This window comes from Klebsiella sp. 141162, from assembly GCF_050600755.1.
GTDB classification, from domain to species: Bacteria; Pseudomonadota; Gammaproteobacteria; order Enterobacterales; family Enterobacteriaceae; genus Klebsiella; species Klebsiella aerogenes.
In genome coordinates this window covers 1-57,109 of record NZ_JAQIRI010000002.1, presented here as the reverse complement: position 1 = coordinate 57,109, position 57,109 = coordinate 1, and the positions used below count along the sequence as shown (strand labels likewise).

Genomic DNA, 57,109 nt, shown 5'->3' with positions numbered 1-57,109 from the left:
GGCCTTTATCAAATGGATCACCGGCAAGCAGGGTCAGGATGAGCTGCGCACCAATAACGCCTTCGAATATGCGGTGGGCGTGAATGCCGCCTCTAACCCGAAACTGACGCCGCTGAAAGAGCTGGATGCGCCGAAGGTTGAACCGTCAACGCTCAATAGCAAGAAAGTGATCGACCTGATGACCCAGGCGGGCCTGCTGTAATTTGATGCTGAAGTGATTTATCTATGTCTGCTCTGAGTCTGGTACTCGGAAAGAAAACAGGACGCCTGCCCGAGCGCAGGCGTCCTGCATTTCCGATGGTTGCCTTAGCTGTACTGTTTTCGCTAATGGCGTTACTGCCGTTAGGTTTTGTGGCCGCCGTAGGAATTGAGACCGGCTGGCCGACCATAAAAGCACTGGTGTTTCGCCCGCGGGTGGCTGAACTGCTCAGCAATACGCTATGGCTGACGCTGCTGGCGGTGCCTATTTGCATCGCCTTGGGCGTGGCGGTGGCCTGGCTTACTGAACGCACCGTGCTTGCCGGGCGTCAGCTGTGGTCGGCGCTGGCTGTCGCGCCGCTGGCTATCCCGGCATTTGTCCAGAGCTATGCCTGGGTCAGCGCGGTTCCTTCGCTCCACGGTCTGTCCGCCGGGGTGTTCCTCTCCGTGCTGGCCTACTATCCCTTTATCTACATGCCGGTGGCGGCGGTGCTCCGTCGTCTCGACCCGACGCTGGAAGATGTTGCCGCCTCGTTGGGCACGCCGCCGTGGAAGGTTTTCTTCCGCGTGGTGCTGCCGCAACTGCGGTTGGCTATCTGCGGCGGCGCGCTGCTGGTGGCGCTGCATCTGCTGGCGGAATATGGCCTGTATGTGATGATTCGCTTCGACACCTTCACTACCGCCATTTATGACCAGTTCCAGTCCACCTTTAGCGGCCCGGCGGCGAATATGCTGGCGGGAGTGCTGGCGCTGTGCTGCCTGGCGATCCTGCTACTGGAGAGCGTTTCGCGCGGTAAAGCGCGCTACGCGCGCATCGGCGCAGGCGCGGCGCGCGAGCAGAAGCGACGTCCGTTGGGGAACGTGGCCGCATGGGCCGCGCAACTGCTGCTGCTGACGCTGGTGATGCTGGCGATGGGCGTCCCGCTGCTGGTGCTGTGCCGCTGGCTATGGCTCGGCGGGGTGGAGAACTGGCTGCATGCCGATCTCTGGCATTCGCTACGCCAGACCCTGATGCTGGGCGCGGGCGGCGCGCTGCTGACCACCGCCTGCGCGATTCCTATCGCCTGGCTCGGCGTGCGTTATCCGCGCCGGCTGTTCCGCCTGCTGGAGGGCTGTAATTACATCACCAGCTCACTGCCGGGTATCGTTACCGCGCTGGCGCTGGTGACGGTGACTATCCACTATGCCCGCCCGGTGTATCAGACCGAAGTGACGCTGTTTCTGGCTTACCTGCTGATGTTCATGCCGCGAGCGTTAATTAACCTGCGCGCCGGTATCGCCCAGGCGCCAGTTGAGCTGGAAAACGTCGCCCGTAGCCTTGGGCGCAGTCCGGCCCGCGCCTTATGGAGCGTCACCATGCGTCTTGCCGCGCCGGGAGCGGCCGCTGGCGCCGCGTTGGTGTTTCTTGGCGTGAGCAACGAGCTTACCGCGACGTTGCTGCTGTCGCCGCTAGGCACCCGCACGCTGTCGACCGGTTTTTGGGCGTTAACCAGCGAGATCGACTACGTCGCCGCGGCGCCTTATGCGATGCTGATGATCGTGATTTCGCTACCGCTGACGGCGGTTCTTTATGTGCAGTCGAAAAAAATTGCAGGGTTGTAACATGCTGGAATTGTCTTCTATCTCGAAATCTTTCGCCGACGCGCTGGTGCTCGATAACCTTAATCTGACCGTGGCGCCGGGAAGCCGTACCGCCATTGTCGGCCCGTCGGGTTCCGGTAAAACCACGCTGCTGCGAATTCTTGCCGGTTTTGAAACCCCGGATCACGGGCGAATCGTTCTGCAGGGCAACACCCTGTTTGCCGACGGCGTGTTTGTGCCGGCGCATCAGCGTGGGATCGGTTTCGTGCCGCAGGAAGGGGCGCTGTTCCCCCATCTTAACGTCGCGGACAATATCGCCTGGGGGCTCGATTGCGGTCGCGAAGAGAAACGCCGCCGGGTCGCCGCGCTGATGGAAATGGTGGCGTTAGATTCGACATTAGCGAGCCACTGGCCGCATGAAATTTCCGGCGGCCAGCAGCAGCGGGTTGCGCTGGCGCGCGCGCTGGCCCAGCGGCCATCGCTGATGCTGCTGGATGAACCTTTCTCGGCGCTGGATACCGGGCTGCGTGCGGCGACGCGCAAAGCCACCGCCGACCTGCTGGCCGAGGCTGGGGTGGCGTCGATTCTGGTTACTCACGATCAGACGGAGGCGCTGTCGTTTGCAAGCCAGGTCGCGGTGATGCGGCAGGGGCGTTTTACTCAGGTAGGAACCCCGTTCGAGGTCTATTCGCGCCCGGTTGACGAGGCCACCGCGCTGTTTCTTGGCGATGCGCTGGTGCTCGACGCCGAGCTCACGGAGGGGCGCGCGCGTTGCGCCATCGGCGAGTTACCGACTGACAATCCTCACGCCAGCGGCCGCGGACGCGTAATGCTGCGCCCGGAGCAACTGCGGGTGTCGCCGTGCGGGCCGCAGGAGAGCGCCTTTCGCATCGTAGATGTCGATTTCGCCGGCCATATCTCGACGCTGACGGTGACGGTAGCGGGGCAATCAATGCCGCTGGTGCTGAAAACCGTCAGCCAGGCCGCCTGGCAAACAGGCGCTCCGGTTCGCCTGGAGATTATTGGCCCGGCGCGGATATTTTGCGCATAGCGGCTAAAAGCTGACCGCTCAGCTGGGATAAAAATTGATTTGGCGCGGAGATGCGTTAATTAGCTGCTGATGTAGCACATTGTGCTAATTACACTACCCGCGAACGCATTAGTATCCGCGCCACTGATCTCGTCGCCATGGAGTGGTAGGTCGTTGGAATATTTCCGCGGGGTCAGTCCATTCTTATTTCCCCTGAGATGATTAACGCTGCTGCGCGCTACGGCAGTGGCGACGATATTCCGAAGGTGAACGTTCGGTATTACGTTTAAACACCCGGCAAAAATAGTTGCTATCGATAAAGCCGCAATTATGCGCAATTTCTTTTACTTTTAAATCGTAACCGCGTAATAGTTGCTTGGCTTTTTCCAGCCGCACGGCGGTTAGATATTCATTAAAGCCCACTGAACCCGATTTCTGAAATATATGCGAAAGATAGTTCGGGGTAATATGAAAGCGTCTGGCAACCGATTCGCGGGTCAGCGGCTGGCTAAGATTTTCTTGCAGATAATCCTGAACCGCTAAAAACAGATCGCGGCTGCGGCTAACGCGCATTTCCAGACCGACAAGTTGTTCAAGGCAGTGGCTTAACAGCGCGGAAACCACCAGCCGGGCGGTTATTGGGTCAGGTTGCAGGCAGACTTCATTCAACGCCAGCAGCAGATAGGAGCCAACGCGGGGGCCCAGTCGGGCGACGTTTTGCTTTTCAGTATGTAGTTTTTTACCGTCCCAGCGCTGAATGCAAAAGCCGAGCTTTTGGCGGCCAAATAAAATGCTGAGCGTGGCCGCCGGACCGTTCCACTCGGGTAGCGTCCACTTTCCCGCCTGTACGTAGAGTACCTGCGAAGTGGCTAAAACCGCCGCGGATAGCGGTAGACCCTGATCATGGAGCTCGCCTTCAAGGACGATTTCCAGACGCGGGAAGGGCACCTTCAACGCCAGCGCCGGAACGGGAATATCCGGCTCCGGAAAGCGGACCTGCAGCCTATCTTTTTGATTAACTAAACGATTTAGTATGCCCGCCAGATCATCAATCATCCTGTCGACCCCGAGTTAAAATTATCTCGTTGATTATAATCTTTTTTATCCTGATGTTCCGCCTTACGGCGCGCGGCGGATGCATTATTAAATGGGTGAATATTTTCAACGAATTTACCCATCGGCAATTATTGATAAGGCTCACATTTTTGTGTCTGGCGTACGGATATCCAGTTTTTCGTAGTTTTTCCTTCCTGCCTGGTCGTTGGCCGCATCGTAGAGTTTGATTGTGTTATCTAAAAGTTAAAAGGAAGGCAATATGGACTCACAATCGATGATTCATCTGGAGGCGCTTGGCGCGACCCGGACGCTAAGCGACCAAATGAAACATGAACTTGATACGCTTGGCTATACCGTGGTGCACAACGTCGTTGATCCTCAGTGGCTGAGCGAGATACGCGAGCGCATTGACGCGCTGGTGGAACGTGAAGGCGAGAATCTGGCGATGGAACACCATCAGGAGGCGACGGCGACGCGTATTGCCAACCTCATCAACAAGGGTGTTATCTGGGAGAAGGTGTGGTCGCATCCGCTCATTCTTTCCGCCTGTCGTTATATTTTTAATGGCGCGTTTAAAGTTTCCAGCCTTAATGCCCGCGAGGCGCTGTATAACGGTGGTCATCAACCGCTGCACGCCGACTGGAAAAAGCCGCGGGTAGACTTCCCGAAAGTGCATCTGGTCAATACGATATGGGCTATTGATGATTTGAGCGCCGCCAACGGCGCGCCGCGGATTATTCCCGCGACCCATCTGCGCCCGGAGCTGCCGGAAGAGGTTTTGGCGGATCCGGAAAAGACGCATCCTGATGAAATTGTTTTTGCCGCGCCGGCCGGCAGCGTAATGATTTATAACGCGCATGCCTGGCACGGCGGCACCCGCAATCGTGAAGGCAGCAGAAGGCGCGTGCTTCATGGCTTATATATTGATCGTGCTGATACCGCGCAGCAGGACCAGCAGCGCTGGCTGACGCCAGAAACGGCGAGCCGCCTGACACCCGCGCAAAAGTGGCTGCTCGACGTGCAATAAACGCCGTGGCCGGTCAGGGAACTTCCAGGTAAACGACCGGCTTTTTCATAATGCTATTAACGGCTTTGACAATCTGCTGTGGCTGCAACAGGAATGTGGCGATACTGGTTTTAATGGTACGGAGTCCGTCAAAGCGTTGAGCGCCATCGATTTCGATATCGGTTACCAGTAACACCACCGTGGCGCGGGCAATATCCTCTTCGCTAATTCGGTTTTCCACGCCGAGCGCGCCCTGGGTTTCCACTTTCAGAGACCATTTTTCATGATGACCGACTTTTTCCAGTAGCTCGGCTGCCATATAGGTATGTGCAACCCCGCTCACGCAGGCGGTCACCGCGACAATGTTGAAGTCCATAACATCCTCCAGGCGTTAACCGCCGATAGTGACGTGATATCCTGCTGCTTCAGCCAGCGCTTGATAAGGATTAATATCCGCCTCTCGGGGAGCGTTGACGTTGGCCAGCGGCCAGGTTTTACCCAGCAGACGGTATTTCGCCTCGCCATATTGATGAAACGGCAACAGATGAATCTCCGTCAGACCGAACGGCGCGAGGAACTTTAAGATCTGCTTAAAATTCTCCGTGTTCATCGTGTAGCCAGGGATCAGCGGCACGCGCGGGATAAGATTCATTTTGCGGATGGCCAACTGACGGAAGTTGTCCAGCACTCGCGGCTGATTCATCTGCAGTAGTGAATGGGCCTGCTCGCTATTCATGATTTTCAAATCAAACAGTATTTCGTCACAGGCTTCGGCCACCGGGAGAAAACGGCTAAAGGCGCAGTCGCCCGCGGTCTCGATAGCGGTGCGCACCCCCCAGTGGCGCAGGTGCTGGAGGAAGCGGGCGGCAAACACGGCCTGCATCAGCACTTCGCCCCCAGACAGGGTGACGCCGCCGCCGGAGGCGCGGAAGAAGACCTCGTCCTTAAGCACCTCGCGCAGCAGGGCATCGAGCGTAACATCCCGGCCAATCTGCTCCCATGCCCCGGAGGGACACTCGGCGACGTCCTGCAGGCAGCGCGTGCAGCGCAGGCATTTACTCTCCCGGCGCACGGTCTGGATCTTTGGCGAGATCGATTCAGGATTGGCGCACCACGGGCAGGTGTGGGGGCAGCCTTTGAAAAACACCACCGTGCGGATCCCTTGCCCGTCATTAAGCGAGTAGCGTTGGAGGTTAAAAATGCGCGCCGTATCGGCGCGCGTTTCGATGACCTCACAGCTGATGCGCGGTGCGGCGGATAATGTCATCCTGTATCTCCTTTGACAGCTCAACAAAGAAGGCGCTGTAACCTGCGACGCGCACCACCAGACCGGCAAAATCCTGCGGCCGCTGCTGCGCTTCACGCAGCGTGTCCGCGTTGACCACGTTAAACTGGATATGCTGCAGTTTGAGCTTGCAGAAGGCCTGTAAAAAGTCTGCCAGTTTGTTCAGGCCGCTGTCGCCGGCAAGCGTTGCCGGGGTGAATTTGACGTTCAGCAGCGTACCGTTCGATAGCAGATAATTATCCAGTTTGCTGACCGATTTCAGCACCGCCGTCGGCCCCTGGGCATCCTGCCCAACCATTGGCGACAGGCCGCCGTCCGCCAGCTGTTCGCCGGCCAACCGGCCGTCCGGCGTCGCGCCGACCACCGAGCCCAGCGGCACATGCGCGGATACGGTATAGGAGCCTGGGGTGAAATGGCCGCCGCGCGGGTTTAGATACCGTTCTACCTCTTTACAGTAAAAACGCAGCAGATCGGCGCTAATATTATCCACTTCGTCGATATCGTTGCCGTATTTCTCGTAACGGTTGATCAAACGGGCGCGGATTTTTTCTCCTTCCGGCGTGCGGAAGTTGGCTTTCAGTACCGCCATCAGTTCGGCAAAGCTGAGGCGCTGTTGCTCGAAGACCATGCCCTTCAGCGCGTGCAGCGAATCGCTCAGGTTAGCGATTCCGATACCCTGAACGCCGGAGAAGTTATAGCGCGCGCCGCCTGCGGTGATATCTTTGCCGTGCTGCACGCAATCTTCGATAAAGGATGACAGCAGGGGGACCGGAGCCCAGTCGCGGTGTCCGATATCGCAAATGTTGCTGCCCTCGACCATCAGCTTGATGTAATAGCGGATTTTGTCGCGGATTTGGCTGATGAGACCGTCCCAGCTGACTTCAGGCTGATGTTCATTTTCCTGCAGCACAATTTCCATCACCTTCAGCAGATTAAACATCGCGATATCGTGCAGGCCGTAGGTGCGCCCTGGAATAGAGAGCTCTACGCAGCCGACCACCGCGTAATCGCGGGCATCTTCCAGCGACACGCCGCGGTTAAGGAAGGCCGGGACGACCACTTCATCGTTGAAAATCTGCGGGATCCCGGTACCCAGGCGAATGGTCTCAGCGGTTTTGCGCAGGAACGGGCGGTCAATCAGCTCATTGACCCGCACGCCCAGATTTGGCTGCGGTAGCTGCACATTCTGGTAAGCATCGAGAGAAAGAAAGGACAGTACGTTTACCGCACTACGCCCGGTTTCCGTCAGTCCGCCAAGCAGGGCGGTGTAGCCGGTGGGAAAACCGGCGAAATAGCGCGCGCTGCTGGACGAACGCAGCAGAACGATATCGTTACACTTCACCCATAGCGACTCCAGTAGCTCCTTGAGATACGCGGGATCCTGACCCTGATTCAGCGATGCCTGATAAAAAGGCAACATGTACTGGTCAAAGCGTCCGAGCGAAATCGAGCTGGCGTTGGACTCGTACTGCAAAATAATATTCATATACCAGAACAGCTGGCAGGCCTGGGCAAAATCCTGCGGCCGATGCTGCGCGTTATGGCGTGAGATGGCGGCGATGGTTGCCAGCTCCTGCTGACGCCGGGCATTCGTACAGTTGGCGGCCATCTCTTCCGCCAGCGTGGCGTAGCGCAAAATATGACGCTGCGAAGCTTCAAGTAAGATCAGGACCGCCTGATAAAAGTGGTTATCAGGCTGCCGGGCGCAGTGTGATTTCAGCTCGGCGATCAGCGCATCAAGGCCATGATTCAGCAGCCGCGGATAGTCGATAATAATATGGCCCTGGCCTTTATCCGTCTGATTAACGCTGAAAATCTGCGTGCCGATCGCGGCCTTGACCTCCTCGGTTATTTGACCGTTAATGAAATCTTTCATCGAACGCTTTTCCCAGTAAGGGAACAGCGTTTCGCGGTAAATCCGCTTATCTTCTTCACTTATCGCGAAGCGGTCCTGCGGGCGGGTCGGGAAGGCGTCGAGCTCGTTGAGCAGCCAGTAGGGGTCCATCTCCGGCGACATGATCCCCGCACGTGGTTTGACGGTGCGGTTGCCGGCAATCAGTTCATCATCACGAATCGAAATGGCCACCTTATCGAGGATCCACGCCGTGGCTTTCGCCCGGCGGATAATCACCGGCTCCCCCTCCGTCAGCCGATGGCTGGCGGTATAGAGCAATGCGCGTTCAAGGGAGATTTCGCGCGGCTGGGCGAACAGGCTGGCTTTCAGGCGTTGAGTACGATTCGTCATGACAAACTCCATGTTGTGGCTAAGAGGCGCGTAGCGCCTCTGAGATTAATGACAAACCTCATGCAATCATTGAGCTTGCAAATTGCACCAGGCAAATAACAAGGAAAATCAATTTATTGATTTTCGTCTGATAACCACAAAGAAGGAAAAACCACGCTTTTTCCTTCTTTGTCAGCAGTCTGAGAGGCGCATAGCGCCTCTTTTGGGCTTCAGGCGTTCTGGGAAAGGTGGCTGTCTATCTTGTTCATGATGGCGTCTGCGCGTTTTACCGCATCGCTGATGTTGACGCGCACAATGGTTTTCCCGGCAAAGCGTTCTTCAAACTTAATGCCGATGTCTTTGGTCAGGATGACCATATCGGCAGCGGCGATCTCTTCCGCCGTAAGTTCGTTCTCAATACCAATGGAACCCTGGGTCTCTACCTTAACCTGCCAACCTTTGGCTTTGGCGGCGCTTTCCAGCGACTCGGCGGCCATATAGGTATGAGCGACGCCCGATGGGCAGGCGGTAACGGCGATAATGTGGGTCATAAGGTGTTCCTTCCAGTCTGTTAGTTAATTTCGAAATCAAGATCTAATTCATCGTCGTCCTGGGCGTCGGACGGTTTCTTTTTGGTGAATGCTTTCAGAGTGATGACACAGGCCGCGCTGACGCAGGCGCCGACAAAGAGTGCGGTGACAAAGGCGAGTTTGCCCTGGACCACCGGCAGCACGATAAGCCCGCCCCAGCCGGCATAGCACTGCGCGCCCATCAGCGCGGCGGTAACGCAGCCGCAGGCGGCGCCAATCATGTTGGCGGGAATAACGCGCAGCGGGTCGGCGGCGGCAAAGGGGATGGCGCCTTCGGTCACGCCGACGCAGCCCATCACCAGCGCGGCCTTGCCGGTTTCACGCTCTTCGGCGGTAAAATATTGACGGCCAATCAACGTCGCCAGCCCCATGCCCAGCGGCGGTACGGCGATGCCGACCGCGGCGATTGCCACGACGCTGTAGACGCCCTGAGAGACGCAAATCAGCATAAAGGCGTAGGCCACTTTGTTGACCGGGCCGCCCATATCAAAAGCCAGCATCAGGCCCATAATGATGGCCAGCACCACGATGCTGCCTTCGCGCATCCCTTGCAGCCAACTGGTCAGGTTTGCGGTCAGCGCGCCTACCGGCTCGCCGAGCCCCCACATCATGATCCCGGCGGTGATAAAGGTGCCGACGATGGGAATGATGAAAATCGGCATCACCGAGCGCAGAACTTTATGTACGGGGATTTTTTTCAGGTAATAGACCACCAGACCGCCAATCATGCCGGCTATCAACGCGCCGAAGAAGCCGGCGCCGAAGCTGTTGCCCACCCAGGCGCCAATGGCGCAAGGGGCCAGCGCGGCGCGGTCAGAAATGGAGTAGCCGATATAGGCGGCAAGAAAAGGCACCATCAGCGTCAGCCCGGCGACGCCGATATCAAAGAGCTTCTTCAGATTAGGGTCGGTGGCGGCATCGGGCACCGCGCCTTTGCCATACAACATGACGGACACCGCCAGTAGGATCCCGCCCGAGACGACGAAGGGGATCATGTGTGAGACGCCGGTCATCAGATGCTGGCGAGTATTTTTTAGTATTTGCACCAGTTCGTTCATTGCTTGCTCCTGAGCGCTGTGTGGCCCGTGACAGTATTGATGCTTCAACATTAGAAAAAGGGCGGGGTATAAAATAGTAGAGAAAAAGTGCATTTACTGGATATTTGTAAGGTGAGAAAGGAATTGCGATCAACCTCAAATCTTAGCTGTGAAGAGGGTTATGTATGTCCTGGCTGATGAATTGTGATGGTGAGCATAAAAAAGATGTATGTGTACAATAGTCCAGTAATTGCCAGTTTTATCACGTAGTTCATTGCGCCTTCTTTCATTACCTTTGGCTGAAATAACGCATTGCTCAGGAGGAAGGCGATGGCACTGGTAATTGAATTCATATGTGATTTGCCAAATGGCGTGCATGCGCGCCCGGCAAGCCTGGTCGAAACGCTGTGTAACCGCTTTTCATCGGCGGTTGAGTGGCGGAATCTGCGTAGCGACGGTCGCGGGAATGCGAAAAGCGCGCTGGCGATCATTGGTAGTAACACCCTCAAGGGCGACGCCTGTCAGCTGATTATCAGCGGTGAGGATGAAGCCGAAGCATTTGCCGCGTTAACCGCGTTTATCGAAAATGAGTTTCCGCACTGCGATGCGCCGCTACCTGCCGCGCAAGCGTTGGATATCGAGCCGGTACCGGAATCGCTGTCGCGGCTGAATCCAACGCTGTTTCCTGCGCGCCCGGTCTGCGCCGGCAGTGCGGGCGGTAAGCTGGTTCATCTCAAATCACGCGATCTTCACGACCTTGGCGAACTGCCCGTCGCCGCCGGCCTTGAACAGGAGCAGACGGCGCTGGATAACGGTTTGCGTCTGCTGGTGCAGGATATCGATCTGCGGTTGCTGGACAATGACGGCACCGCCAGCGCGATTCTGCAAGCTCACCGTTCGCTGGCGACCGATGCTTCCCTGCGCCAGCACCTACTTGGCGGTATTCTTACCGGCCTTAGCTGCGCGCAGGCTATTGTCGCCACCGGCGACCACTTCTGCGCCCAGTTCCGCGATTCCGGCAACAGCTATCTGCAGGAACGAGTGCTGGATGTCCGCGACGTCTGTTTCCAGCTATTGCAGCATATTTACGGTGAAGACCGCTTTCCGGCACCGGGACAACTGCGGGAAGCGGCTATTTGTCTTGCCGATGAACTGACCCCAAGCCAGTTTCTGGAACTGGATAAGTCGCAGTTGAAAGGGCTACTGCTGCGCAGCGGTGGCACCACTTCACATACTGTCATTCTGGCCCGTTCGTTCAATATTCCTACCCTGGTGGGGGTTGACCTGCCGGCGCTGCTGCCGTGGGTCGATACCCAGGTACAGATAGACGGTAATGCCGGGCTGCTGGTGGTGGACCCCAGCCCAGCGGTGGCGCGTTATTATCAGCAGGAGGCCTGGCTACAGGAGCAAATTCAGCAACAGCAGCAGGTCTGGCTCGATAAAGCCGGGCAGACGCAAGACGGTATCCGCGTCGAGATTGCCGCCAATATCGCGCATTCGGTGGAAGCGGTGGCGGCATTCAATAACGGCGCGCAGTCGGTTGGGCTGTTCCGCACCGAAATGTTGTATATGGACCGCCCTGGCGCGCCGTCGGAAAATGAGCTCTACAACATCTTTTGTCAGGCGCTGGAGCCGGCCAACGGCCGCAGCATTATCGTGCGGACCATGGATATCGGCGGCGATAAGCCGGTGGCGTATCTCAATATTCCGGCGGAAAACAATCCGTTCCTCGGCTACCGCGCGGTGCGCATTTATGAAGAGTATCAGGCGCTGTTTCATACTCAACTGCGGGCGATTTTACGCGCCTCGGCGCATGGCTCGCTGAAAATTATGATCCCGATGATTTCATCAATGGAGGAGATTCTGTGGGTGAAAGAGCGGCTGGCGGAGGCCAAGCAGTCGCTGCGCGCCGAACAGATCCCGTTTGATGAAAAGATCCCGCTCGGTATCATGCTGGAGGTACCGTCGGTGATGTTTATCATCGATCAGTGTTGTGAAGAGATCGATTTCTTTAGCATCGGCAGTAACGACTTAACACAGTATCTGCTGGCGGTCGATCGCGATAACGCTAAAGTAACGCGCCACTACAACAGCCTGAATCCGGCCTTCCTGCGCGCGCTGGACTATGCCGTGCAGGCGGTGCATCGTCAGGGGAAATGGATTGGCCTGTGCGGCGAGCTGGGGGCGAAAGGGTCGGTGCTGCCGCTGCTGGTTGGCCTCGGTTTAGATGAATTGAGTATGAGCGCGCCGGCAATCCCGGCGACCAAGGCGCGCCTGGCGCAACTGGATAGCCGCGCCTGCCGCCAGCTGCTGAATCAGGCGATGCAGTGCCGTACTTCGCTGGAAGTGGAACATCTGCTGGCCCAGTTCCGCATGCGTCAGCAGGATGTTCCGCTGGTGAGTACCCAGTGCATTACGCTTAATAGCGACTGGCGCAGTAAAGAAGAAGTTCTGAAAGGGATGACCGACAATCTGCTGTTGGCCGGGCGTTGCCGCTATCCGCGTAAGCTGGAAGCTGATCTGTGGGCCCGCGAGGCGGTGTTCTCCACCGGTCTGGGCTTTAGCTTCGCCATTCCGCACAGTAAATCCGAGCATATTGAACAGTCGACCATCAGCGTCGCGCGGCTGGCGCAACCGGTGATGTGGGGCGATGAAGAAGCGCAGTTTGTCATTATGCTGACGCTGAACAAACACTCGGCGGGTGACCAGCATATGCGGATCTTCTCACGCCTGGCACGGCGGATTATGCATGAGGGTTTTCGTACCGCTCTGGTGAATGCGGCAAGCCCCGAGGATATCGCCGAACTGCTGCGCCGCGAGCTGGAACTGTGATTGTCTCTCCGGCCAGCGCCGCTGGCCGGAGAGCGTGCTATAAATCCAGCACTAACCGGCCGCCTTTAGCGCGTGAGCAGCAGATCAGCATACTCTGCTGACTGGCTTTCTCTTCATCGTTGTAGTACTGATCGCGGTGGTCGGCTTCACCCTCGAGAATCATCGTTTCGCAGGTGCCGCATACTCCTTCGCGGCACAGGCATTCCACCTTCGCCGCTTTGTTATTCTCAATAACCTGCAGAATGGTCATGTCCTGCGGCACGGTAAATTCGCGTCCGGAACGCGCCAGCACCAGCGTAAATGCCTCTCCGCCTTTATCCTCAAGGATAAATTGCTCAAAGTGCAGCTGGCTGGCGGGAACCTGATGCCGTTCGGCGGCGGCTTTCACCGCCTCGTTAAGTGCAGCCGGGCCGCAGGTATAGACGTGGGTTCCGGGCTCGATGTCGGCGAACAGGCGCGACAGATCGAGACGGCTGCCGAGCGCTGAGATGTGAATATTGACCCGGTCGCGCCACGGCGCGGCGCGAAGCGTATCGACGAAAGCATTACTGTCGGCGTCGTGAAAACAGTAATGCAGCTGCCAGTCGGCCTGGCGCTGTTCCAGTTCCGGAATATGCGATAAGAAGGGCGTAATGCCGATGCCGCCGGCAATCAGCAGATGCTTGCGCGCCTGTGGCTCGATGGCGAACAGGTTGTTGGGGGGGGACACCGTCAGGGTATCGCCCGGGCGCACCTGCTGGTGCATAAAACGCGAGCCGCCTTTGGAAGGCGACTCGAGACGCACCGCAATCTGCCAGCTGGCGGTATCCAGCGGCGAGCTCATTAGCGAATAGGCATTGCTGTAGCGCTGCTCGCCATCCTGCATCTGGACGATTATATGGCTGCCGCCGCTGAACTCCGGCAGCGGGGCGCCGGTCGACGAGACCAGCGTAAAACGCTTAACCTGGGCGGTGATCTGTTCAACATCGCGAACGATCGTCTCAAACATTTGATAATCAGACATCGCTGAACTCCATCAAAAATCCCGGCGTGGCCAGAGCCGCCGCCGGGAGAATACAGTTACAACCCCTGGCAGAGATACTTCATCTCCAGGTAATCTTCGATACCGTGTTCCGACCCTTCGCGGCCAAGACCCGACTGTTTCACTCCGCCAAATGGCGCGACTTCATTAGAAATCAGCCCGGTATTGATGCCGACCATGCCGTATTCCAGCTGTTCGGAGACGCGCCAGATACGGGCGGCATCGTTGCTGTAAAAATAGGAGGCGAGGCCGTAGATGGTGTTATTGGCCTGCTCAATGACCTCTTGCTCATCCTCAAATTTCACCAGCGCGGCCACCGGGCCGAAAATCTCTTCCTGCAGCAGCAGTGACCCCGGCTGTACGTCGCCGATAACCGTAGGGGTGAAGAAATTACCGCCCAGCGGATGCGCTTTACCGCCGGTTAACAGCGTGGCGCCGCGGGTGAGCGCGTCGTCGAGCAGGGACTGGACTTTGCGTCCGGCATCGGCGTTGATAAGCGGGCCAATCTGGACATCGGACTCGCTACCATCGCCGACTTTCAAGGCGGCGACGCGGGCGACGAACTTATCGCAGAATTGGTCGTAGACGGCGCGATGAATATAGAAACGGTTTACGCAGACGCAGGTTTGCCCGGCGTTGCGGAACTTGGCGATCAGCGCCCCCTCGACCGCTTTATCGATATCGGCGTCGTCAAAGACGATAAACGGCGCGTTACCGCCGAGCTCTAAAGAGAGCTTTTTGATGGATTCCGCGCACTGGCGCATCAGCACGCGGCCGACTTCGGTCGAACCGGTAAAGGAGAGCTTACGCACCCGCTCATCGCCGGTGAACACCGCGCCAATCTCACGCGACTGCCCGGTTACGACGTTAATGACGCCCTGCGGGATCCCGGCCTGATTCGCCAGTTCCGCCATCGCCAGCGCGGTAAACGGCGTTTCATTGGCAGGCTTAATTACCATCGTACAACCCGCGGCCAGCGCCGGGCCGGCCTTACGGGTGATCATCGCCGCCGGGAAGTTCCACGGAGTGATCGCCGCGCAGACGCCCACGCCCTGGCGGATCACCATCAGGCGTTTATCGGCGCCGGGGGAGGGGATTATCTCGCCGTTGGCGCGTTTCCCTTGTTCGGCAAACCACTCGATAAACGAGGCCGCATAGGCGATTTCGCCTTCCGCTTCCGCTAGCGGCTTGCCCTGCTCGGCGGTCATAATCTGCGCCAGCGCGGACTTGTTTTCGAGGATCAGGCGGTGCCAGTTCTTCAATAGCGCGGCGCGCTGGGCGGCGGTAAGCGCGCGCCATGCCGGCAGCGCGGCAGCGGCGGCATCCACCGCCTGCTGCGCTTCCGTCCGGCCCATATTGGGGATCTGGCCGAGCGCCTCGCCGGTGGAGGGATTGCTGACGGCAAGCGTCGTACCGTCGGCGGCGTCGCGCCAGCTTCCGGCAATCAGCGCCTGCTGGCGAAACAGATTTGAGTGAAATACGGACATAGCCAACTCCTTCAACGATTACGGCTGGAACACCTGGGCGACCAGATTGTGGAAATGCGCGATCCCATGCTCGGAGATACCGCTGCCGCTGTTATCCGCCATAATGCGTCCCTGGCCGCGATAGCCGCGGGACTTCAGCCCCTTCTGCACGCTTTCCACCAGGCGTAAATCTTCCGGGCGGAACACGTCGCGATACCACTCAATCAGCGCCTTCTGATCGTCGGTCAGCTCTTCATTGGTGAAATAGATGTCGTAGTTCTGCAGGGTGGTCTCTTCATCCACCGGGAACTCATAAATGACGGTCATCATGCCTTTGATCGGCGTGACGTTGAGCATGGTGCACGGCCACAGCCAGAAACCGTGGAACGCGGCGTCGGTGCCTTCTTCGAATTTAAATGACTGCTCGGACGGTTTGGCGAAGCCATACTGCAGCGTCCATTTGCCGTGCATGGTGTGCCAGTAACGGTCAACCTGCACGGAATCCGAGAAGCCCGGGTGCGCCGGGCCGCAGTGATAACATTCCAGATAGTTATCGACGATATTTTTCCAGTTCGCCGGGGTAAGGGTGGTAAAGCGCGCCGCCAGTTTCAGCTCATGTACATCCGGGCAGGCTTCCAGCACTTTGTCCTGCAGTCCCGGTAGCTGCGTTTCCACGCTCTCCGCTTGCGGGTTCATATTGATAAACACAAAGCCGGCATACTCTTCAAGGCGCACCGGCACAAGCTTTGCCTTTTCGCTATCGAAGTTCGCTACGTTTTCGCAGTTGCGGGCGTGGGCGAGATTGCCGTCCAGCTTGAAGGCCCAGGCGTGATAGGGGCAGGTAATCACGTTTTTGGCTTTACCTTCACCGCTCAGCAACTGGTGGCCGCGGTGCGGGCAGACGTTATAGAAGGCGCGCAGAATGTTGTCGCGGCCGCGGACGATAACGATATTTTCGCCGATGATCTCCCGGGTGATGTAATCGTTCGGCCTGGCGACTTCGCTGCCGTGGGCGACGCAAATCCAGCTATTGGCGAAGATACGCTCTTTCTCGTGCTCAAACGCCTGGCTGTCGGTGTAAAAACGGGCCGGAATGGTCCAGGCGTCCTGCGGATTGGCGCAAAAGTTAATCGGCAGGGTAAAGTCAGGGCTTAAATTGCTCATGTAGGGTCACCTTGTGATTATTGTCAGTAAGCGTTTTTTACAGCGACTGGCCGTCGCCTTTAAGTACCGCGCCAACCGGCAGCGTCTCGGCTTTAACGATCGGCTCGGGCGTATGGGTTTCTATCTGATGCACAGGCACGTGGGCGTAGTCCTGTTTTAGCCAGCGTACAAAGCCGCCGGTCTTGATCAGTAAAATGGCAAGGAACGGTAAGGCGGTCAGCACCACGGTGGTTTTCATGGTTTCCAGCGAAGCGCCGGTAAACAGAATCGATAGCGGGATGAGGGTAATCACCACGCACCAGAACAGGCGCATGCCGCGATCCGGATCTTCGCCTTCGCGCAGGTTACGGGTACTGGTCGCCGCCATGGTGTAGGCCACCGCATCCATATGCGAGGCGAGGAAAACGATCATCACGAACAGATAGGCGGCGAGGAACAGCTTGCCCGCCGGCAGCGACATCAGCACCTGCTGGACGGCGGTTTCGCCGCCGAGGGACTGCATCACCTGCGGCACGTTAATCACGCCGTTGACGAACTGATGCATGGCATAGCTTTCCATCACCCCGAAGAAGAACCAGCAGCCGGCGGTGCTGCCGAGGATAAGCCCCCAGATCACCTCTTTAATCTTACGTCCGCGGGAGACGCGGGTGACGAACATCGCCACGCCTGGGGTATAGGAGATCCACCACAGCCAGTAGAAGACGGTCCAGTTGCGGGTAAAGGCGCCATCGCCGAGCGGGTCGGTAAACAGGCTCATCTGCAGAAAGTTTTGGCTCGTCAGACCGATGGCGTTGATGATGTTATTGGTGATGAATTCGGTCGGACCAACCAGTAATACCACTAACGGCAGCAGGAACGCTCCCCAGCCGACCATTTTGCTCAGTCGCTGCAGGCCGTTATTGATGCCAATCCACGAGCTCATGCAGAAAATACCGCCGGAGAGCAGGATCACAAACGCCTGGACGGTGAAGTTATCCGGCAGTCCGGTGAGAGCTGACAGACCGCGGGTGAAGGTGGCGGCTGTGACCACCAACGAAATGGTTAACGCGCCGACGGTGGCGATCAGGAACATCAGGTCAACCAGGCGACCCCAGAAGCCCTGCGGATTGACGCCGGTGATCGCCGAAATGATCCCGGAGAGGCTGAGGCCTTTATTTTTCCGCACGTGAAAGTGATAGGCCATGATCAGCGAGGCGAGGGTGTAGGTCGCCCACGCGCTAATGCCCCAGTGGAAGAAAGAGTAGGGGATGCTGTATTCCAGCGCTTTTGCTGAATGCGGCGCAATATTCAGGCCAGGGGTCTGGTAGTAATAAGCCCACTCGGCAACACCCCAGTAGAGCGTAGAGGAGCCGAGTCCGGCGCAAATAAACATAAACAGCCATGAGAGAGTGCTGTATTCGGCTTTGCCTTCGCCGAGCCGGATATTGCCGTATTTGCTGGTGGCCAGATACAACACCAGTCCCAGCGCCAGCAGCACCAGCACCTGTACCGCGGAACCCAGCAGGCGGGTAACGCCGTTAAAAATCGAATTAGCCGCCTGCGCGGTTTGTTGGGGGAAGAGACTTAATGTAGCGGCGATGAAAACAATGGCCGCCAGGCTGATGACAATCAGCGGCACATCTTTTTTCTTTACGTTGCTCAACATGAGTGATCTCCTGGGCACGGTTGCCCGTCGGTGGCTTTAGCCTGTCGTTGTTATCACGCTGTAGGGTCAGGGTTCGTAGCAAAATGCTATTAACAATTGGATTATTTCTTCGTTACATGAATTAAACAATTGGCCGATTCGTGAAGCAATAAAACACGGAACGGAAATAATAAAAGGTGAATTGGCGCAGGTTCTTTCCTTTCAGGAATCAATAAAGTTCGCCGCTGTGATGCGGTTCACTTGTCAATCGTGGGGGATTCTGCATTGAGAGGAGAGAGGGGAGTTGGCAGGCCAGGCGTGCGGGTTTTCCCGGGTAGCGGCTACGCCTTACCCGGGCTACGGTCCGAGCGACCTGCCTTTTATTTATTCACCACGCTGGCTGAAACTGCTGGTGTTGGTGGCCTCAAAATCGCTGAGACGTTCCCGGAAGGCCGGGGCAGCCCGCATGGATGCGGGCTGAGGGCCGTGTTTTGCAAGGACGCTGCCTCGGCCCGACCCGAAGCCTGCAGGGATAAGTCGAAGGTACCACGAAGTGGCGATTTTGGCGGCCAGAGCCCGGGAGTACAGAGGGCGGCGGCGACTGGCCGCCCTCTGTGCGCTCCCTGCTCCATGAGAGCCATAACGCAGAAGAAATATCGGGAGCGCAATGTGCTCTGAATTAACACAAAGCACATGTTTTTCCCGGACCAAAACCGTTGCAAACCGATGCGATATCTACATGAGCGTGCCATTGTAGCCCCGGTAAGCGCAGCGCGACCGGGGAGCGGCGCGGTAATTACGCCAAAATGGCCTTGCAGATAGCGTCGCTGACCTGCTGCGTTGAGGCGGTGCCTTTCATGTCCGGGGTTTTCGGCCCGCTGGCGATCACCTGCTCTATCGCCGCCAGAATGCCGTTATGCGCGGCGTGGTAGCGCTCATCGCCGTTACCAAGGAAATCGAGCATCATCGCCCCGGCCCAAACGGTGGCGATCGGGTTGGCGATATTTTTACCGTAAATATCCGGCGCCGACCCGTGAACCGGTTCGAACAGCGACGGGAAGGTCCGCTCTGGGTTCAGGTTAGCCGACGGCGCAATACCGATAGTGCCGGTACAGGCCGGGCCGAGATCCGACAGAATATCGCCAAACAGGTTCGAGCCGACGACCACGTCGAAACGTTCCGGCTGCAGCACGAAGCGGGCGCAGAGAATATCGATATGCTGCTTGTCCCAGCGAATTTCGGGATAGCTTTTGGCCATCTCTTCCACGCGTTCATCCCAGTAGGGCATGCTGATCGCCAGACCGTTAGATTTGGTCGCGGAGGTCAGCGTTTTGCGCGGGCGGCTTTGCGCCAGCTCAAAGGCGTAGCGCAGGATCCGGTCAACGCCGCGGCGGGTGAAGACCGACTCCTGAATCACCACTTCATGCTCCGTGCCTTCATTGGCGCGACCGCCGAGGGCGGAATATTCGCCTTCGGTATTTTCGCGCACCACGTAAAAATCGATGTCGCCGGCCTTTTTACCTGCCAGCGGACAGGGGACGCCGGGGAACAGGCGCACCGGGCGCAGGTTGACGTACTGATCGAACTCACGGCGGAACTTCAGCAGCGAACCCCATAGGGAGATATGGTCGGGGACGGTATCCGGCCAGCCGACGGCGCCGAAATAGATAGCATCGAAGCCCTGCAACTGCTCTCGCCAGTCGTCCGGCATCATCTTGCCGTGATGGGCGTAATATTCGCAGCTTGCCCACTCCATCTGCTCGAAGCTCAGCGACAGATCCCAACGCTGCGCGGCGGCTTGCAGCACGCGAATACCTTCAGGCAGAACTTCTTTACCAATTCCGTCACCGGGGATGGCGGCAATACGACAGGTTTTTTTCATTCCGGTTCTCACTTTTTAGCGATGATGTTTGACCACCTGCCTATCCTATAATTGACTAGTTCATAATTAATCACGCTAACTGGTGAAACATAAAACACAGATCATGAATAATCTGCCGCTGCTAAATGATTTACGCGTGTTCATGCTGGTCGCTCGCCGGGCCGGTTTTGCCGCCGCCGCCGAGGAGCTTGGCGTCTCACCGGCGTTCGTCAGCAAGCGGGTTTCGCTGCTGGAGCAAACCCTGCATGTGATGTTGCTGCACCGTACCACCCGCCGGGTCACCATTACCGAAGAGGGAGAGCGGATCTACGAATGGGCGCAGCGCATTCTGCAGGATGTGGATGAGATGATGGACGAGCTTTCCGACGTGCGTCAGGTACCGCAGGGAACGCTACGAATTATCAGCAGCTTCGGCTTTGGTCGCCGGGTGGTCGCCCCCGCGCTGTCGGCGCTGGCCCGCCAGTACCCGCAACTTGAGCTGCGCTTCGATGTCCAGGACCGGCTGGTGGATTTGGTCAATGAAGGGGTGGATCTCGATATTCGCGTCGGCGACGATATCGCGCCGAATCTGATTGCCCGCAAGCTGGCGACCAACCACCGTATTCTCTGCGCGTCGCCGCAGTTCCTTGCCCGCCACTCGCCGCCGAAACAGCTAAGCGACCTGGCAGCCTTACCCTGTCTGGTGATTAAAGAGCGCGATCATCCGTTTGGCGTCTGGCAACTGCACAGCAAAGAGGGCCAGCACGCGATCAAGGTAACCGGGCCGCTCTCCTCCAACCATGGTGAAATTGTGCATCAGTGGTGTCTGGATGGGCAGGGGATTGCATTACGTTCATGGTGGGATGTCAGTGAAAATATCGCCAGCGGCCATTTGGTACACGTGCTGCCGGACTATTATCAGCCCGCCAACGTCTGGGCGGTCTACGTGTCGCGGCTGGCGACCTCAGCCAAAATTCGCACCACCGTGGAGTTTCTGCGCCACTATTTTCAGCAGCACTATCCCCAGCAGTGTATCGTCAGCAGCGAGGAAAACAGCCGGCGACCAGCGCCGCCGGCGGAGGGCGTTACAGACGAGTGACGCTCTGCAGGATCGTCAGCGCGCGGGAGAATTGAGCATCCGGGATGGTCAACGGATAGAGGAAGCGAATAACGTTGCCATACTGGCCGCAGGTCAACAGCAGCAGGCCCTGCTCCAGCGCCTGCTGCTGGATTTTCTGCGCAATCGCCGCCGACGGTTCGCCGGTCGCCGGATCGAAGAACTCGGCGGCGATCATCGAACCCACGCCGCGCGCTTCCACCAGCGCCGGACACCAGCCCTTAACTTCCTGTAGCGTCGCCAGCAGGCGCTCGCCGAGGAACTGCGCGCGCTCGCACAGCGCTTCGTTATCAATGATATCCAGCACCGCATGCGCGGCCGCCACCGCCAGCGGGTTACCGGCGTAGGTGCCGCCTAAGCCGCCCGGCGCCGGGGCATCCATGATCTGCGCGTTACCGACCACGCCGGAAAGCGGCATGCCGCCCGCCAGGCTTTTAGCCATCGTCATCAGATCCGGTTTATCGGCATAGTGATCCATGGCGAACAATTTACCGGTGCGGGCGAAGCCGCTCTGTACTTCATCGGCAATCATTACGATGCCGTGCTCATCGCAGAGGCGGCGTACTGCGGCAACCAGCTCTTTCGGCGCGACGTTAAAGCCGCCTTCGCCCTGTACCGGTTCGAAAATAATCGCCGCCACCTGTTTGGCTTCGATATCGGCTTTGAACAGGCGTTCAAGGGCGGTAATCGAATCGGCGGTGCTGATACCGTGCAGCGCTGACGGGTACGGCACGTGGTATACCGAGCCGGGGAACGGCCCGAAGCCCAGTTTGTACGGCGCGACCTTACCGGTTAGCGCCATCGTCATATAGGTACGGCCATGGAAACCGCCGCCGAAGGCGATAACGCCGGGGCGTCCGGTATGGGCACGGGCGATTTTTACCGCGTTTTCTACCGCTTCCGCGCCGGTAGAGAAGAAGGCGGTTTTTGCCGGGCCTTTCACCGGCGCCAGTTCGTTGAGCTTCTCCGCTAGCGACACATAGCTTTCATAAGGCACGATCTGATAGGCGGTATGGGTAAATTGCTGCAGCTGCTGTTCAACCGCGGCGACCATCCGCGGATGGCGATGGCCGGTATTCAGCACCGCGATGCCGGCGGCGAAATCGATATATTCATTGCCTTCGACATCGGTCAACGTGGCGTTTTGCGCGCTCTGGGCAAAGAAGTTGCACATAACGCCCACGCCGCGCGGGGTAGCGGTAAGACGACGCTGATGGAATTCATTGTTGCTCATAATAAACACCCTTTAGCAAAGTTAATCACGGAACCGAACGGCAAATCAGACCCCAAGGCGATCGCGCAGGCTGTAGTAGGCGGCGCCCATGGCGGTAAAAGGAATTCGCAGGCTGCGCCCGCCCGGGAACGGGTAGTGCGGCAGTTTGGCGAAGGCATCGAAGCGCTCGGCATCGCCGCGCAGCAGTTCTGAAATCAAGCGTCCGGCCAGATGGGTACAGGTCACGCCGTGACCGCTGTAGCCCTGCATGTAGTAAATATTGTTATCCAGACGGCCGAACTGCGGCATACGCGACAGGGTCAGCAGGAAGTTGCCGGTCCAGCGGTAGTCAATTTTCACCCCCTGCAGCTGCGGGAAGGTTTTCAGCAGCTTCGGCATAATCAGACGCTCTACGTCGTCCGGGTCACGGGCGCCGTAGACCACGCCGCCGCCGTACAGCAGGCGGTTGTCGCCGGTAAGACGGTAGTAGTCCAGCAGGTAGTTACAATCTTCCACGCAGTAGTTTTTCGGGATCAGCGAGCGGGCTAAGTCTTCCGATAGCGGAGCGGTCGTCACGACCTGAGTGCCGCACGGCATGCTGCGTTTTGCCAGCTCCGGTTCAAGCTTGTCGCCGAGATAGGCGTTACCGGCGACGATCACGTAGCGCGCGGTTACCTGGCCGCGCGCGGTACTGACCACCGCCGGGCTGGTGTGCTGAATTCGGGTCACCGGCGACTGCTCATACACCCGGCCGCCGTTAAGACGAATGGCGTCCGCTTCGCCGATGGCGAGGTTCAGCGGGTGAATATGGCCGCCGCTGTGGTCGAGCAGGGCGCCGACGTAGCGGTCGCTGTCTACTTCGCGACGAATGGCATGGCTGTCGAGCAGTTCCAGTTGGGTATTACCGTAGCGCTCCCAGTTGGCTTTTTGCTCTTCCAGCGTTTCCATTTGCTTATGGTTCATGGCCACAAACAGGCCGCCTGGGCGGTAATCGCACTGGATCTGGTAGCGCTGAATGCGTTCGCGAATAATATCGCCGCCTTCGAACATCATGCTGCCGAGCATTTTGGCCGCATTCGGGCCGTAGTTCTTCTCAATAACGTCGATATCGCGGCTATAGGAGTTAACCAGCTGTCCGCCGTTACGGCCGCTGGCGCCGAAGCCGATACGTGCGCCTTCCAGCACTACTACGTCGTAGCCCATTTCGGCCAGATGCAGGGCCGAGGAGAGGCCGGTGTAACCGCCGCCGACGACGCAGACGTCACAGTTGATTGATTCCTCCAGCGTTGGGAACGGTTCATACTTGTTGGCGCTGGCGGCGTAGTAGCTAGTGGTATGTTCAGTCATGATCAAGACTCCAGAGCAATCCAGATGGTTTTCAGTTCGGTGAATTTTTCCAGCGCGTGCAGCGATTTATCGCGCCCGTTGCCGCTCTGCTTATAGCCGCCGAACGGGACGGTCATATCACCATCGTTGTAGTTGTTGACGAAGACCGAGCCGGCCTTCAGGCGGCGACTCATGCGGTGGGCGCGCGACAGATCGCGGGTCCACACCGCGGCGCCGAGACCGTAGTCGCTGTCGTTGGCCAGTTGCAGCGCCTGTTCTTCACTTTTGAAGCGCGTGACCACCAGCACCGGGCCGAAGATCTCTTCGCGGCTGAGGGTTGATGCCGGGTCGACATCGACGAAAATGGTCGGGCCGACGGCAGCTGGCCACGGATTTTTCCGCCCGTCGAGGAATAGTGTGCTTTTGGCCTCACCGCCGCGGATAAAGCTGTGCACGCTGTCGGCATGGGCGTTATCAATTAACATCCCCATGGTGGTATCGGGATCGAGCGGATTGCCCGGCTGCCAGTTTTGCGCCTGGGCTTTCAACAACGTCAGGAACTCGTCGGCGATGCTCTCTTCCAGCAGCAGGCGGGTGCCGGCGATGCAGACCTGCCCCTGGTTATAGAAGATACCGCCGGCGGTGGCGTTGACCGCTTTTTGCAGATCCGGACAGTCGGCGAAGACGATATTGGCGCTCTTGCCGCCCGCTTCCAGCCACACGCGCTTCATGTTGCTGTCGCCGGCGTCTTTCAGCAGCTGTTTGCCGGTACGGGTGGATCCGGTGAAGGTGATGACTTCAACGTCAGGATGCAGCGCCAGCGCCTGCCCGGCCTCGTGGCCAAAGCCGCTGACCACGTTTAACACCCCGTCCGGAAGTCCGGCTTCTTTTGCAAGCCCTGCCAGACGCAGGGCGGTAAGCGGCGATTTTTCCGAGGGTTTGAGGATTACGCTATTGCCTGCCGCCAGCGCCGGGCCGAGTTTCCAGCAGGCCAGCAGCAGCGGGAAGTTCCACGGCACCACCGCGGCCACCACGCCAATCGGTTCACGAACGATCATTGCCAGCTCGTTGCCGCCGGTGGGCGCCACTTCGCCATAGACTTTATCCAGCGCTTCGGCGTACCAGCGAATGGCGCGGGCGGCGCCGGGAATATCGTCGCGCAGGCTGTGGCGGATCGGTTTGCCGGTATCGAGCGTTTCCAGCAGCGCCAGCTCTTCACGATGGGTTTCCATCAGGTCGGCAAATTTCGTGAGAACCGCTTTACGCCGGGCCGGGGAGGCCTGCGACCAGTCGCCGTTATCAAAGGCCTGGCGCGCGGCTTTCACTGCCCGTTCGACGTCGGTTTTTTTACCGCGGGCGACCTGCGCTAATGTCTGCTGTGCGGCAGGGTCGATAGTCTCGAAGGTGGTATTATCGGCCGCGGCGCAATATTCGCCGTTAATAAATAAGCGCGTTTCAATGGCCAGGTTTTTCGCTTTTTCCTGCCAGTAAGCCAGGTGCTGAAAATTCATCATGACTCCTTAAAAACATCATCGGCAAAATATAGGGTTCGGCGTTTTCAGGGGCTCAGGGCGCAGGGCGTCCCCGGGGTAGAAAACCGTCTCTTCGCCATTCACTGGCGTTAATTATCTTTGGGCCAGCAGGAAATAAGATTTCCGCGCTGCGCAGGTATTATTACTGCGAGTTCTTCGCCGCGGCGGAAATATTACATCCGCCGCGACAGGCCTGAAGAAAGCCTGAAACCTGCTCAGGCTAAGAAATCAGAATGTGGTGGGGGTATGGGCACTGATAATGCGGCAGATACCTGCCGAGGTGTTGCTGAAGCTATGAGGGATGCCGGTATTAATGGCATAGCTCTGTCCAGCCACCAGGTGGTACGACTGACCGTTAATCGTCAGCACGATCTCACCTTCCAGTATGGTGCCTATCTCCTCACCCTGATGCTTAATTCTCTCCCCGGTTGTGGTCCCAGGCTGGTAAGTTTCAAAAATCATCGCCAGCGTACGGTTCGGATTTCCGTTATGAACCAGTTTCATTGAAACGCCCTGACTCCCCATTTCGATAAGGTCGTCCTGATTAATGACGACCTGCGGTTCATCCGGCTTTTCGGGTTCAGAAAAGAATTCCGAGAGCGACAGCCCATATACTTTCAGCAGCTTTTGCAGCGTACTGATGGCAGGACTGACTTTGTCCTGCTCTATGGTGCTGATGGCACTATGTGTTAACCCAGACAGTTCGGCGGCACGACGCTGTGAAAGACCCAGCTGTTGGCGGATCTCTGACAGACGTTTCCCTGGCGCCAGTCCGTCATCGCTCATATTTGCATTTCCTTAACTGTAGTGGTCAGAGCCGCCGCTTTTCGGCGACATGGCTCTGACAGGCGGTGATAAAACCATCAAACAACATACGCGACAGGGCGTATTCGCTACTGTTCCATTCAGGATGCCATTGTACGCCCAGCGCGAAAGGGTGGTCGTTGACGCTGACCGCCTCAACCAGCCCATCCGGTGAACGGGCCTCCACGCGCAGACGCGAACCCAGCGTTTTTGCGCCCTGGCCGTGTAGCGAGTTTACCCAAAACGTGTTGCAGCCCGGTATTAACTGAGAAAGTAAACCTCCTTCCTGCACCTCCACCTGGTGGGACGGCGCATACTGCTGCTCCACCGGTAGTTCAGGATCTTCGCGATGCTCCAGCAGTTCCGGCTGTTCAAACAGACGACGATACAGAGTCCCGCCGGTGGCGACAACCAGTTCCTGCAGCCCTCGGCAGATGGCGAAAATGGGGATGCGCCTTTCGAGCGCGGCGTTAATTAGCGCCATGCTCAGAAGATCACGCCCGGGGTCGGCGTCAGGCTCATCGCCGTTTTCACCATAAAGGTGCGGCTGCACGTTGCTGGGGCTGCCTGGCAGGTAGATCCCGTCCAGTTTATCGACTAACGCATCCAGTAGTTCCGGCTCGGCCAGCGCGTGCGGCAGGGCAATCGGCAGTCCGCCAGCGTTAACAATGGCATTCAGGTACTTTTCTTGCAGAGTCTGGGTCTGGTGACCCTTAAGCCTGTTTCTACACATCACGACGCCAATAACTGGCTTGTACATTATATTTTCCATGATCGCCCTCACAAAGTGGACTAAATTATGACCGCCAGTGGCTGATAAACGGCCATATCGTTCAATATTTTCTCAATCTAGCAGTGGAAATAGCCGTTTGCAAACTTAATTTAACATTTGACAAACATTTTGTTTGCATACACATTCGAATAGTGGACATTATATTTGACGTTTTCAGTCAGGGTCCGAAAACTAAAACAACGGCGGTGAATCATGGAAACCAATATCGTAGAAGTTGAGAATTTTGTTCAGCAGACGGAAGAGAGACGGGTAAGCGCGTTCGCTAAAGAAGTGAAGCGCTACCTCGAAACCTACCCCAACACTCAGTATGTCGATGTACTCCTCACAGACCTTAACGGCTGCTTCCGCGGCAAACGCATTCCGGTCGCCAGCCTCAGCAAGCTGGAGAAGGGCTGCTACTTCCCGGCGTCCGTTTTCGCGATGGATATTCTCGGCAACGTGGTGGAAGAGGCCGGGCTTGGCCAGGATATGGGCGAACCGGACCGCAGCTGCGTCCCGGTATTGGGTACGTTGACCCCTTCGGCAGCCGATCCGGAATACATCGGCCAGGTCTTGTTGACCATGGTTGATGAAGATGGCGCTCCCTTTGACGTTGAGCCGCGGAACGTACTCAACCGCCTCTGGCAGCAGCTCCGCCAGCGCGGATTGTTCCCCGTGGTAGCGGTAGAGCTGGAGTTCTATTTACTCGATCGCAAACGCGACGCCGAAGGCTACCTGCAGCCGCCGTGCGCGCCCGGCACCGACGACCGCAATACCCAAAGCCAGGTCTATTCCGTTGATAACCTCAACCATTTTGCCGATGTACTGAATGATATTGATGAACTGGCCCAGTTACAGCTGATCCCGGCGGATGGCGCGGTGGCTGAAGCCTCTCCGGGGCAATTCGAAATCAACCTCCATCACACCGATAACGTGCTGGATGCGTGCGATGATGCGCTGGCATTAAAACGTCTCGTGCGTTTAATGGCGGAGAAGCATAAGATGCACGCCACTTTTATGGCGAAACCTTATGAAGAGCATGCGGGTAGCGGGATGCATATCCATATCAGCATGCAAAACAATAAGGGTGAAAACGTGCTGGCGGATGCGGACGGCGAGGATTCAGCCCTGCTGAAACGCGTGCTGGCCGGGATGATTGACCTGATGCCGGCGTCGATGGCGCTGCTGGCGCCGAACGTGAACTCGTATCGTCGCTTCCAGGCGGGCATGTATGTGCCGACGCAGGCGTCATGGGGGCATAACAACCGTACGGTAGCACTGCGTATCCCGTGCGGCGATCGACATAACCACCGCGTTGAATACCGCGTAGCCGGGGCGGACGCCAACCCGTATCTGGTGATGGCGGCGATTTTCGCCGGCATCCTGCACGGCCTGGATAATCCGCTGCCGCTGCAGGAAGAGGTGGAAGGTAACGGTCTGGAACAAGAAGGCTTGCCGTTCCCGATCCGCCAGAGCGACGCGCTGTGGGAGTTTATGCAAAACGATCATCTGCGGGAGCGTCTTGGCGAGCGTTTCTGCCACGTTTACCACGCCTGTAAGAATGATGAGTTACTGCAGTTTGAGCGTCTTATCACAGAAACCGAAATTGAGTGGATGTTGAAAAACGCCTGATGTTCGCCCCGTAAGGGGCGCATTAGTTTAATCAGTAGCATCATACGGCCTGAGCGGAGCCTGGTCGTCCTTTTTGCTGGGAGCCCAGCCATTTCCCGGATGTCGCGTTAAGGAGCGCAGGCGGCAACGGGGCTTCAGTTAACGACACAGTGTGTGACGAGGAAATGAGATGATGCAGATGTTCAAATATCCGCAGGGAGAAGGGGGCCTCTTTGGCCGCATTGGATGCCAACTTACCGCCGTTCATCGGTCCGTCTTACCCTTTTATTTACGTCTTACCCCCTTGCTAAGCAGGTTTGTTACCCGGTCTTTGTGCCCGCAAACTGTCGTCGGCATGGGGGGAATGCGTCATGGCTGCTAATCTTCCTGCAGAAAACGCCGCTCAGGCGGGAAAACCGCGTCTGCGTAAATCGCTCAAACTGTGGCAAGTGGTGATGATGGGGCTGGCTTATCTGACCCCCATGACGGTGTTTGATACCTTCGGCATCGTTTCCGGCATCAGTAATGGCCACGTTCCAGCCTCTTATCTGCTGGCGCTGGCTGGGGTGCTATTCACCGCCATCAGCTACGGCAAGCTGGTGCGCCAGTTCCCGGAAGCGGGTTCGGCCTACACCTATGCGCAAAAATCAATTAGCCCGCATATCGGTTTTATGGTCGGCTGGTCCTCACTGCTGGACTACCTGTTCCTGCCGATGATTAACGTCCTGCTGGCGAAGATCTACCTCTCCGCGCTGTTTCCGGAAGTGCCGCCGTGGGTGTGGGTGGTGACCTTTGTCGCCATTCTGACCGCGGCGAATCTGAAAAGCGTCAACCTGGTGGCCAACTTCAATACCTTGTTCGTGCTGGTGCAGATCTCCATCATGGTGGTGTTTGTGATTCTGGTGGTACAAGGGCTGCATAAAGGCGAGGGCGTTGGTACCGTTTGGTCGCTGCAGCCGTTTATCAGCGAGAATGCGCATTTGATCCCGATTATTACCGGCGCGACGATTGTCTGCTTCTCGTTCCTCGGCTTTGACGCCGTTACCACGCTTTCAGAAGAAACCCCGAATGCCGCGCGGGTGATCCCGAAGGCCATCTTCCTTACCGCAATGTACGGCGGCATTATTTTTATCGTCGCCTCGTTCTTTATGCAGTTGTTCTTCCCGGATATCCATCGTTTTAAAGATCCGGACGCCGCGCTGCCGGAAATTGCGCTGTACGTCGGCGGCAAGCTGTTCCAGTCGATTTTTCTGTGCACCACTTTTGTTAATACCCTGGCATCGGGCCTGGCGTCGCACGCCAGCGTGTCGCGCTTGCTGTACGTGATGGGCCGCGATAACGTCTTCCCGGAGCGCATTTTCGGCTATGTGCATCCGAAATGGCGTACCCCGGCGCTGAACGTGATTATGGTGGGCATCGTCGCGCTGTCGGCGCTGTTCTTCGACCTGGTGACCGCGACGGCGCTTATCAACTTCGGCGCGCTGGTGGCTTTTACCTTCGTTAATCTCTCGGTATACAACCACTTCTGGCGGCGTAAGGGGTATAACAAAACCTGGAAAGACCGCTTCCACTACCTGCTGTTGCCGATGGTCGGCGCGCTGACCGTGGGGGTACTGTGGTTGAACCTTGAGGCGACCTCGCTGACGTTGGGTCTGGTGTGGGCCGCGCTGGGATTGCTTTATCTGACCTACCTGACCCGCCGTTTCCGTAAACCGCCGCCGCAGTTTGACGCGACGAAAGCGGAGCAGGCCTGGGAGTCTTAACTTTTAGTGATAGCAGGAGAGAAGGCAGGCGCTAAGCCTGCCTTCTCTGTTTGTTACGCAGCCCGGGTGTAAAGATTGGCAAAGTGAAATTATTTCTTTTTTTTATCGGTTGGCAACTGAGCGGCGCGGCGTTCTTTGATATAGGACACCAGACTGTAAACGGCGACTCCCAGCAGAGCAATCGCCACGATAAAGAGCACAAAACCCGACATAAATTAACCTAATGAGTTGTTTAAACAGAAGAAAAAATAACGCCTCACGAAGACGATATCATCGGGATGTTTCCGAAAGATGACCTAAAAGTGCCAAAGGCATCCGGCATGGCTCGTTATGTTAAAGTATTGATGGTGTTAATGTGTTTATGACGCTCTGTGGGCGTCCTGGCGTTGGATGTAACACTCCGTTAAGTCAATTTACAGACGAACGGGATGGCGGCTGTTACGCTAATCGTTGATTGAGAATTTTCTGAGAGTAATGCATGTTTAAAAAATGTCTCGCCGGCCTGCTTGCTTCGGCGCTTATGCTGACGGCTTTTGCCAGTTGGGCGCAGTCGGAAAGCCAACAGGTTCGCGAACGAATTGTCGAGCAGGTGTTAAAACCCTGCGAAGGTAAAAAAGCCGGGGATAAAGTGGTTATGGTCGATCGCCGGGGCGGCGAACATGAAGCGATTTGTACGTTGGCGGCGGTGCCATTACCGGAATAGACGCCGCTTTCGCCACTCCCTCTGCGACACTCATCCTGACTCTGTTTTATGCCTTCGGTAGCGGTTAAGATCATACCAACTGAGGTACTCCCGGGTTATGGCTTGCGCTTTATCCGGGCGACCGGCGGTGCCGTTTTTTGTCGGGTGCGGCTAACGCTTTACCCGATCTACGGTCCGTACGGCCTGCCGTTAATTTCTTCACCACGCTGGCTGACACTACTGGTGCTGGTGATCTCAAAACCCCCGGTGGCGCTGCCGCTTACCGGGGCTACGGCGCTGTGCGATTTGGTAGCCGGAGAAGGCGCAACGCGCCGCCTCCGGGAAAAACCCCTGGCAGCGATTAGCCGCCCACTGTGCGCTCCCTGCGCCGCGGAAAACATATGGCAGAAAAATTAACCGGGAGCGCGATATACTCTGGAGCGACACGAGATAAACGCTTTTCTCAAGCTAAAAAGTTGTAAACCGATAACAGTATCTACGGTCCTGAATCTGCCGCTCCCGGCCATCTCTGAAGTGTTAAAAAAGCGACCGACGCCTCAGTTTGTGAGCCATTGCCCGCAAAAATGTCATAAATCCGTCACAATGATGGCGATGATAATAAATGACTGAGGATGAAGGGATGAAAAAAAGTCTACTCGCTGCCGCGGTGGCCGGGGCCGTATTGTTATCCGCCGGCGTGCAGGCGCAGGACGCCGTTGCGCCTGAGGGCTATCAGCTGCAACAGGTGCTGATCATGAGCCGCCATAACCTGCGCGCGCCGCTGGCCAATAATGGCAGCGTACTTGAGCAGTCGACGCCGAAATCCTGGCCGCAGTGGGATGTACCAGGCGGTCAGTTGACCACCAAAGGCGGCGTGCTGGAAGTCTACATGGGTCACTATATGCGTGAGTGGCTGGCGCAGCAGAAGCTGGTGAACAGCGGCGAGTGCCCGCCTGAAAATGCGGTTTACGCCTACGCCAATAGCCTGCAGCGCACCGTTGCAACCGCGCAGTTCTTTATCACCGGCGCTTTCCCGGGCTGCGGGGTGCCTGTGCATCATCAGCCGCAGATGGGAACCATGGATCCTACTTTCAATCCGGTCATTACCGATGATTCAGCCGAATTCGCGCAAAAAGCGGTGCAGGCGATGGAGAAAGAGCGTCAGGGGATGCAGCTCGCTGAGAGCTACAAGCTGCTGGAAGAGATGACCGACTATCGCAATTCGCCATCCTGTAAAGAAAAGCATGTCTGCTCGCTTAGCGACGGTAAAGATACCTTTAGCGCCAAATATCAGCAGGAGCCGGGCGTCTCCGGGCCGCTGAAGGTCGGCAACTCGCTGGTCGACGCCTTCACCCTGCAATACTACGAAGGTTTTCCGAAGGATCAGGTGGCGTGGGGCGAAATTGCCAGCGATAGGCAGTGGCAGGTGTTGTCGAAGCTGAAAAATGGCTATCAGGACAGCCTGTTTACTTCCGCGGAAGTGGCGCGCAACGTCGCTAAGCCGCTGGTCAAATATATCGATAATGCGCTGGTGGGCGATGGCGCCGGTAAGGCGAAAGTAACGCTGCTGGTCGGGCATGATTCCAACATCGCTTCGCTGCTGACGGCGTTGGACTTTAAACCTTATCAGTTACCTGGTCAGTATGAGCGCACGCCCATCGGCGGCAAGTTGCTGTTCCAGCGCTGGCACGATAGCGGCAGCAATCGCGATTTAATGAAAATTGAGTATGTCTATCAAAGCACTGAACAGCTGCGCAATGCCGACGCATTGAGCCTGCAATCCCCGCCGCAGCGGGTCACGCTGGCGCTTAACGGTTGTCCGGTAGATGATCAGGGATTCTGCCCGCTGGAGACGTTCAAAAAGGTCATGAACGAGGCGGCAAAATAAAACAAAAAACCCGGAGCAATCCGGGTGAAGAATTAGCGCGGGCGCAATGCCCGCGTAATTGAGCTATCAGACGTTTTTACGTTCGATGGTCTGTTCGCCCCAGAAGAGGCTGTCTTTGTCGGTTTTGGCGAAAGCTCGCGACAGCACCTCATCGCTGCCTTCTTCCCAAATTTTCTCCGCCAGCTTTTCATCGTAATTCGCGAGTTCGAAAATGGCTTCGGCGATTTCCAAAGAGGTATTACGTAAGCTTGCCCATTCGCCCACGTGGTGGGCCTTCGCTTCTTGATTTGGCATGCAACTCCTCCTGTTGAAGGTTAGCCGTGTAATTTCACAGCCACATTGGCGACGTGTTCACCCTGATAGCGAGCGATAGCCAGCTCTTCCTGGCTTGGTTGACGGGAGCCGTCGCCGCCTGCGATGGTGGTTGCGCCATATGGCGTGCCGCCGCGCACCTGGGAGACATCAAACAGCTCCTGCGCGCCGTAGCCAATCGGCACAATGATCATCCCATGATGGGCAAGGGTAGTCCAGGTTGAGGTAATTGTCTGCTCCTGGCCGCCGCCGGTACCGGTTGAACTGAAGACGCTGGCGACTTTGCCATACAGCGCGCCGGAAGCCCACAGACCGCCGGTCTGATCCAGGAAGGTGCGCATTTGTCCCGACATATTGCCGAAACGGGTAGGGGTACCAAAGATGATGGCATCATACTCCGCCAGTTCCTGCGGTGTGGCGACGGGCGCATTTTGTGTTTTCCCGCCTGCTTTGGCAAACGCTTCAGCCTGCATAGTTTCCGGCACGCGCTTCACAACCACCTCAACGCCGTCAACTTTATTTGCCCCTTCGGCAACGGCATGGGCCATGGTTTCGATGTGTCCATACATGGAATAATAAAGCACCAGAATTTTAGCCATTTGCATCACTCCTCGGTTGCGTAATTGTCCAGCCAAACGACTGGCTATCTATAAAGATAAGGCCTGTGGCGCAGAGTGCAAATCCAACAAACATTTGTTTGATTTATAACAAAATGGCAAAGATTAATTTGCAACGTATCTCGTAGCAAATAGATACATTTTGCGCAGGGCTGATTTCAGCTGAGAGAAGAAATGTTTAGCGGTTGCGCTCGCGGCTGGCGTCTGGTTTTGACGATTAAATGTTGCGGAATGTGACTATTTGCCCAGGGAATGAGTTTCATTTACTACGCTTATAAGCACGCGATGCACAATGGCCATGCCATATGCCGCGGGGGCTTAGGCCCTGAACTCACCTAATGCAATATGATGTCAAATCCAATGGAGGTCAGTAATGGCAAACCATCGTGGCGGTTCCGGCAACTTTGCCGAAGATCGTGCCAGAGCATCAGAAGCAGGTCGTAAAGGTGGCCAGCACAGCGGGGGGAACTTTAAAAACGATCCTCAACGCGCCTCGGAAGCTGGCAAAAAAGGGGGTAAAAATAGTCACGGCAATCGCAATAGCTAGCCGGGACTGTTTTTAATGATGCGGTGTTAATCTCCCCCGACCCTGCCGCATCACCCTCGCCGCCGACGTATGTCGGCGGTTTTTTTGTCAATGGGTGTTGCTTTCGGCCTGAAGCGCCTGCGAAACTGGTTAGCTATTTTTTGCTATTGGTCGCCGCATGTCTTCGCTCAAACTCTCAATAACGCCGCAGGAACTGATCCTGATTGTGATCACCATGTTCTGGGGCGGAACCTTTCTTGCCGTACAATACGCCGTGAGCTTTAGCGGGCCGTTTTTCTTCGTCGGCCTGCGCTTCGCCACCGCCGCGCTGGCGGTAGCGCTACTGTCGCTGCGTACGCTACGCGGCCTGACCTGGCTTGAGGTTAAGGCCGGTGTCGCGATCGGCGTGGCGATTGCGCTCGGTTACAGCCTGCAAACCTGGGGCTTACAGTCCATCTCCAGCAGTAAATCGGCGTTTATTACCGCCATGTATGTACCGCTGGTACCGCTGTTGCAGTGGCTGTGTCTGGGGCGCATGCCCGGCGTCATGTCCTGCGTGGGCATCGTGTTGGCGTTTATCGGGCTGATCCTGCTGGCGGGGCCGGAAAATAATCTGCTGGCGTTGGGAATTGGCGAAATGATTACCCTGGCAAGCGCCGTGGCTATCGCTGCCGAAATCATTTTAATAAGCGCGTGGGCGCGTCAGGTCGATGTGCGCCGGGTGACGGTGGTACAGCTGGCGACCGCTTCGCTGGTGGCATTTGCCGCGATGGGCCCGGCAGGGGAGTCGATCCCGCCGATGCGCCCGGAACTGCTGGCCGTCGCGCTGGGGTTGGGGATTTTCAGCGCCATTATTCAGGTCACCATGAACTGGGCGCAGCGTAGCGTATCGCCAACGCGGGCGACGCTGATTTACACCGGCGAGCCGGTTTGGGCTGGCGTGTTTGGTCGTATCGCCGGCGAGCGTTTGCCGCTGCTGGCGCTGGTGGGCTGTCTGTTTATTCTCGCCGGGGTACTGGTCAGCGAGCTGAAGTGGAAGAAAAAATCACGGTCGCAGATCGCGGCGGAGGAAGCACCAGAGCTTGCGGATCGGCACGAGCCCTAATTTTCGCCCCGGCAGCCGCACCGCCGGGGCGAACCCATCCCTGGTTATATCGTAGTGGCTTTCGCCACCTTTTCCTGATGCTGGCGGCGGTTAAGCAACGCATGCAGCGCAATAGCGCCGAAAGTCGCCGTCCCAATCCCGCCCAGGCGGAAGCCCCCCAGCGACAAGGTAAAATCGCCTGCGCCCAGAACCAAAGTCACCGCCACCATGATTAAATTCGCATTCTGGCTGAGATCGACCCGATTTTGCACCCATATCCTCGCCCCGGTGACCGCAATCAAACCAAAAACCACGATTGACGCGCCGCCAATTACCGGGCCTGGAATCGTATGAATCAGGGCGCCGAACTTGGGTGAAAAACCGAGCAGGATGGCGATCAGCGCCGCGGCGACAAACACCAGCGTTGAATAGACTTTGGTCACCGCCATAACGCCGATGTTCTCCGCATAGGTGGTGACGCCGCTACCGCCGCAGGCGCCGGAAAGCAGGGTCGCTAGCCCGTCGCCGACAAACGCGCGCCCCATCCAGGGATCCAGATTGCGTCCAGTCATTCCCGCGACGGCCTTCAAATGCCCCAGGTTTTCCGCCACCAGAATGATGGCCACTGGCGCTATCAGCAGCATCGCCTGGCTGTCAAAGGTGGGCGAAGTAAAGTGCGGGACCCCAAACCATGCCGCCTGAGCGACCGGGGCAAAATCCAGCGGTTTGCCAAGACCGAATCCGTTGGCCAGCAGCGCATAGAGCGCACAGGCGATAATGAGCCCCACCAGGATAAGCAGACGCTGCAGCAGTCCTCGGGTAAATACCGCGACGGCGCCGATACAAAGCACCGTCAGCATCGCCATCCAGCTGTCGAAGGCGTTGGCGGAAACGCTGTGCACGGCAATCGGCGCCAGGTTAAGACCGATCGCCATCACCACCGCGCCGGTTACCGCGGGCGGCATCAGACGCTCTATCCAGCCGGTGCCGATTTTCATCACCACCAGCCCAATCAGGGTATAGAGCAGCCCGCAGGCGATGATGCCGCCGAGGGCGACGCTGAGATGAGGATTCAACCCCTGGCCGGTAAAGCCGGTAACGGTGATGACCACGCCGACGAAGGCGGCGCTGGATCCAAGATAGCTCGGTACCCGACCGCCAGTGACGACAAAGAACAGCAGAGTGCCCACTCCCGACATCAGGATAGCCAGGTTCGGATCAAGCCCCATCAATAAAGGCATTAATACGGTCGCGCCAAACATCGCCACGGCGTGCTGCACGCCCATGATCAGCGTTTGTGCGGCGGATAAACGTTCATCCGGGGCGACAACGCCGGCATCCGCGGCGGGGGAGGTTAACTGCCAGCGAGGAAAACTGAAGAGTGCCATGATGATATCCCGGGTGAGAGGTTAACAAACGGGCCGCATAAGCGTGTGGTAGCCGCGGTCAAACCACATCAGACCGCGCGGTTCCGGCTGGCGGCTGATAGCCACGACCTGGCAAAACAGAATGTCATGGGTGCCGACCTGCAGTCGCTGGTCGATGCGGCAGTCGAAACTGACCAGCGCCTCTTTCAGCCGCGGGCAGCCGGTCGCGCCGGTTTGCCAGACGGCGGCGGCGAAACGTTCCGCCATCGGGGTTTTGCCGCCAAAGATAGTCGATAATTCCTCCTGCCCTGCCGCGAGGGTATTGACGCAAAGGGTCTGATGCTCGCTGAATATCGGCCAGACCGAGGCCGAACGGTTGAGGCACACCAGCAGCGTAGGCGGGGTGTCCGTTACGCTGCAGACCGCGCTGGCGGTAAAACCGGCGCGCCCGGCAGGTCCTTCGGTGGTGATAATGTTCACCGCCGCGCCGACGTGGGCCATGGCGTCGCGAAAACTGTGTCGATCCGCTAGGTTCATTATCGTCTCCTTATACCAGCAGGCAGGCTTCATCAAAGGTCAGGCGCGGCAGTCGGTCGTACAGTTTGCCGGGGTCGCCATAGCCGATATTCACCAGCAGATTGCTTTTCCAGCCGCTGTCGGCGAAAAACGCCGCATCGACTTTCTCGCGCTCGAACCCCGACATCGGGCCGGTGTCGAGGCCCAGCGAGCGGCAGGCGAAAATCAGATACGCCGCCTGCAGCGAGCTGTTGCGAAAGGCGGTTTCCTCAGCCAGCTGCGGGCTGGAAGTAAACCAGCTCCGGGCGTCGCCGTGGGGAAACAGCGCGGGCAGGCGGTCGTAAAACGCGCTATCCCAGGCCACGATGGCGGTGACCGGCGCCTGCATGGTTTTTTCCACATTGCCGCTGGAGAGCGTTGGGCGGAGTTTCGCTTTGCCCTCGGCGCTGCGCACAAAAACGATTCGCGCCGGTGAACAGTTGGCCGAGGTCGGCCCCATTTTCATCAGGTCGTAAATTGCCCGCAGTTGCTGGTCACTAACCGCGAGATCTCGCCAGCCATTGTAGGTCCGGGCACGGGTGAAAAGGGTTTCGCAAGCCTTTTGGTTGATTGCTTCGCTCATATATTCTCCTCGGCGACCGGCAGCAGGGCCGCCAGACCGTCGCGTAAGATAGGGTTAAAAGTGTCGCTGTCGGTAACGTTACAGGCATGGCCGCCCCAGGCCATTTCCACGAGTCGGCTACCGGGTATCGCCGCCTGCAGCATTCGCGAGCAGGAGGCGGGGACCAGCAGGTCGTCGGCGGCGCTGATGATGAGCGTCGGGCAGGCGATAGCCGCCGCGCGGCGCGAAAAATCCGCCTGTTTCAGGGCCTGCAGCCGTTTCAATAGATTCTCCTTGCCCTGGAAATGGCTAATGGCCAACGCGTCTTCCGCTTCGAGACGCGGCAGGCGGGCTGCCATCCACTCTGCCGGATAGAGAAACAGCGGTTGAGCCTCGACCCACGCCTGGGCGCCGCCGGCATGCAGCAGGCGTTCGCGGACCTGAAAGCAGCGGCGGGTATGCGGCGACAGCGTCAGCCAGCCGTTGACCAGCACCAGGGCGCTCACCGCCTCGGGGCGATCGAGTGCCAGCTGCAGGCCAATCAGCGCCCCCAGCGCGTGACCCACCAGCGCGAAGCGCGTAAGACCGGCCGCTTGCAGAGCGAGGAAAAGCTCCTGCGCCATGGTCGCCATACTGTAATTTTCCGGCAACGGGCCGCGATTCTCCCCGGTACCGTTATGGTCATAGAGCACCAGTTGATAATGCTGTTCCAGCGCCGCCCGCTGCGCCAGCCAGTACGCGCCAGCGCCGCCAAGCCCGGCGCTCAGCACCACCACCGGCGCGCCGGGCCACGGCGGCGGGGCAATATTGAGCCTCATCATGTTGGAGTACCGATATGGGCGACGCTGGCAATTTCCACCAGCGCATCGGGTTTCACCAGCCCGCACTGAATACAGAAACGCGCCGGTTTATCACCGGGGAAAAACTCGGCGTAGACCTCGTTAATCGCGGCGTAATTTTGCCAGTCGGTAATAAAGATACTGTTGAAGGTCACATCCGCCATACTGCCCCCCGCCGTTTCGATAACGCATTTGATGGTCTCCAGCACGTGACGGGTTTGCGCCTTTGGGTCGCCGGGGTAGAGCACATTGTTTTGCTTATCAAACGGCAGAGTGCCGGAGACATATACCACCCCATCGGCGAGCGTCCCAGGAACAAAGGGGGCAATCGGCGTAGCGGTGCCGGGGGGAATAATCACCTGTTTAGGCATAGCGTTTCTCCTCGCTAAAAGCGAGCGGGGCGGCGGGGTCTATGGCGCGACAGAAGCTGCCGACATCGCTGACCCAGCCGAAAAAGGTTTCAATGTTGAACAACGCCGCCTGTTGCGCGAAGGCGGGACCTGCCTGATGGGTGGCATCCTCCAGCACCACGCCGAAGTATTCGAGGAAGAAGCCATCGCGCAGCGTCGATTCGACGCAGACGTTGGTGGCGATGCCGGTGAACACCAGGTGGCGAATACCGCGGCTGCGTAAAATGCTGTCGAGCGGGGTATTGAAGAAACCGCTGTAGCGCGGTTTCGGCAGGACGATATCGCCCTCCTGCGGCCGCAATTCGTCAACCAGTTGATAATCCCAACCGCCTTTTGCCAGCAGCTTGCCCTGCAGTTCCGGGCGTTGGCGCATGGTCTTCAGCGCGTTGGATTTATGGTAATTCGGCGAGCCGGGGCCGCCGGCTTCCACATACTGTTCGTCCCAGCCATTCTGGAACCAGATGATTAACATGCCGGCGGCGCGGGCGGCGGCCACCGCGAGATTAATATTATCGATAACCGGCCGGGTGGCGGAGACGTCAAAACCGGCGAGATCCAGATATCCGCCCTGGCTTGCATAGGCGTTTTGCATATCGACCACGATCAGCGCGCTGTGCTGGGGCGCGAAGGTCAGCGATTCCGGGCGAGCGGGAAGGGTAATCATCAGGCCACCTCGCGGGTAATGGGAGCAATATGGTCACGGCAGCGCATCAGCGGCTGAATACGTTCGCCGAAGGCGTCAATGCCCTGCAGGAAATCATCGAAGGTCAGCAGTACGCCGTCGGTACCGGGGACCGCCGCCACCTCATCGAGCATACGGGCGACATTGGCATAAGAGCCGACGAGGGTGCCCATATTGATGTTGACCGCGGAGGTGGGGTCGGCCATCTGGCGGACGTTGGTATCGCTGCCGGAGCGGGTATCTTTCTGGCTCTGTTCGGTCAGCCAAGCCAGCGCCTCTTCATCCGCGCCGGCCTTGTAGTGTTCCCATTTAGCGCGGGCCGCTTCGTCAGTTTCGTCGGCGATCACCATAAACAGCACGTAGGAACCAACGTCGCGGCCGGTTTTTTCCGCCGCCTGCATCATCCGTGCGGCTGTGGGCGCGAAGGCGGCGGGGGTATTAACCCCTTTGCCAAAGCAAAAGTTGTAGTCGGCGTGTTGGGCGGAGAACGCCATGCCGGCGTCGCTTTGCCCGGCGCAGATAACCTTCATCGGCTGCGAGGGCCGCGGGCTGACCCGGCAGTCGTTCATGGTGAAGTAATCACCTTTAAAATCGCTGCGCCCGGTGCCCCACAGGTCGCGCAGAACCGTAACGTATTCAGTCAGGTAGTCATAGCGACTGGCGAAGTATTCATCGCCGGGCCAGATCCCCATCTGGTCATATTCCGGTTTTTGCCAGCCGGTCACCAGATTCACGCCAAAACGTCCGCCGGAGATAGAGTCGATAGTGGACGCCATGCGGGCGACGATGGCCGGAGGGAGCGTCAGCGTCGCGGCGGTGGCATAAATCTCTATCTTCGACGTCACCGCCGCCAGACCGGCCATCAGGGTGAACGATTCCAGGTTATGATCCCAGAATTCCGTTTTTCCTCCAAAGCCGCGCAGTTTGATCATGGAGAGCGCGAAGTCGAAATGGTAGCGCTCGGCCTTCTGCACAATCGCCTTATTCAGTTCGAAGGACGGCATATACTGCGGCGCATGCGTGGAAATTAACCAGCCGTTATTACCAATGGGAACGAAAACACCGATTTTCATAACTACCTCTCTGTCGTCATGGAAGATGAAATCGCGCGGTGCGGCATCCTGCCTCTCCCCGAACCACCTCGCAGTGGAAATAAAGCAAAGGTAATGCCAGTTTTAAAAAAGGTTTTGTTATTAATGTGTTGTGTAATGGTTGCCGGATTTGATGATGAAAATGTGGACCGAATGGTCAAAATCAGTGCACGAAAAAACGGCAGTCATGCGCGATCGGAGTGCGCAGGGTCGTGTCGGCGAGGGGCTTTTGCTATGCTGAAGACGACTACTGAAGGAGAAGACGTATGGCACAGGGCGCCGTGAAAAAAACCGGCAAGCGTTCACAGGCGGTGAGCGCCAAAAAAGAGGCCATTCTGGCCGCTGCGCTGGAGACCTTCTCGCAGTTCGGCATTCACGGTACGCGGCTGGAACAGGTCGCTGAACTGGCCGGGGTATCGAAAACCAATTTACTCTATTACTACCCGTCAAAAGAGGCGCTGTACGTTGCCGTGCTGCAGCGGATCCTCGCCATCTGGCTGGCGCCGCTGCGGGCATTTCGCGAAGATATCAGCCCGCTGGTGGCGATCCGCGAATATATTCGCCTTAAGCTTGAAGTATCGCGCGATCATCCTCAGGCCTCCAGACTGTTCTGTCTGGAGATGCTACAGGGGGCGCCGCTGCTCATGGGCGAACTGACCGGCGATCTGAAGGCGTTGATAGATGAAAAGTCGGCGATAATCTCGTCATGGATTGATAGCGGCAAGCTGGCGGCGGTCGATCCGCAGCACCTTATCTTTATGATCTGGGCGACGACGCAGCATTACGCCGATTTCGCCACTCAGGTGGAGGCGGTAACCGGCGCAACGCTGCAGGATGAGCAGTTTTTCCAGCAAACTGTGGATAACGTGCAGCGGATGATTATCGAAGGGATCCGCGTACGTTAATTAGCTGGCGGCAGCGGGCAGTTTTGGTCGCCGTCTTCGCACTGAAGCAGCGAGGCGAGGAAGGCTTCGCGCTCGACGCTCTTATCGGTCATGCACTGGCTTATCAGCATCGGTTGCATACTGCCGCCTTCCGCGCCGGAAGCGAGAAACGCGCAGTCGGCGTCACGCAGGGAAATCCACGCCTGCTGGGCTTTTTTCAGCAATTCAAGCTGTTTGCCGGAGGCGCGTTTCAGCGCCTGCTCCCAGGTCTCATTCAGCTTTTTATCGGCCGCCTGATATTGTGCCGCGGCGCACTGGTTCATTTCGGTTTGCGTGTTGGCGTTGCTGCAGTCATCCGCCCACGCCGCGCCGCTGGCTAATAGGGCAGCCACGGCAATTAAAGTGCGTTTCATCGTTCTACTCCCATAAAAAAAGCTCCCGTCCGGGAGCCTTAATTAAGCACAGCTAACGTCGGCTGTCATTAGTTGAACACGCCGTAGATTTCCCGGATGGCGGCGCATAGCGCCTTATCCGGGCTATCCTTTGGCGGGGTTATGTAGCCCCGGTAAGCGTAGCGCCACCGGGGAGCCCGTTTTAGCCGATGGTCATCAGGCTGGCGTTACCGCCTGCCGCGGCGGTGTTGACGCTCAATGAACGCTCGATATACAGGCGCTCCAGCAGCAGATTGGTTTCGCCGCGCGCAAAGCCCTGCACCGATACAATTGCCCCGTCGCGCGCCGCCACCTGCTCACACAGCTCGCGCAGCTGATCGGAATCACCATGATAAATGACCGCGTCGAAGGCCTGGCTGGTCAACTGATCCGCTTTCGCAAAATGAATGCGCTCGCTGACCTCACGCGGCAGTTTCTTCGCCAGTTCGCGCTGCAGAGCGCTATCCGGCCACAGCACTTCACAGCCAACCGCCATTGCCGCAGCCAGTTGAATCAGCGCGTCCTGCTCGTTATCCGCCACGCACAATACGCGCTCGCGCGGCATCAGCGTCAGGGTATTGCGCTCGCCGGTTGGCCCTGGCAGCAGACGTTGGGTGCCGCTTTGCGCCAGATCGCTGTATTGCTGACACAGCGCCTGCAGTTCAGGACGGCCAGCCGCCCACTGCTGCAGCGCCTGCAGCGGTTTTTCCAGCAGCGTTTTCAACTGGGCGTCCAGCGGACGCTCCGCATCCTGGCGGGCGAAAGTGACGCCGACCGCGTCCTGTGGGCGACTGGAGAGCAGACGATACAGGTACAGCGGGCCGCCGGCTTTCGGGCCGGTGCCCGATAACCCTTCGCCGCCGAACGGCTGTACGCCGACCACCGCGCCAACCATATTGCGGTTGACGTACAGGTTGCCGACTTTCGCGCTGCCGGTGACCTGCGCAATGGTCTCGTCGATACGGGTATGCACGCCGAGGGTCAAGCCGTAGCCGGAGGCGTTAATCTGCTCAACCAGCTTATCCAGTTCGTTACGGTTATAGCGCACCACGTGCAGAACCGGGCCGAAGACCTCTTTTTTCAGTTCGTCGAAGCTCTCGAGTTCGATAAGCGTCGGCGCCACGAAAGTACCATGATTCCACTCGCGGGCATCTTCGCTATTTTCACGTACCGCCTGGAAGACATTGCGGCCTTTCGCGCGCAGCGCCTGAATATGGCGTTCGATATTCTCTTTGGCTTCCGCGTCGATTACAGGGCCGATATCGGTGGTCAGGCGACCCGGATTACCCATCCGGCATTCGCTCATCGCGCCGCGCAGCATGGTTAACGTATGGTCGGCGACTTCTTCCTGCAGGCACAGCACGCGCAGGGCGGAACAGCGCTGGCCGGCGCTGTCGAAAGCCGAGGCCAGTACGTCAATCACCACCTGCTCGGTGAGCGCCGACGAGTCGACGATCATCGCGTTCATGCCGCCGGTTTCCGCGATAAGCGGTGTCGGACGGCCCTGCGCATCAAGGCGGTTAGCGATGTTGCGCTGCAGCAGCGTCGCTACTTCGGTCGAACCGGTAAACATTACGCCGCGAACGCGTTCGTCTGAGGTTAGCGCGGCGCCGACGGTTTCCCCGCGGCCCGGCAGCAGTTGAATCACGCCCGGCGGTACGCCGGCTTCCAGCAGAATCGCTACGCCTTGCGCGGCGATAAGCGGCGTCTGTTCGGCCGGTTTGGCCAGCACGCTGTTGCCTGCCGCCAGCGCCGCGGCAATCTGGCCGGTGAAGATCGCCAGCGGGAAGTTCCACGGGCTGATACAGACGACCGGGCCCAACGGGCGGTGGGTTTCATTATCGAAATCGTCACGCACCTGACCGGCATAATAGTGCAGGAAGTCGACCGCTTCGCGCACTTCAGCAATGGCGTTGCTGAAGGTTTTGCCAGCTTCGCGCACCAGGATCCCCATCAGGGTCGGCATCTGGCTTTCCATCAGTACGGCAGCGCGCTCAAGAATGGCGGCGCGTTCCTGCGGCGGAGTGGCGAACCAAATTGGCGCGTTATTGATAGCGCTGGTCAGCGCCTGCTGCACTTCGGCATCGCTGGCTTCGCGGACGTAGCCGACGATATCTTTCGGTTCCGCCGGGTTAATGACCGGCTGCATCTCGCCTTCTACCACCGGCTGCTCCAGCATCGGTAGCGCCTGCCATTTATGCAGCGCGCTGTTAAGCAACGAAGAGGAGAGGGAGGCCAGTCGGTGTTCGTTAGCCAGATCCAGACCGGCGGAGTTGCTGCGGCCGTGACCGTAGAGATCGCGCGGCAGCGGAATTTTCGGATGCGGCAGGCCGGCCTGGCCTTCCTGCTGCGCCAGTTTTTCGACCGCGCTGACCGGATCGGCCACCAGTTCGTCCAGCGGCAGGGTATTATCCGCGATACGGTTAACGAAGGAAGTATTGGCGCCGTTTTCCAACAAACGACGCACCAGATACGCCAGCAGCGTTTCATGGGTACCGACCGGCGCGTAGATACGACACGGACGGTTTAGTTTGCCGTCGGCGACTTTGCCCACGACCTGCTCATACAGCGGTTCGCCCATGCCGTGCAGGCACTGGAACTCGTACTGGCCAGGGTAGTAGTTTTGCCCCGCCAGCTGGTAGATAGCCGCCAGCGTATGGGCGTTATGGGTGGCAAACTGCGGATAAATCAGGTTCGGTACCGCCAGCAGCTTTTTGGCGCAGGCGAGATACGAAACGTCGGTGTAGACCTTACGGGTATAAACCGGATAGCCTTCGAGGCCTTCCATCTGCGCGCGTTTGATTTCGCTATCCCAATAGGCGCCTTTCACCAGGCGAATCATCAGGCGACGGCGGCTGCGGGTCGCCATGTCGATCAGCGAATCAATCACAAACGGGCAGCGTTTCTGATAGGCCTGAATAACAAAGCCGATGCCGTTCCAGCCGGCCAGCTCCGGTTCGAAGCATAGTTTTTCCAGCAGGTCGAGGGAGATCTCCAGGCGGTCGGCCTCTTCGGCATCGATGTTAATGCCGATGTCGTACTGGCGCGCCAGCAGCGTCAGCGATTTAAGGCGCGGATAGAGCTCTTCCATGACCCGGTCATACTGCGCGCGGCTGTAGCGCGGGTGCAGCGCGGAAAGTTTAATTGAGATCCCCGGCCCTTCATAAATGCCGCGGCCGTTGGAGGCTTTACCGATGGCGTGGATCGCCTGCTGATAAGAGACCATATAGGCCTGCGCATCGGCGGCGGTCAGCGCGGCTTCGCCGAGCATATCGTAGGAGTAACGGAACCCTTTCTCTTCCAGCTTGCGGGCGTTGGCCAGCGCTTCGGCGATGGTTTCGCCAGTGACGAACTGCTCGCCCATCAGGCGCATCGCCATATCCACGCCTTTGCGGATCAGCGGTTCGCCGCTCTTGCCAATAATGCGGTTCAGCGAGCGGGAGAGGCTGGTCTCATTATGCGTCGACACCAGTTTCCCGGTAAACAACAGCCCCCAGGTGGCGGCGTTAACGAACAGCGACGGGCTGCGGCCGATATGCGATTGCCAGTTGCCGTTGCTGATTTTGTCGCGGATTAGCGCATCGCGGGTGGCTTTATCCGGAATGCGCAGCAGCGCTTCGGCCAGGCACATCAGCGCCACGCCTTCCTGCGAGGAAAGCGAGAACTCCTGCAGCAGGCTCTGCACCATGCCGGCGCGGCCGCTGGCGGTTTTCTGGTTGCGTAGCTTTTCCGCCAGCTGGTAGGCCAGCTTGTGCGCCTGTTCGCCTAACGGCTGCGGCAGACGGGCCTGCTCCAGCAACATCGGTACCGCATCGGTTTCCGGGCGTCGCCAGGCGGCGGTGATCGCCGCGCGGCTGACCGATTGCGGCAGAATTTGTTCGGCGAACTCAAGGAACGGCTGATACGGCTCGTCCGCCGGAGTGCCTGCTTCATCGCTTTCATTGGCGGCGCCGGAAAGGAGCGCCGGCAGTTCCGGTAGCGTCTCGTCGTTTTCCAGCTTTTCCAGATAGTTGAAGATGGCTTGCTTAATCAGCCAGTGCGGCGTGCGGTCAATACGGCTCGCGGCGGACTTAATGCGTTCGCGCGTGGCGTCGTCAAGTTTTACACCCATGGTGGTGGTGCCCATTGCGGGAACTCCTGTTAGCTATGTAATGCCCTTTTATTGGTTGCGTAGAAATATCACCCATGTTGCAACTTTGTGCAACCTTGTTAATTGTGACCTGGCTAGCAAGCTGAGAAATGAATGAATTGTTAATAGCCTTGATAAGATTTTCCAATAAATAGCCTCATTCAAATAACGTATTTATCTGCGTTGCTTAACAGTTTTTTCAGGTGCAACCCGTAAAAACGTGAGGGAGTGCAACCTATAGAAAATTGCTATTTTTCCTGAGACAACTTTCGTGTAAATGCTGTGTTAAATCGTTTGTGAAATACCGACGCATCCGTCAGGATACGCTCGCCCAATACAACCAATACGCCATTACCCCGTTCCGGTAGTGGATAAAACGACAAAGTTGGACGTTGTCGAAATAAATTCTGGAGATTTGCATGGCTATTAGCACACCCATGTTGGTGACGTTTATTGTTTATATTTTTGGCATGGTACTGATAGGTTTTATTGCCTGGCGCTCAACCAAGAACTTTGACGATTATATTCTCGGCGGCCGCAGTCTTGGGCCATTTGTGACCGCGCTCTCTGCCGGTGCATCAGATATGAGCGGCTGGCTGCTGATGGGGTTACCGGGGGCGATTTTTCTCTCCGGGATTTCCGAAAGCTGGATCGCCATCGGCCTGACCCTGGGGGCGTGGATTAACTGGAAACTGGTGGCCGGGCGCCTGCGCGTGCATACCGAAGTCAACAACAACGCCCTGACGCTGCCGGACTATTTTACCGGACGCTTCGAAGATAAAAGCCGTGTGCTGCGTATTATCTCCGCGCTGGTTATCTTACTGTTCTTCACTATTTATTGTGCTTCCGGGATTGTTGCCGGCGCGCGTCTGTTCGAAAGCACCTTCGGTATGAGCTATGAAACCGCGCTGTGGGCCGGTGCCGCCGCGACAATCATCTATACCTTCGTGGGCGGTTTCCTGGCGGTAAGCTGGACCGATACCGTGCAGGCCAGCCTGATGATCTTCGCGCTGATTTTAACGCCGGTGATGGTGATTATCTCGGTCGGCGGTTTCGGCGATTCGCTGGAAGTGATTAAGCAAAAAAGCATCGAAAATATCGACATGCTCAAGGGACTGAACTTCGTGGCGATTATTTCGCTGATGGGTTGGGGTCTCGGTTATTTCGGCCAGCCGCATATTCTGGCGCGCTTTATGGCGGCAGATTCTCACCACAGCATTGTTCATGCGCGTCGTATTAGTATGACCTGGATGATCCTCTGTCTGGCGGGCGCGGTATCGGTCGGTTTCTTCGGTATCGCCTACTTTAATAACAACCCGAGCCTGGCGGGCGCGGTTAATCAGAACGCCGAACGGGTATTTATCGAATTGGCGCAAATCCTGTTTAACCCGTGGATTGCCGGGATCCTGCTGTCGGCCATTCTGGCGGCGGTCATGTCGACCCTGAGCTGCCAGCTGCTGGTCTGCTCCAGCGCGATTACCGAAGATCTGTATAAAGCCTTCCTGCGTAAAAACGCCGGTCAGAAAGAGTTGGTCTGGATCGGCCGCTTCATGGTGCTGGTGGTAGCGCTGATTGCGATTGCGCTGGCCGCTAACCCGGAAAACCGCGTACTGGGTCTGGTCAGCTACGCATGGGCAGGCTTCGGCGCCGCATTTGGCCCGGTGGTGCTGTTCTCGGTGATGTGGTCGCGTATGACTCGTAACGGCGCGCTGGCCGGGATGATTATTGGCGCGGTTACGGTTATCGTCTGGAAACAGTTCGGCTGGTTGGGACTGTATGAAATCATCCCTGGCTTCCTGTTCGGCAGTATCGGGATTGTGGTCTTCAGCCTGCTGGGCAAAGCGCCATCGGCGGCCATGCAGCAGCGTTTTGCCGAAGCGGACGCGCATTACCATTCTGCGCCGCCGGTACGCGCTACCGCTGAATAAAAGTAGCGAGCACCAGAAACCGCAACGGCTCCCATCAGGGAGCCGTTTTTTTTGCCGCCTGTACGGCCCGGCGGAAAGCTGCTGGCGGTCAGGCGGTTACTTCGCCGCGCCTTCGTTTACCCAGTTCATGAAGATCAGATACCCGATGGAGAGCAGAGTGGCGCCAATAAACATCCCGAGAATGCCATCGGTGGCCATGCCGCCCAACGCGCCGAGCAGAACGATCGGCATCGGCGCGTCTACGCCGCGCCCCAGCATTAGCGGTTTGAGGACGTTATCGACCATCCCGGCGACAATCAGCAGGACGGTAAACACGATATTCACCGCGGTGCCGTGGTCGCCGGTCATCCACATAATGGCAATCGCCGGGGCGGTGACCAGTATCACCGGGATTTGCGCGATACCGAGCACCAGCGCCAGCACGAAGAAGATACCGGCGGCCGGGATCCCCGCCAATGCAATGATAATTCCCGTCAGCAAGGCCTGAATGAGCGCCACGCCGATCACCCCCTGCGCGACGGCGCGGATGGTGCCGGTGCACAGACGGCTCAGGGCAACACCTTTAGTTTCGTCGGTGATACGGATGGCAATACGTTTAGCGCTGTTGGCGCCTGCCGCGCCCCAGGTCATGATAGCGCCGGCGACAATAAAGGAGAGGACAAAGCCCAGCAGCCCGCCGCCCATACTTGCCAGCACGCCGAGCACCAGTTTCGCCGCCTCGCCAATTTGCGTGTGATAACTGCTCAGTACCGCCGGCAGGTCCGCCGAGGCCTTCAGCCAGAACGCATACAGCTTACCGCCGACGAGGGGAATAGAGGCGACGTTGGCCGATGGCGGCGGCAGCGTCAGATCGCTGCCGCTGACTTTATCAATCAGGCTACCGGCGCTTTCGCCAAGCGAGGTCACCATGAAAATGGTCGGGATGACGATAATCAGCAGGCCGAATAATACCAATATGGTTGATGCCAGCCCCTGTCGCCCGCCGATACGTCGCGCGATGTGTTGATGTAAAGGGTAGAGGGTGACGGCCAGGATCAGCGCCCATAGCATCATGTTCAGGAACGGCGAGAAGACGGTAAAGCAGAAGGAGGCCAGCGCCAGTATCAAGCCGAACTTAATAAACATATCGAGAAAGCGGGTGACAATTCTTTTCTCAATATTAGCTAACTCATTATTTTCTATCATGAATTATTCCAGTTGTTATTTTACGCGGCCGCCAGGCCAGTTAAAAACGCTCAACTATAGAGAAGTCTTGGAAATAAAAAACGCAGGAAATAATTTAAAAAAGAATTTCGCCCAGGCTGTGTTTATCAGTGTAGAACAAAAGAAAATACGCCGTATCGCCAGAGAGTAATGTTCGCGCCTCTCTTGCTAATTCACTGAAAATACGCTGATATCTGGGTACAAAAAACAATGAGGATAGCAAATGAAATTACCCCAGGCCGCCGCGGCGCTGATCGTTGCCGCACTGTTGACAGGATGCGTGGCGCCATCCGAGAAAAGCGCCGCGCGCGTTGATGATAACGCCTGTCCGGCGGACAACGCGATGGTGCAAACCACCCTTTATTTCGGCCTTAGCCGGCCAGCGGGGAAAGATATTACCGCCCAGGAGTGGCAGCAGTTTGTCGACCGCGATGTGACGCCGCGTTTTCGCGATGGCTTGACGGTTTTTGATGCCCGCGGCCAGTGGTTAGGTAACAATGGCGCAGTGGCCCGCGAGTCCAGCAAGGCGCTGATGCTGATTCACAGCAATGATGCGAAAAGTGAGCAGGGGATTGAAGCGTTGCGTAATACGTATAAGACGCGATTCGCCCAGGAGTCCGTTATGCGCGTTGATCAGCCGGTGTGCGTACATTTCTGACGAACAGGGCGGGGAGAGCCCCCGCCCGACGAGTTACAGCACCAGCCCGGCAAAACTGGCGGACAGCAGGCTAACCAGCGTCGCGCCATAGACCAGACGTAGGCCGAAGCGGGAAACGGTGTTGCCCTGTTGCTCGTTAAGCCCTTTAATCGCCCCGGCAATGATGCCAATGGAGGCGAAGTTGGCGAACGAGACGAGAAACACGGAAAGGATCCCTAGCCCGCGCGGCGTCATGCTGGCGGCAATTTTCTGCAGCTCGATCATCGCCACGAATTCGTTAGCGACCAGCTTGGTGGCCATAATACTCCCGGCATTTAGCGCGTCGCTTAATGGAATACCCACCAGCCACGCCAGCGGATAAAAGACGTAACCGAGGATTTGCTGGAAGCTTAGGCCGAAAACGGTCGCAAATAACGCATTAACGGCGCTAATCAGGGCGATAAAGCCGATTAGCATCGCCAGAATAATCATCGCCACCTTAAAGCCCGCCAGGATATATTCGCCCAGCATTTCAAAGAAACTCTGCGATTCATGCATCTTTTCAAGCTTTATTTCAGCTTCGCTGCCGGGGCGCGTAGGGTTAATAATCGACAGCACAATAAAGGTGCTGAACATATTAAGAATCAACGCCGCCACCACGTATTTCGCATCAAGCATGGTCATATAGGCGCCGACGATCGACAGCGATACCGTTGACATAGCGGTCGCCGCCATCGTGAACAGGCGACGCGGAGAGAGGTCCCCGAGTACGCCTTTGTAAGCAATAAAGTTTTCCGACTGGCCGAGGATCAGCGAGCTGACGGCATTGAATGATTCCAGCTTGCCCATGCCGTTCACCTTCGACAGCAGGGTGCCGATCAGACGAATAAAGATCGGCAGAATACGCCAGTGTTGCAGAATACCTATCAGCGCGGAAATAAAGACGATTGGACACAGTACGCCGAGGAAAATAAAGGCCAGCCCTTTTTCACCCATCCCGCCAAATACGAAGTTGGTCCCTTCAGCGGCGAACCCGAGTAACGAAGCAAAAAAGCCTGAAATATTTTTCACTACCCATAACCCGCTTTCGGCGTGAAGGAAAAAGAAAGCCAGGGCGATTTCAATAATAATTAACTGCAGAATGTAGCGAATGCGGATTTTTTGACGGTCATAGCTGGCAAGCCAGGCGAGGGCGAGAATAACCGCCAGCGCCAGCAGGAAGTGCAAAATTTGAGTCATGTTATTTATTTCGCAGATAAATCAGGACCGCCATTTAGCCACAGCGCTACGGTCCGGTAAATATGCGACATAAAAAATCATGCTATTTGCCATTTTAATGCTTAGCTGGTGAGATATTTTCGTAAGTGACTATTTTGTAGCGATTAATTTACAACTTGTCATCATTCCCTGAACATTTCGCTTGTGTTTCTCATTGTTGTAATGATAATCACTATCATAAATATTTACCTATCTTTGCATCCGTTGACGGCGGTTCACATTTAAGGGTTTCGGCATGTTTGTTCCATTTCTCATCATGTTACGCGAAGGGCTGGAAGCCGCGCTGATTGTCAGCCTGATTGCCAGCTATTTAAAACGAACCCAGCGCGGCAGCTGGATCGGCGTCATGTGGATTGGCGTATTCCTCGCGGCGGCGCTCTGTCTCGGGTTGGGGATTTTTATCAACGAGACCACTGGAGAATTTCCGCAGCGCGAGCAGGAACTGTTTGAAGGCATCGTGGCGGTGATAGCGGTATTTATCCTCACCTGGATGGTGTTCTGGATGCGTAAAGTGTCGCGCAACGTCAAACAACAGCTGGAGCAGGCGGTGGATAACGCGCTGCAGCGCGGGAATAACCACGGCTGGGCGCTGGTGATGATGGTGTTTTTTGCGGTTGCCCGCGAAGGCCTGGAGTCGGTCTTTTTCCTGCTGGCGGCATTCCAGCAGGATGTGGGCATCTGGCCGCCGCTGGGGGCGATGCTCGGGCTGGCGACGGCGGTAGTATTAGGTTTCCTGCTTTACTGGGGCGGTATCCGCCTTAATCTCGGCGTGTTCTTCAAATGGACCAGTCTGTTTATCCTGCTGGTGGCGGCCGGTCTGGCCGCCGGGGCGATTCGTGCTTTCCATGAGGCGGGATTGTGGAATTACTTCCAGAATGTCGCCTTTGACCTTAGCAACGTGGTATCGACGCATACGCTGTTCGGTACGCTGCTGGAAGGCATCTTTGGTTATCAGGAGACGCCCACCGTCAGTGAAGTGGCGGTTTATCTCCTCTATTTGATCCCGGCGCTGGTGTGCTTTGCCTTGCCGCCGGGCAGCAAAACGACAGCATCGCGAGCCGCGTAATTCAGGCGCCGCTGATTAATATAGTTACAACATACTTTTCGAAAGGGATGGTCATGATAATTCATTTTCGCCGTACTGCGCTGCAGTTAACCGTCGCCGCGCTGTTTAGTTCCGCCTTTTACGCTCAGGCTGCGGATATTCCGCAGGTTAAAGTTACCGTCAACGATAAGCAGTGCGAACCTATGCAGGTAACGGTGAAGGCGGGTAAAACCCAGTTCATCATCCAGAACCACAGCCAGAAAGCGCTGGAGTGGGAGATCCTGAAAGGAGTGATGGTGGTCGAGGAGCGGGAAAACATCGCGCCAGGATTCACGCAAAAATTGACGGCTAACCTGCAGCCGGGCGAATACGATATGACCTGCGGCCTGCTGACTAACCCGAAAGGTAAGCTTATTGTCACCGGTGAAACCAGCAAAGATGCGGCGAAAGCCGATGCGGTGCTGAGTCTTGGCGAGGCGATTACTGCGTATAAAGCCTACGTCACCGCGGAGACCGCGCAGCTGGTTAGCGGCACTAAAGCCTTTACCGATGCCGTAAAAGCCGGTGATATCGAGAAAGCGAAGGCGCTGTATGCCCCGACCCGTCAGCACTACGAGCGCATCGAACCGATTGCCGAACTGTTCTCCGACCTCGACGGCAGCATTGACGCCCGTGAAGATGATTTCGAGAAAAAAGCCGAAGACCCGAAATTTACCGGCTTCCACCGTCTGGAAAAAGCGCTGTTTGGCGATAACAGCGTGAAGGGAATGGAAAACTATGCCGAACAGTTGAACAGCGATGTGCTGGAACTGCAAAAACGCATTAGCGAGCTGGCCTTCCCGCCGTCGAAAGTGGTAGGCGGCGCGGCGGGGCTGATTGAAGAAGTGGCGGCCAGCAAAATTAGCGGCGAAGAAGATCGTTACAGCCATACCGACCTGTGGGACTTCCAGGCCAATATCGACGGCGCACAGAAAATCGTCGACCTGCTGCGCCCGCAGCTGCAAAAGGATAATAGCGCGCTTCTGGCCAAAGTTGACGGCAACTTCAAAAAAGTTGATGCCATCCTTGCTAAATACCGTACGAAAGACGGTTTCGAGACCTATGACAAGCTCACCACCGCTGACCGTAATGCGCTGAAAGGGCCGATCACGACGCTGGCAGAAGATCTGGCTCAACTGCGCGGAATTTTGGGCCTGGATTAATTCGATGACACAACAGAAACCACGCGACGTGAATGAACCGTCACGTCGCCGCTTACTGAAGGGGATCGGCGCGCTTGGCGGCGCGCTGGCCATCAGCGGCGGTTGCCCGATGGCGCAGGCGGCGAAAGCGGAAAGCTCCCCCGGCACGCTCGCTCCGGATGCGCGTCAGGAAAAACAGCCATTTTATGGCCCGCAACAGGCGGGCATCCTGACGCCGCAGCAGGCCTCGATGATGCTGGTGGCGTTTGATGTACTGGCGGCGGATAAAGCCGACCTCGAACGCCTGTTCCGCTTGCTGACCCAGCGGATCGCCTTTTTAACCGCAGGCGGTCCGGCGCCGGATACCCCGAATCCTCGATTGCCGCCGATGGATTCCGGGATTTTAGGGCCGTGGATTGCGCCGGATAACCTGACTATCACCGTCTCGGTCGGCCATTCGCTGTTCGATGAGCGCTTTGGATTAGCGGATAAAGCGCCAAAAAAACTGCAGGCAATGACGCGTTTCCCGAATGATTCGCTGGATGCCGCACTGTGCCATGGCGATTTACTACTGCAGATTTGCGCCAATACCCAGGATACGGTCATTCACGCGCTACGTGACATTATCAAACACACGCCCGATCTACTGAGCGTGCGCTGGAAGCGGGAAGGGTTTATCTCTGATAGCGCGGCCCGTAGCAAAGGCAAAGAGACGCCAATTAATCTGCTGGGCTTTAAAGACGGTACCGCTAATCCATCGAGCCAGGATAAAGCGCTAATGGATAACGTGGTGTGGGTTACTGCCGACCAGGGCGAACCGGCCTGGGCGATCGGCGGTAGTTATCAGGCTGCGCGTATCATTCAGTTCCACGTTGAGTTCTGGGATCGTACGCCGCTGAAAGAGCAGCAGACGATTTTTGGCCGCGATAAACATTCTGGCGCGCCGTTGGGGATGAAGCATGAACATGATGTTCCGGACTACAGTCGCGATCCGCACGGTGAAGTGATTGCCCTTGATAGCCATATTCGTCTTGCGAACCCGCGTACGCCGGAAACGCAGTCCAGCCTGATGATGCGCCGCGGTTACAGCTATTCGTTAGGCGTCACCAACTCAGGGCAACTGGATATGGGGTTATTGTTCGTTTGCTATCAGCACGATTTGGAAAAGGGATTCCTGACGGTGCAGAAACGGCTGAACGGCGAGGCCCTGGAGGAGTACGTTAAACCGATTGGCGGCGGATACTTCTTTGTGTTGCCCGGCGTGATGAATGACCAGCATTATCTTGGACAATCGCTGTTACAAGCCTGATAGGCGTCCTGCCGGCGAAGGCAGGGCGTTTTCTGCTGTTTTTCTCGGATTCAATATATTTCCTGCCATGTGTTATATTTCTGTAATACAAATGACGGATAGTTTTCTACAATGATTTTAGAAATCATTGTTGCGTCAATGTAAAAAATAAGTTGCATTAAGAATAATTTTTGATGTACTTATTACATACGCGGTAGTTCCCGGCAGTGATGTCGCTCACTATGGAGATCGCGAATGGTAAGGTCCTGTAGCGGACAACGTAAAACCACATACCGTACTTTCCAGCACGGGGGCCCAGCTTCCGGCAGCGATTTTCACTCTGTAACCCCAATTTCTTCCACTACTAATCAGGCTAACTCTGGCAGGGTACGCGGTGCGCGTAGCCGCGACTCGTTGTCCATTCAACCGGCAAGCAATGGCTTACAAGGAAGCCAAACCTCAATCGTTCGTGCGCATAATCGCGTTGCTCTTGACGCGCGTGATGTAAACCAACAACGCAAGGTGCTATCCATGGGAAGACAAAAAGCAGTGATCAAAGCTCGTCGTGAGGCAAAACGTGTGCTGAGACGGGATTCGCGTAGCCATAAACAACGTGAAGAAGAATCGGTCACATCGCTTGTGCAAATGAGTGGCGTAGAAGCAATCGGGATGGCGCGGGATAGCCGCGATCTTTCACCGATTGAGGCGCGTAATGAAGCTCAGGCGCATTATTTGAATGCCATCGACAATAAACAGCTGATTTTCGCCACCGGCGAAGCCGGGTGCGGGAAGACCTGGATCAGCGCGGCTAAAGCAGCTGAAGCCCTGATCCATAAGGATGTGGACAGAATTATTGTTACCCGTCCCGTTCTGCAGGCCGACGAAGATCTCGGCTTCTTACCGGGAGATATCGCCGAAAAATTCGCTCCCTATTTCCGACCGGTATATGACGTGCTGGTGAAGAGGTTGGGCGCTTCCTTTATGCAATATTGCCTGCGCCCGGAAATCGGCAAGGTAGAAATCGCACCGTTCGCCTATATGCGCGGACGCACCTTTGAAAACGCGGTGGTGATTCTGGACGAGGCCCAGAACGTGACCGCGGCGCAAATGAAGATGTTTTTAACCCGCCTCGGGGAGAACGTCACTGTGATCGTCAACGGCGATATTACCCAGTGTGATTTGCCCTCTGGCGTAAAATCGGGTCTGAGCGATGCGTTGTCGCGTTTTGAAGAAGACGACATGATTGGCATTGTGCGCTTTACTACCGATGACTGCGTGCGTTCAACGCTTTGCCAGCGAACGTTGAAAGCCTATTACTAAACGCTAGTGAGTGTGCAAAGCCCGGGATATCCCGGGCTTTGTTGTTTTTGCAGCATTTTCCCGCGGCACTGTGCCTGGACGGGCTACTGATGGTGGGCCTGTGGGATTCCCGGCGGCACTGTGCCTGGCCGGGCTACTGATGGTGCGGCTGTGGGATTCCCGGCGGCGCTGCGCCTGGACGGGCTACTGGTGGTGCGGCCTGCGGGATTCCCGGCGGCGCTGCGCCTGGACGGGCTACTGGTGGTGCGGTCTGTGGGATTCCCGGCGGCGCTGCGCCTGGCCGGGCTACTGGTGGTGGGGCCTGTGGGATTCCCGGCGGCGCTACGCCTGGCCGGGCTACTGGTGGTGGGACATGCGGGGTTCCCCGCGGCACTGTGCCTGGCCGGGCTACTGATGGTGGGGCCTGTGGGATTCCCGGCGGCGCTGCGCTTGGCCGGGCTACTGGTTGGTGGTGCGGCCTGTGGGATGGGTAGCCCGGGCGAGGCATTTATGCCGACCCCGGGAAGGGCGGCGGTGCCACATGCGAAAAAAAGCCCGTACTTTCGTACGAGCTCTTATCTCGAATATGGCGGTGAGGGGGAGTGACTCGCTTCGCTCGCCGTTACTCGGCCCATCCACGGGCCTCGCCCCTTCGGGGCCAACGCAGGCGTTGTTCAAAAACGCTCCCGGCGTTTTTGTCGGGGCAGCCCGCTTACTGCGTGCGCGGTCTGTCCAACTGGCTGCGCCAGTTGTCGAACCCCGGTCGGGGGTTCTCGTCCCCCCCAACGGAGAATATAAAAGAAAAGAGCCCGTACTTTCGTACGAGCTCTCATCTCGAATATGGCGGTGAGGGGGGGATTGACTCGCTTCGCTCGCCCCTGCGGGGCAGACCGCTTACTGCGTTCGCGGTCTGTCCAACTGGCTGCGCCAGTTGTCGAACCCCGGTCGGGGGTTCTCATCCCCCCTAACGGAGAATATAAAAGAAAAGAGCCCGTACTTTCGTACGAGCTCTCATCTCGAATATGGCGGTGAGGGGGGGATTCGAACCCCCGATACGTTGCCGTATACACACTTTCCA

The 57,109-nt window shown here is 57.3% G+C and carries 50 protein-coding genes and 1 other RNA gene (1 of these 51 cut by a window edge); 20 read left to right on the top strand and 31 right to left on the bottom strand.

Features of this window, described 5'->3' with window-relative positions:
- The 3 genes in view from PGR23_RS07820 to PGR23_RS07810 are tightly spaced (at most 23 nt apart) and all read left to right on the top strand, a layout consistent with a single transcriptional unit that may run on beyond the window.
- Positions 1–202: the end of an iron ABC transporter substrate-binding protein gene (locus PGR23_RS07820; protein ID WP_045397430.1), read on the top strand. It extends 815 nt beyond the left edge of the window; only the last 202 of its 1,017 coding nucleotides appear in the window; its start codon lies beyond the left edge, outside the window; the stop codon is at positions 200–202.
- Between the two features lie 23 nt (positions 203–225).
- Positions 226–1,800 (top strand): ABC transporter permease, encoded by a 1,575-nt coding sequence (locus PGR23_RS07815; RefSeq protein ID WP_316422541.1) that lies wholly within the window; start codon positions 226–228, stop codon positions 1,798–1,800.
- A 1-nt stretch (position 1,801) separates the two neighbouring features.
- A complete protein-coding gene (locus PGR23_RS07810) occupies positions 1,802–2,830 on the top strand; it encodes an ABC transporter ATP-binding protein (protein WP_047043625.1) in 1,029 nt (342 codons plus the stop codon).
- A 201-nt stretch (positions 2,831–3,031) separates the two neighbouring features.
- Here PGR23_RS07810 and PGR23_RS07805 read toward each other — a convergent pair whose 3' ends face one another.
- Positions 3,032–3,865, bottom strand: a complete 834-nt coding sequence (locus tag PGR23_RS07805) for a helix-turn-helix transcriptional regulator (protein ID WP_047065416.1) — start codon at positions 3,863–3,865, stop codon at positions 3,032–3,034.
- Positions 3,866–4,124: 259 nt separating this feature from the next.
- On the opposite strand from PGR23_RS07805, the gene PGR23_RS07800 reads away from it, so the two are divergent.
- A complete protein-coding gene (locus PGR23_RS07800; protein WP_213797477.1) occupies positions 4,125–4,892 on the top strand; it encodes a phytanoyl-CoA dioxygenase family protein in 768 nt (255 codons plus the stop codon).
- Positions 4,893–4,905: 13 nt separating this feature from the next.
- On the opposite strand, the gene PGR23_RS07795 is transcribed toward PGR23_RS07800, so the two are convergent.
- From PGR23_RS07795 to PGR23_RS07775, 5 genes are all read right to left on the bottom strand, one after another.
- The gene (locus PGR23_RS07795; RefSeq protein ID WP_047043619.1) at positions 4,906–5,247 is read right to left on the bottom strand and encodes a PTS fructose-like transporter subunit IIB; all 342 of its coding nucleotides are present in this window, start codon (positions 5,245–5,247) and stop codon (positions 4,906–4,908) included.
- A gap of 15 nt (positions 5,248–5,262) precedes the next feature.
- Positions 5,263–6,138 carry a [formate-C-acetyltransferase]-activating enzyme gene (locus PGR23_RS07790; RefSeq protein ID WP_396279777.1) on the bottom strand — a complete coding sequence of 292 codons (876 nt, stop codon included), beginning with the start codon at positions 6,136–6,138 and terminating at the stop codon, positions 5,263–5,265.
- Positions 6,104–8,401 (bottom strand): formate C-acetyltransferase, encoded by a 2,298-nt coding sequence (locus PGR23_RS07785; protein ID WP_315709945.1) that lies wholly within the window; start codon positions 8,399–8,401, stop codon positions 6,104–6,106. Before PGR23_RS07785 ends, PGR23_RS07790 begins: the two co-directional genes overlap by 35 nt.
- 209 nt (positions 8,402–8,610) lie before the next feature.
- Positions 8,611–8,931, bottom strand: a complete 321-nt coding sequence (locus PGR23_RS07780) for a PTS fructose-like transporter subunit IIB (protein ID WP_032711368.1) — start codon at positions 8,929–8,931, stop codon at positions 8,611–8,613.
- A gap of 20 nt (positions 8,932–8,951) precedes the next feature.
- Positions 8,952–10,028 carry a PTS fructose transporter subunit EIIC gene (locus PGR23_RS07775; protein WP_047043613.1) on the bottom strand — a complete coding sequence of 359 codons (1,077 nt, stop codon included), beginning with the start codon at positions 10,026–10,028 and terminating at the stop codon, positions 8,952–8,954.
- A gap of 309 nt (positions 10,029–10,337) precedes the next feature.
- Here PGR23_RS07775 and ptsP point away from each other — a divergent pair, with 309 nt between their 5' ends.
- A complete protein-coding gene (gene ptsP / locus PGR23_RS07770; RefSeq protein ID WP_047065405.1) occupies positions 10,338–12,839 on the top strand; it encodes a phosphoenolpyruvate--protein phosphotransferase in 2,502 nt (833 codons plus the stop codon).
- 37 nt (positions 12,840–12,876) lie between these two features.
- Here the strand turns inward: ptsP and PGR23_RS07765 are convergent, their stop codons facing one another.
- The 5 genes from PGR23_RS07765 to PGR23_RS07745 all read right to left on the bottom strand — a co-directional run bounded on the left by PGR23_RS07765 (position 12,877) and on the right by PGR23_RS07745 (position 19,996).
- Complete coding sequence (locus tag PGR23_RS07765; RefSeq protein WP_396279776.1) at positions 12,877–13,842, bottom strand: PDR/VanB family oxidoreductase; 966 nt, start codon at positions 13,840–13,842, stop codon at positions 12,877–12,879.
- Positions 13,843–13,898: 56 nt separating this feature from the next.
- Positions 13,899–15,347, bottom strand: a complete 1,449-nt coding sequence (locus PGR23_RS07760; protein ID WP_047043609.1) for an NAD-dependent succinate-semialdehyde dehydrogenase — start codon at positions 15,345–15,347, stop codon at positions 13,899–13,901.
- 18 nt (positions 15,348–15,365) lie between these two features.
- Entirely contained in the window at positions 15,366–16,490 is a 1,125-nt protein-coding gene (gene yeaW / locus PGR23_RS07755; RefSeq protein WP_045397447.1) for a carnitine monooxygenase, oxygenase subunit YeaW, read from the bottom strand.
- Between the two features lie 37 nt (positions 16,491–16,527).
- Complete coding sequence (locus tag PGR23_RS07750; protein WP_032714225.1) at positions 16,528–18,135, bottom strand: BCCT family transporter; 1,608 nt, start codon at positions 18,133–18,135, stop codon at positions 16,528–16,530.
- 775 nt (positions 18,136–18,910) lie between these two features.
- A complete protein-coding gene (locus tag PGR23_RS07745; RefSeq protein WP_047043597.1) occupies positions 18,911–19,996 on the bottom strand; it encodes a tartrate dehydrogenase in 1,086 nt (361 codons plus the stop codon).
- A gap of 82 nt (positions 19,997–20,078) precedes the next feature.
- Here PGR23_RS07745 and PGR23_RS07740 point away from each other — a divergent pair, with 82 nt between their 5' ends.
- Complete coding sequence (locus tag PGR23_RS07740) at positions 20,079–21,074, top strand: LysR substrate-binding domain-containing protein (RefSeq protein WP_161801883.1); 996 nt, start codon at positions 20,079–20,081, stop codon at positions 21,072–21,074.
- Here the strand turns inward: PGR23_RS07740 and puuE are convergent.
- The 5 genes from puuE to puuD form a co-directional block, all read right to left on the bottom strand.
- Positions 21,061–22,326, bottom strand: coding sequence for a 4-aminobutyrate transaminase (gene puuE, locus PGR23_RS07735; protein WP_289576810.1), 1,266 nt, complete (start codon positions 22,324–22,326; stop codon positions 21,061–21,063). The genes PGR23_RS07740 and puuE overlap by 14 nt on opposite strands.
- 45 nt (positions 22,327–22,371) lie before the next feature.
- On the bottom strand, positions 22,372–23,652 hold the full coding sequence (locus PGR23_RS07730; RefSeq protein WP_430915618.1) for an NAD(P)/FAD-dependent oxidoreductase: 1,281 nt from the start codon (positions 23,650–23,652) through the stop codon (positions 22,372–22,374).
- 2 nt (positions 23,653–23,654) lie between these two features.
- A complete protein-coding gene (gene puuC, locus PGR23_RS07725) occupies positions 23,655–25,142 on the bottom strand; it encodes an aldehyde dehydrogenase PuuC (protein WP_315712753.1) in 1,488 nt (495 codons plus the stop codon).
- A gap of 249 nt (positions 25,143–25,391) precedes the next feature.
- Complete coding sequence (gene puuR / locus PGR23_RS07720; RefSeq protein WP_002898590.1) at positions 25,392–25,949, bottom strand: HTH-type transcriptional regulator PuuR; 558 nt, start codon at positions 25,947–25,949, stop codon at positions 25,392–25,394.
- Between the two features lie 25 nt (positions 25,950–25,974).
- Positions 25,975–26,727, bottom strand: coding sequence for a gamma-glutamyl-gamma-aminobutyrate hydrolase (gene puuD / locus PGR23_RS07715; RefSeq protein WP_161798760.1), 753 nt, complete (start codon positions 26,725–26,727; stop codon positions 25,975–25,977).
- A 225-nt stretch (positions 26,728–26,952) separates the two neighbouring features.
- Here puuD and PGR23_RS07710 point away from each other — a divergent pair, with 225 nt between their 5' ends.
- Both PGR23_RS07710 and PGR23_RS07705 read left to right on the top strand, forming a co-directional pair.
- Positions 26,953–28,371 (top strand): glutamine synthetase family protein, encoded by a 1,419-nt coding sequence (locus PGR23_RS07710; RefSeq protein ID WP_045396993.1) that lies wholly within the window; start codon positions 26,953–26,955, stop codon positions 28,369–28,371.
- Positions 28,372–28,721: 350 nt separating this feature from the next.
- Complete coding sequence (locus tag PGR23_RS07705) at positions 28,722–30,113, top strand: APC family permease (RefSeq protein WP_015367261.1); 1,392 nt, start codon at positions 28,722–28,724, stop codon at positions 30,111–30,113.
- An 89-nt stretch (positions 30,114–30,202) separates the two neighbouring features.
- Here PGR23_RS07705 and PGR23_RS07700 read toward each other — a convergent pair whose 3' ends face one another.
- The gene (locus PGR23_RS07700; protein WP_072251592.1) at positions 30,203–30,325 is read right to left on the bottom strand and encodes a small membrane protein; all 123 of its coding nucleotides are present in this window, start codon (positions 30,323–30,325) and stop codon (positions 30,203–30,205) included.
- 266 nt (positions 30,326–30,591) lie between these two features.
- Here PGR23_RS07700 and PGR23_RS07695 point away from each other — a divergent pair, with 266 nt between their 5' ends.
- Both PGR23_RS07695 and agp read left to right on the top strand, forming a co-directional pair.
- A complete protein-coding gene (locus PGR23_RS07695) occupies positions 30,592–30,816 on the top strand; it encodes a hypothetical protein (RefSeq protein WP_047043587.1) in 225 nt (74 codons plus the stop codon).
- 619 nt (positions 30,817–31,435) lie between these two features.
- Positions 31,436–32,683 carry a bifunctional glucose-1-phosphatase/inositol phosphatase gene (gene agp / locus PGR23_RS07690; protein ID WP_396279775.1) on the top strand — a complete coding sequence of 416 codons (1,248 nt, stop codon included), beginning with the start codon at positions 31,436–31,438 and terminating at the stop codon, positions 32,681–32,683.
- Positions 32,684–32,749: 66 nt separating this feature from the next.
- Here agp and PGR23_RS07685 read toward each other — a convergent pair whose 3' ends face one another.
- Both PGR23_RS07685 and wrbA read right to left on the bottom strand, forming a co-directional pair.
- A complete protein-coding gene (locus PGR23_RS07685; protein ID WP_015367252.1) occupies positions 32,750–32,977 on the bottom strand; it encodes a YccJ family protein in 228 nt (75 codons plus the stop codon).
- A gap of 20 nt (positions 32,978–32,997) precedes the next feature.
- On the bottom strand, positions 32,998–33,594 hold the full coding sequence (gene wrbA, locus PGR23_RS07680) for an NAD(P)H:quinone oxidoreductase (protein WP_015367251.1): 597 nt from the start codon (positions 33,592–33,594) through the stop codon (positions 32,998–33,000).
- Between the two features lie 391 nt (positions 33,595–33,985).
- Between wrbA and PGR23_RS07675 the strand changes: the two genes are divergently transcribed.
- Positions 33,986–34,159 carry a general stress protein gene (locus tag PGR23_RS07675; RefSeq protein ID WP_015367250.1) on the top strand — a complete coding sequence of 58 codons (174 nt, stop codon included), beginning with the start codon at positions 33,986–33,988 and terminating at the stop codon, positions 34,157–34,159.
- 157 nt (positions 34,160–34,316) lie between these two features.
- On the top strand, positions 34,317–35,243 hold the full coding sequence (locus PGR23_RS07670) for a DMT family transporter (protein ID WP_045396980.1): 927 nt from the start codon (positions 34,317–34,319) through the stop codon (positions 35,241–35,243).
- Positions 35,244–35,287: 44 nt separating this feature from the next.
- On the opposite strand, the gene rutG is transcribed toward PGR23_RS07670, so the two are convergent.
- From rutG to rutA, 7 genes are read right to left on the bottom strand one after another with little or no spacing between them, the layout of a single operon-like run.
- Positions 35,288–36,610: a pyrimidine utilization transport protein G gene (gene rutG / locus PGR23_RS07665; protein WP_047043581.1), complete on the bottom strand. Its 1,323-nt coding sequence runs from the start codon at positions 36,608–36,610 to the stop codon at positions 35,288–35,290.
- 21 nt (positions 36,611–36,631) lie between these two features.
- The gene (gene rutF / locus PGR23_RS07660; RefSeq protein ID WP_045396975.1) at positions 36,632–37,126 is read right to left on the bottom strand and encodes an NADH-dependent FMN reductase RutF; all 495 of its coding nucleotides are present in this window, start codon (positions 37,124–37,126) and stop codon (positions 36,632–36,634) included.
- Positions 37,127–37,136: 10 nt separating this feature from the next.
- A complete protein-coding gene (locus tag PGR23_RS07655) occupies positions 37,137–37,727 on the bottom strand; it encodes a malonic semialdehyde reductase (RefSeq protein WP_047078733.1) in 591 nt (196 codons plus the stop codon).
- Positions 37,724–38,527 carry a pyrimidine utilization protein D gene (rutD, locus tag PGR23_RS07650; protein WP_396279774.1) on the bottom strand — a complete coding sequence of 268 codons (804 nt, stop codon included), beginning with the start codon at positions 38,525–38,527 and terminating at the stop codon, positions 37,724–37,726. The genes PGR23_RS07655 and rutD overlap by 4 nt, the downstream gene beginning before the upstream one ends.
- Positions 38,524–38,916 carry a pyrimidine utilization protein C gene (rutC, locus tag PGR23_RS07645; protein WP_047043569.1) on the bottom strand — a complete coding sequence of 131 codons (393 nt, stop codon included), beginning with the start codon at positions 38,914–38,916 and terminating at the stop codon, positions 38,524–38,526. The genes rutD and rutC overlap by 4 nt, the downstream gene beginning before the upstream one ends.
- Positions 38,909–39,619 carry a pyrimidine utilization protein B gene (gene rutB / locus PGR23_RS07640; protein ID WP_396279772.1) on the bottom strand — a complete coding sequence of 237 codons (711 nt, stop codon included), beginning with the start codon at positions 39,617–39,619 and terminating at the stop codon, positions 38,909–38,911. The genes rutC and rutB overlap by 8 nt, the downstream gene beginning before the upstream one ends.
- Positions 39,619–40,710 carry a pyrimidine utilization protein A gene (rutA, locus tag PGR23_RS07635; protein WP_045396962.1) on the bottom strand — a complete coding sequence of 364 codons (1,092 nt, stop codon included), beginning with the start codon at positions 40,708–40,710 and terminating at the stop codon, positions 39,619–39,621. The genes rutB and rutA overlap by 1 nt, the downstream gene beginning before the upstream one ends.
- Before the next feature lie 284 nt (positions 40,711–40,994).
- Here rutA and rutR point away from each other — a divergent pair, with 284 nt between their 5' ends.
- Positions 40,995–41,633, top strand: coding sequence for an HTH-type transcriptional regulator RutR (rutR, locus tag PGR23_RS07630; protein ID WP_045396960.1), 639 nt, complete (start codon positions 40,995–40,997; stop codon positions 41,631–41,633).
- Here rutR and PGR23_RS07625 read toward each other — a convergent pair.
- Both PGR23_RS07625 and putA read right to left on the bottom strand, forming a co-directional pair.
- Entirely contained in the window at positions 41,630–42,025 is a 396-nt protein-coding gene (locus tag PGR23_RS07625; RefSeq protein ID WP_045396958.1) for a lysozyme inhibitor LprI family protein, read from the bottom strand. The genes rutR and PGR23_RS07625 overlap by 4 nt on opposite strands.
- Positions 42,026–42,206: 181 nt before the next feature.
- Complete coding sequence (gene putA / locus PGR23_RS07620) at positions 42,207–46,169, bottom strand: trifunctional transcriptional regulator/proline dehydrogenase/L-glutamate gamma-semialdehyde dehydrogenase (RefSeq protein ID WP_396279771.1); 3,963 nt, start codon at positions 46,167–46,169, stop codon at positions 42,207–42,209.
- A gap of 422 nt (positions 46,170–46,591) precedes the next feature.
- Here putA and putP point away from each other — a divergent pair, with 422 nt between their 5' ends.
- Positions 46,592–48,100 carry a sodium/proline symporter PutP gene (gene putP / locus PGR23_RS07615; protein ID WP_045365591.1) on the top strand — a complete coding sequence of 503 codons (1,509 nt, stop codon included), beginning with the start codon at positions 46,592–46,594 and terminating at the stop codon, positions 48,098–48,100.
- 96 nt (positions 48,101–48,196) lie between these two features.
- On the opposite strand, the gene PGR23_RS07610 is transcribed toward putP, so the two are convergent.
- Positions 48,197–49,285 (bottom strand): AI-2E family transporter, encoded by a 1,089-nt coding sequence (locus PGR23_RS07610; protein WP_074165786.1) that lies wholly within the window; start codon positions 49,283–49,285, stop codon positions 48,197–48,199.
- Positions 49,286–49,526: 241 nt separating this feature from the next.
- On the opposite strand from PGR23_RS07610, the gene PGR23_RS07605 reads away from it, so the two are divergent.
- Positions 49,527–49,961, top strand: coding sequence for a DUF3574 domain-containing protein (locus PGR23_RS07605; protein ID WP_142688912.1), 435 nt, complete (start codon positions 49,527–49,529; stop codon positions 49,959–49,961).
- Between the two features lie 33 nt (positions 49,962–49,994).
- Here PGR23_RS07605 and PGR23_RS07600 read toward each other — a convergent pair whose 3' ends face one another.
- Positions 49,995–51,179, bottom strand: coding sequence for a NupC/NupG family nucleoside CNT transporter (locus PGR23_RS07600; RefSeq protein WP_047043556.1), 1,185 nt, complete (start codon positions 51,177–51,179; stop codon positions 49,995–49,997).
- Between the two features lie 274 nt (positions 51,180–51,453).
- Here PGR23_RS07600 and efeU point away from each other — a divergent pair, with 274 nt between their 5' ends.
- From efeU to PGR23_RS07575, 5 genes are all read left to right on the top strand, one after another.
- Positions 51,454–52,284: an iron uptake transporter permease EfeU gene (gene efeU, locus PGR23_RS07595; RefSeq protein WP_047043553.1), complete on the top strand. Its 831-nt coding sequence runs from the start codon at positions 51,454–51,456 to the stop codon at positions 52,282–52,284.
- A 53-nt stretch (positions 52,285–52,337) separates the two neighbouring features.
- Entirely contained in the window at positions 52,338–53,465 is a 1,128-nt protein-coding gene (efeO, locus tag PGR23_RS07590; protein ID WP_396279770.1) for an iron uptake system protein EfeO, read from the top strand.
- A 4-nt stretch (positions 53,466–53,469) separates the two neighbouring features.
- Positions 53,470–54,753, top strand: coding sequence for an iron uptake transporter deferrochelatase/peroxidase subunit (gene efeB, locus PGR23_RS07585; RefSeq protein WP_396279769.1), 1,284 nt, complete (start codon positions 53,470–53,472; stop codon positions 54,751–54,753).
- Positions 54,754–55,263: 510 nt separating this feature from the next.
- The gene (gene phoH / locus PGR23_RS07580) at positions 55,264–56,052 is read left to right on the top strand and encodes a phosphate starvation-inducible protein PhoH (RefSeq protein WP_015367231.1); all 789 of its coding nucleotides are present in this window, start codon (positions 55,264–55,266) and stop codon (positions 56,050–56,052) included.
- 150 nt (positions 56,053–56,202) lie between these two features.
- Positions 56,203–56,637, top strand: coding sequence for a hypothetical protein (locus PGR23_RS07575; protein WP_396279768.1), 435 nt, complete (start codon positions 56,203–56,205; stop codon positions 56,635–56,637).
- 235 nt (positions 56,638–56,872) lie between these two features.
- Here the strand turns inward: PGR23_RS07575 and PGR23_RS07570 are convergent.
- A non-coding RNA gene (locus PGR23_RS07570) (RtT sRNA) lies at positions 56,873–57,010 on the bottom strand.
- Positions 57,011–57,109: the final 99 nt, after the last annotated feature.

What these genes read in the sequence shown, in the direction of transcription:
- PGR23_RS07815 (WP_316422541.1), top strand. Translation starts at nt 226, where the DNA reads ATGTCTGCTCTGAGTCTGGTACTCGGAAAGAAAACAGGACGCCTGCCC.
- PGR23_RS07810 (WP_047043625.1), top strand. Translation starts at nt 1,802, where the DNA reads ATGCTGGAATTGTCTTCTATCTCGAAATCTTTCGCCGACGCGCTGGTG.
- PGR23_RS07805 (WP_047065416.1), bottom strand. Translation starts at nt 3,865, where the DNA reads ATGATTGATGATCTGGCGGGCATACTAAATCGTTTAGTTAATCAAAAA.
- PGR23_RS07800 (WP_213797477.1), top strand. Translation starts at nt 4,125, where the DNA reads ATGGACTCACAATCGATGATTCATCTGGAGGCGCTTGGCGCGACCCGG.
- PGR23_RS07795 (WP_047043619.1), bottom strand. Translation starts at nt 5,247, where the DNA reads ATGGACTTCAACATTGTCGCGGTGACCGCCTGCGTGAGCGGGGTTGCA.
- PGR23_RS07790 (WP_396279777.1), bottom strand. Translation starts at nt 6,138, where the DNA reads ATGACATTATCCGCCGCACCGCGCATCAGCTGTGAGGTCATCGAAACG.
- PGR23_RS07785 (WP_315709945.1), bottom strand. Translation starts at nt 8,401, where the DNA reads ATGACGAATCGTACTCAACGCCTGAAAGCCAGCCTGTTCGCCCAGCCG.
- PGR23_RS07780 (WP_032711368.1), bottom strand. Translation starts at nt 8,931, where the DNA reads ATGACCCACATTATCGCCGTTACCGCCTGCCCATCGGGCGTCGCTCAT.
- PGR23_RS07775 (WP_047043613.1), bottom strand. Translation starts at nt 10,028, where the DNA reads ATGAACGAACTGGTGCAAATACTAAAAAATACTCGCCAGCATCTGATG.
- ptsP (WP_047065405.1), top strand. Translation starts at nt 10,338, where the DNA reads ATGGCACTGGTAATTGAATTCATATGTGATTTGCCAAATGGCGTGCAT.
- PGR23_RS07765 (WP_396279776.1), bottom strand. Translation starts at nt 13,842, where the DNA reads ATGTCTGATTATCAAATGTTTGAGACGATCGTTCGCGATGTTGAACAG.
- PGR23_RS07760 (WP_047043609.1), bottom strand. Translation starts at nt 15,347, where the DNA reads ATGTCCGTATTTCACTCAAATCTGTTTCGCCAGCAGGCGCTGATTGCC.
- yeaW (WP_045397447.1), bottom strand. Translation starts at nt 16,490, where the DNA reads ATGAGCAATTTAAGCCCTGACTTTACCCTGCCGATTAACTTTTGCGCC.
- PGR23_RS07750 (WP_032714225.1), bottom strand. Translation starts at nt 18,135, where the DNA reads ATGTTGAGCAACGTAAAGAAAAAAGATGTGCCGCTGATTGTCATCAGC.
- PGR23_RS07745 (WP_047043597.1), bottom strand. Translation starts at nt 19,996, where the DNA reads ATGAAAAAAACCTGTCGTATTGCCGCCATCCCCGGTGACGGAATTGGT.
- puuE (WP_289576810.1), bottom strand. Translation starts at nt 22,326, where the DNA reads ATGAGCAACAATGAATTCCATCAGCGTCGTCTTACCGCTACCCCGCGC.
- PGR23_RS07730 (WP_430915618.1), bottom strand. Translation starts at nt 23,652, where the DNA reads ATGACTGAACATACCACTAGCTACTACGCCGCCAGCGCCAACAAGTAT.
- puuC (WP_315712753.1), bottom strand. Translation starts at nt 25,142, where the DNA reads ATGAATTTTCAGCACCTGGCTTACTGGCAGGAAAAAGCGAAAAACCTG.
- puuR (WP_002898590.1), bottom strand. Translation starts at nt 25,949, where the DNA reads ATGAGCGATGACGGACTGGCGCCAGGGAAACGTCTGTCAGAGATCCGC.
- puuD (WP_161798760.1), bottom strand. Translation starts at nt 26,727, where the DNA reads ATGTACAAGCCAGTTATTGGCGTCGTGATGTGTAGAAACAGGCTTAAG.
- PGR23_RS07710 (WP_045396993.1), top strand. Translation starts at nt 26,953, where the DNA reads ATGGAAACCAATATCGTAGAAGTTGAGAATTTTGTTCAGCAGACGGAA.
- PGR23_RS07705 (WP_015367261.1), top strand. Translation starts at nt 28,722, where the DNA reads ATGGCTGCTAATCTTCCTGCAGAAAACGCCGCTCAGGCGGGAAAACCG.
- PGR23_RS07700 (WP_072251592.1), bottom strand. Translation starts at nt 30,325, where the DNA reads ATGTCGGGTTTTGTGCTCTTTATCGTGGCGATTGCTCTGCTGGGAGTC.
- PGR23_RS07695 (WP_047043587.1), top strand. Translation starts at nt 30,592, where the DNA reads ATGTTTAAAAAATGTCTCGCCGGCCTGCTTGCTTCGGCGCTTATGCTG.
- agp (WP_396279775.1), top strand. Translation starts at nt 31,436, where the DNA reads ATGAAAAAAAGTCTACTCGCTGCCGCGGTGGCCGGGGCCGTATTGTTA.
- PGR23_RS07685 (WP_015367252.1), bottom strand. Translation starts at nt 32,977, where the DNA reads ATGCCAAATCAAGAAGCGAAGGCCCACCACGTGGGCGAATGGGCAAGC.
- wrbA (WP_015367251.1), bottom strand. Translation starts at nt 33,594, where the DNA reads ATGGCTAAAATTCTGGTGCTTTATTATTCCATGTATGGACACATCGAA.
- PGR23_RS07675 (WP_015367250.1), top strand. Translation starts at nt 33,986, where the DNA reads ATGGCAAACCATCGTGGCGGTTCCGGCAACTTTGCCGAAGATCGTGCC.
- PGR23_RS07670 (WP_045396980.1), top strand. Translation starts at nt 34,317, where the DNA reads ATGTCTTCGCTCAAACTCTCAATAACGCCGCAGGAACTGATCCTGATT.
- rutG (WP_047043581.1), bottom strand. Translation starts at nt 36,610, where the DNA reads ATGGCACTCTTCAGTTTTCCTCGCTGGCAGTTAACCTCCCCCGCCGCG.
- rutF (WP_045396975.1), bottom strand. Translation starts at nt 37,126, where the DNA reads ATGAACCTAGCGGATCGACACAGTTTTCGCGACGCCATGGCCCACGTC.
- PGR23_RS07655 (WP_047078733.1), bottom strand. Translation starts at nt 37,727, where the DNA reads ATGAGCGAAGCAATCAACCAAAAGGCTTGCGAAACCCTTTTCACCCGT.
- rutD (WP_396279774.1), bottom strand. Translation starts at nt 38,527, where the DNA reads ATGATGAGGCTCAATATTGCCCCGCCGCCGTGGCCCGGCGCGCCGGTG.
- rutC (WP_047043569.1), bottom strand. Translation starts at nt 38,916, where the DNA reads ATGCCTAAACAGGTGATTATTCCCCCCGGCACCGCTACGCCGATTGCC.
- rutB (WP_396279772.1), bottom strand. Translation starts at nt 39,619, where the DNA reads ATGATTACCCTTCCCGCTCGCCCGGAATCGCTGACCTTCGCGCCCCAG.
- rutA (WP_045396962.1), bottom strand. Translation starts at nt 40,710, where the DNA reads ATGAAAATCGGTGTTTTCGTTCCCATTGGTAATAACGGCTGGTTAATT.
- rutR (WP_045396960.1), top strand. Translation starts at nt 40,995, where the DNA reads ATGGCACAGGGCGCCGTGAAAAAAACCGGCAAGCGTTCACAGGCGGTG.
- PGR23_RS07625 (WP_045396958.1), bottom strand. Translation starts at nt 42,025, where the DNA reads ATGAAACGCACTTTAATTGCCGTGGCTGCCCTATTAGCCAGCGGCGCG.
- putA (WP_396279771.1), bottom strand. Translation starts at nt 46,169, where the DNA reads ATGGGCACCACCACCATGGGTGTAAAACTTGACGACGCCACGCGCGAA.
- putP (WP_045365591.1), top strand. Translation starts at nt 46,592, where the DNA reads ATGGCTATTAGCACACCCATGTTGGTGACGTTTATTGTTTATATTTTT.
- PGR23_RS07610 (WP_074165786.1), bottom strand. Translation starts at nt 49,285, where the DNA reads ATGATAGAAAATAATGAGTTAGCTAATATTGAGAAAAGAATTGTCACC.
- PGR23_RS07605 (WP_142688912.1), top strand. Translation starts at nt 49,527, where the DNA reads ATGAAATTACCCCAGGCCGCCGCGGCGCTGATCGTTGCCGCACTGTTG.
- PGR23_RS07600 (WP_047043556.1), bottom strand. Translation starts at nt 51,179, where the DNA reads ATGACTCAAATTTTGCACTTCCTGCTGGCGCTGGCGGTTATTCTCGCC.
- efeU (WP_047043553.1), top strand. Translation starts at nt 51,454, where the DNA reads ATGTTTGTTCCATTTCTCATCATGTTACGCGAAGGGCTGGAAGCCGCG.
- efeO (WP_396279770.1), top strand. Translation starts at nt 52,338, where the DNA reads ATGATAATTCATTTTCGCCGTACTGCGCTGCAGTTAACCGTCGCCGCG.
- efeB (WP_396279769.1), top strand. Translation starts at nt 53,470, where the DNA reads ATGACACAACAGAAACCACGCGACGTGAATGAACCGTCACGTCGCCGC.
- phoH (WP_015367231.1), top strand. Translation starts at nt 55,264, where the DNA reads ATGGGAAGACAAAAAGCAGTGATCAAAGCTCGTCGTGAGGCAAAACGT.